This window comes from Pseudomonas sp. GW821-FHT07F05 (genome assembly GCF_059418765.1).
In genome coordinates this window covers 293,662-349,747 of the sequence record NZ_JBWKQL010000004.1, presented here as the reverse complement: position 1 = coordinate 349,747, position 56,086 = coordinate 293,662, and the positions used below count along the sequence as shown (strand labels likewise).

The following is a 56,086-nucleotide window of genomic DNA, read 5'->3' as shown; positions in this document are numbered from 1 at the left end:
ATGAACAACGTTCTGAAATTCTCTGCTCTGGCCCTGGCCGCAGTTCTGGCTACCGGTTGCAGCAGCGCATCCAAAGAAACCGAAGCTCGTCTGACTGCAACTGAAGACGCAGCCGCTCGTTCGCAAGCCCGTGCCGATGAAGCCTATCGCAAGGCTGATGAAGCTCTGGCTGCAGCTCAAAAAGCTCAGCAAACTGCTGACGAAGCCAACGAGCGCGCTCTGCGTATGTTGGACAAGGCTAGCCGTAAGTAATAATCCCCCGGGATTATTGATAAGCCGACCCGTTAACGGGTCGGCTTTTTTATTGCCCGGCGTTTGCCGGCGACCTCTGTTGAACAGGCATTTCCCAGGCAATAAAAAACCCGCCCGCCTGCGCATTCGACGCAGGACGGGCGGGCATCAGCACCGCCTGATTGGCGTCGCAGCGTTACTGCAGCGTCATCGGCGCGCCGCCCACCACGGGCGCAGGCGTGGTCGGCACGGCAATTTCGACCGGCATGCCGTCTTCGGCAGCCACCACGTCCCGCACTTCGTCCCAATTGATGCGCAGGCTGTTGGCCAGGTCTTCACGCTTGAGCAGTGCGTTGATCACGGCGGTGTGCTTGTCGACTACCGACGGCTTGCCGCTTTCGTCCAGCGGCGTGTGCGCTTCGAGGTAGACCTTGCCGCCGCTGACGCCGAACTTGTAGGGCTCGCTCATGATGCGCACAGTGGTGCCCACCGGGACCATGTCCGCCATTTCCAGCACGTTGTTGTTATACATGCGGAAGCAGCCGTGACTGGTGCGCATGCCGATGCCGAACTTCTTGTTCGAGCCATGGATCAGGTAGCCCGGCAAGCCGAGGCCGAATTTGAAAGGGCCCAGCGGGTTGTCCGGCCCGGCCGGGACCACGTTGGGCAGGATGTCGCCGTCGGCGGCATGCTCGGCCTTGACCGACGCGGGCGGCGTCCAGGTCGGGTTCGGCGTTTTGGCGGTGACCTTGGTGGTGGAAACCGGCGAACCCCAGCCCTCGCGCCCGATACCCAGCGGGAAGGTGTAAACCACGTTCCGACCTTTCGGGTAGTAGTACAAACGGTACTCGGCCAGGTTGATGACGATGCCTTCGCGCGGACCCGGCGGCAGGATGAAACGCGTCGGTAACACTATTTGAGTGCCTGCGCCCGGCAGCCAGGCATCGACGCCCGGATTGGCGGCAATCATTTCCAGATAGCCCAAGTCGTAGCGGGTGGCCAGATCGGCGAAGGTGTCTTCGTACTTGGCGGTGACGGTCTGCACCTGACCGATGATGTCCTCACCGGGCGGCGGCAACGGAAACTCCAGGGCGGAGACGGGGCCGGCCGCGCACAGCGCAGCGAGCGACAGACAGCGGGCGAAAGCTGGAATGCGCGACAACATCCGGAGAATCCTTGGTAAACGGAAGGCTTGATTGTGCGCGATTGTACACGCACGCCTGCGCATTCGGGGAGTGCGCGCGAGCCCTTAGACGCCGGTTTCCAGTTCCGGCCAGATCGGGTGCCAGCCCCGCCGTTGCGCGTCTATGATCGCCCGGCACAGCGGGCACAGTCGCTCATCCTGATAAACCGTCTGCCGGACTTCCGACCAGCGCGGCTGGGCGGGCAGCAAGGTGCCGCACAAGGTGCGGTCGGCGGAGCCTGCCAGCTCGAGCTGGCGAGCGACCAGATGCACGAGGATTTCCTGGCACGCGAACAGGTCGAGCTGTTCGTCGGGCTCGATCAGTTGATAGGCATAAAGGGACCAGGAAGGACGGCGCGGCATTGGGGGCTCCAGAGCGGGGGCGCCACATTAGCCGAAAGCCCCCGTCCGGAAAAGGCCTGCAGGCCTTTAAATCAGCGGTTTTGGTCTGAAGGTCGGGAAACCGCGCAACGGTCGTCGCGGCATCGGCGACTCCCGTCCGGATGAGGCAGCCACGCCAGGTGGGGACGCCAGCGGCAGAACAAGCGATAACCGACGTTCAGCAAGGGCCTCAGTGGCCGCCACGACAGCGGCGCAGCCCAGATGCCAAGACCGGCTGCGCGCCAGCTCCAGAGGGTGGCGTCCAGGCCCGTGACCCAGGTGCCGTCGTCGAATCGGGCGTGCAATACCGACTCCATCTGCTCACGGCTAAATCCGAGTGCACCGGCGTCAAAACCCTCTTGGCTGATGTCGACGAACAGCAATTGCGCGGCGGTTGCGGTGGCGTCGGCGTGCGCGGAAGCGTGAGAACGCAGGAGCTTGATCTCCCGCGCGCAAAGCGGGCAGTCACCGTCGAAGTACAGCGTGAGTGGCCACTGTTCTTTCTTGTACATCTTTTGGGTCCTGTACAGGTTTGCGCCACCATAGGCGCAAACGGGGCCGCTGACAATGGACGAGACGTCACCCTGAACACGGGCCACGTCACAAGACCATTGGAGGTCTCACGCCAGGCCGAGAAAGACGCCTATGGTCCATAGTCTGTCCCCAGACAGTCCCGTTTAATTTATTAAAATGTCCGACTCATCGACCGGTTTGTCGAAGAAGTGCCGTGGGACCATCACGGTAGGCCGGAACAATCCATTCATTACGCGATTAACAGATTCGCCTTCGAGCAGCTCGCGACTCATGTCGTCTGGCATGCTGTTTCTACAGGTTTGAATAATGGACAAGGCGAGCCCTATTTTCATATGCCGGCCATGAAATGTCGCTTCGCCAGGGGTGAACGCGCGCGATTCAAGTTTATCGATAGCGTCGGCTGCCTCTTCTTCGTCCATATGGTCTTCAATGGCGTCAAAGCGTGAGCCCACAGAGGGCGGTACGGCGGTCAATGGGTCGACAAGATGCAGAGTCGCATGGCTGAGGATCTTGGGTTGATCAAACTTGAATCTCATCAATTTGTCGCCAAACCGGCTGCTGTCTTTCTGAGGTTGATCACCCGCCTCAAGTGAAAAAAACACGTGATCATCGTTGGCAAGCATGGCGATATCGTGGTCCGTCGTGTTTTCAGTGTTGAATTCTATTTGTCTTTCCTCCAGCTTTCTTCTGGAAAATAACGAAACCGTACCGTCCGGACGTTTTATGTCGGCATCAGATGGCGCTGCGTGGGTGATGTAAAGCGGCTCATCAATCAGGCTTTTAATGAAGGCCTTTTCATAATCTTTAAGGCTTGCAGCGTTGACCTCGCTTCTCAGGGCGTCGATGTTTTCAGCTGAAAGCTTCTTCAGCGTCAGGTCTTCCCCGGATTCCAGTTCCCAATACCATTTCGGACCGTTTTTCAGCATCGATGCCTGGACGTTATCCGCGGTTTTCGACCTCAATCCTGAGATTAGTTTTTCTGCAAAGTGGCCGAGCTTGCTATCAAACCGGAGATCCAGAACCGTTTCTCTATCGGAGACTCGGGCTGCCACGAGTGATTTAAGGTACTTATTTTGATCCACGTCAACGGACACGGCTAAAACATCTGGCCCGGGCGTCTGGTTTTCTTCGGTCTCGTGCTGCACCAAATAGGAAACGATTCCGTCCTGACGTTGCGTGGTAGGCGTGTTTTCGTCTGGATTCAGCGCCGTACGCAAAAAGGCTCTTGACTGAGCATCAAGCCGGCTTCTGAGCGTTCCTATCAGAAAGGAATCTCCGCCTACTTTCACCTTTGAAGGCATCGCTACGGAACGGTTTCTGGAAGGCGCCAAGTCGGCTGGATAAGTTTGGTTCGACGAACGCGTTGAGGTTGGGGCATTGGAACCATGCGGCTGCGCGCTTTCAGGAATGTGGAAAGCAGGTTGCTGACCTTGATAGGGGCGAATGGGATTCATGTGGGCCTCCTGGTGCCTGGAAGCATGTAGGTGGTCTAAGGCGGTCCCCCGGTTCCCAGCGTGATCATGACTGTTCATCACATTGGGCGTCACCGTCGCTGATGAGAGCATTGATTGTCACAACGGTGGGCAAAGCTGTAATAAACCGCATTACGAGCCGACTGAGGCACCAGAAGGGAACTCCATCCTGAAGCCTCAGAGATTGCATTTAAAGAAGTGGCTTAAGCACCGGCCACACGTTATCCAGCAGGTAAGGCTGAGCCTGGACGTTGGGGTGAATGCCGTCTTGCTGGGTCATGTCAGGCCTGCCGCCAACGCCTTCCAGCATGAATGGCACCAGGGCGGCATCGGTGGCTTCGGCGACTTTCGGGTACACCGCCGCGAAGGCCGTGGTGTAGCGCTCACCGTAGTTGGGCGGGATTTTCATGCCCAACAAGAGCACCTTGGCCCCTGCCGCTTTGGACTGCTCAACCATGTCGGTAAGGTTTTGTTGCAATTGCGCCGGCGGCTGCCCGCGCAGGCCGTCATTACCGCCCAGTTCGAGGATCACCAGATCCGGCTTGTGCTCGGCAAGCAGCGACGGCAGCCGCGCCTGGCCTCCTGCACTGGTGTCGCCGCTGACCGACGCATTGACCACTTTTTCCTTGAAGCCTTCCTTTGCCAGACGCTGTTCCAGCAGACTGACCCAACCCAACCGGGTATCCAGGCCGAAAGCCGCGCTGATACTATCGCCAACGATCAGCACCGTGCCTGCCATCGCGCCTTGTGATATCAGCAGCAAACCCAGGCCAGCACTTAAAAACCACGCACGCATCGGATTCTCCATGAGCGAAAGTATTCTCAGTGCTCGGAACCTCAGCAAAGTGGTCCCAAGCACCGAAGGTGACTTGACCATCCTGCACGAACTCTCCCTGGAACTAAACAAGGGCGACACGCTGGCCATCGTCGGCGCGTCGGGCTCGGGCAAATCCACCCTCCTCGGTCTGCTGGCCGGCCTCGACCTGCCCAGCGCCGGTTCCGTCGTCCTGTCAGGGCGCAATCTCAGCGACCTGGACGAAGACCAGCGCGCTCGGGTTCGCGCCGAACACGTGGGCTTCGTGTTCCAGTCCTTCCAGTTGCTCGACAGCCTGAACGCGCTGGAAAACGTCATGCTGCCGATGGAGCTGGAGGGCCGCAAAGACGCCCGTGATCAGGCCCGGCATCTGCTGGAACGCGTCGGCCTGGGTCAGCGTTTGACCCACACGCCGCGGCAACTGTCGGGCGGCGAGCAGCAACGCGTCGCCATCGCCCGTGCGTTTGCCGCCGACCCGGACGTGCTGTTCGCCGATGAGCCCACCGGCAACCTGGACAGCCACACCGGCGAGCGCATCAGCGATCTGCTGTTCGAGCTGAACCAGGAACGCAACACCACCCTGGTGCTGGTCACCCACGATGAGCGTCTGGCCCACCGTTGCCGGCGCCTGATCCGTCTCGAGGGTGGCCGACTGGTCGCCCCCATGGAGCCTTGATGGCACGCCTGCCTTTTTCCCGTCTGCTCAGCCTCGCGGCGCGCCAGCTCATGCGCGATGCCCGCGCCGGCGAGCTGCGCGTGCTGTTCTTCGCCCTGGTGGTGGCGGTTGCCGCCAGCACGGCCATCGGATATTTCGGCGCACGCCTCAACAGCGCCATGCTGCTGCGAGCGACGGAGTTTCTCGGTGCTGACCTCATTCTCGGCGGCTCCGCACCGGCGACGCCTGCACAGATCGACGCCGGCAAGGCGCTGAAGCTGGATCATTCGCAGATCGTGATTTTCTCCAGCGTGGTTGCCACCGATAACGGCATTCAGCTGGCGAGCGTCAAGGCCGTGGACGCGGCGTACCCGTTGCGCGGCGAGCTGAAAAGCGCCCCTGCCCCCTATGAAGCCGAAACCGTTGGCGGTGAGCCCCAAGCCGGCGAAGCCTGGGCGGAAGCGCGGATTCTGGTGGCGCTGAACCTGAAAGTCGGCGACAGCATCGACGTCGGCTCCAAGACCTTGAAGCTGGCCCGGGTGCTGACCTACGAACCCGACCGCGCCGGCAACTTCTACAGCCTGACGCCTCGGGTGATGATCAACATGGCCGACCTTGAAGCCACCAGGGTCGTGCAGCCCGGCAGCCGCGTCAGTTACCGGGAATTGTGGCGCGGCACGCCCCAGGACCTCGCCGCGTACCGCAAAGCGATCGAACCCGGGCTGGCGCCGAATCAGAAAATCGACGACGCCCGCGATGGTAACCAGCAGATTGGCGGCGCGCTGGGCAAAGCCGAGCGTTACCTGAACATGGCCAGTCTGGTCGCCGTGCTGCTGGCCGGCGTGGCCGTGGCCTTGTCGGCGGCGCGTTTCGCGGTGCGCCGCTTTGACGCCAGTGCGTTGCTGCGTTGTCTGGGTCTGTCGCGCAATGAAGCGCTGGTGCTGTTTGGTTTGCAGCTGGCCATGCTCGGCGTCGTGGCCAGCGCGGCGGGCGCTTTGCTCGGCTGGTTCGCCCAACTCGGGCTGTTTCATTTGCTGGAAAACCTGCTGCCCGCTGCCGTCCCGCCCGGAGGCTGGCTGCCCGCAGTCGCCGGAATCGGCACCGGACTGGTCGCCCTCGCCGGCTTCGCACTGCCGCCCCTGGCGGCTTTGGGTCGCGTGCCACCGCTGCGGGTATTGCGCCGGGACATGCTGCCCATCCCAGCGAGCACCTGGCTGGTCTACGGCGCGGCATTGTTCGCGCTGGGCCTGATCATGTGGCGCTTGAGTCTGGACGTGGTGCTGACCTTCGCCCTGCTCGGCGGCGGCCTGATCGCGGCGCTGATACTCGGCGGCGTATTGCTGCTGGCCCTGAAAAGCCTGCGCCGCTTGCTGGCCGGGGCGTCGCTGCCGTGGCGTCTGGGCCTGGGTCAGCTGTTGCGCCACCCCATGGCCGCAGCCGGCCAGTCCCTGGCGTTCGGTCTGATTCTGCTGTCCATGGGGCTGATTGCGCTGCTGCGCGGCGAGCTGCTCGACACTTGGCAGAACCAGCTGCCCAAAGATGCGCCGAACTACTTCGCGCTGAACATCCTGCCCAACGACAAGGACAACTTCGCGGAACGCATCGGCCGCCTGTCGACCCACAACGCGCCGCTGTACCCGATGATTCCGGGGCGCTTGATGACCATCAATGGCGAGCCGGTGAGCAAGTTTGTCACCAAGGACTCCCGTGGCGAAAACGCCACCCAGCGCGACCTCAACCTGACCTGGGCGGCGACGCTGCCGGAAGGCAACAGCATCACCGCCGGCCAGTGGTGGGCGAGCGATCAGCCGCCTGCCGACGGCGTGGTTCCTGGCGTGTCGGTGGAAACCAAACTGGCCAGCAGCCTGAACATGAAGCTGGGCGACACCCTCGGTTTCGTGATCGGCGGGCTGACCCGCGAGGTCAAAGTCACCAGCCTGCGCGACATCAACTGGGACACCTTTCAGCCCAACTTCTTCATGATCTTCCAGCCCGGCACCCTCAAGGACGTGCCGGCCACGTACCTGACCAGTTTCTATCTGGCGCCCGGCAATGATCAGCGGATCGTCGAGCTGTCCCGGGCCTTCCCGGCGGTGACGATCCTGCAGGTGGGAGCGTTGCTGGAGCAGCTGCGCAGCATCCTCGATCAGGTGACGATGGCGGTGCAATACGTGCTGCTGTTCGTGCTCGCGGCGGGGATGGCGGTGTTGTTCTCCGGCTTGCAGGCGACCCTGGATGAGCGGATTCGACAGGGGGCGCTGCTGCGGGCGTTGGGCGCCAATCGTGCGTTGCTGACCAAGGCCCGGCGAATCGAGTTCGGTCTGCTCGGCGCGGTGAGCGGTGTGCTGGCGGCAATTGGGTGCGAGCTGGTGAGCTTTGCGCTGTACCGCTACGCCTTCAACCTGCAGTGGCACCCCCACATCTGGCTGCTGGTGCTGCCGATGATCGGCGCCTTGCTGGTGGGCGGCGCGGGCGTGTTCGGCACACGGCGGGCGCTTAACGCCAGTCCCCTGCAAGTGCTGCGCGAGGGCTAACGGTGGGGCATGACGGTGGGCGGCACTGCGCCGCCCACCGTCAACCCGCGCAAAGCCCCCCTGCTATTTCAGGTATTCGATCTTGGTGATCCACCATTGCTTGCTGCCGGACGGAACCGGCACCGAGACTTCGTCACCGACTTCTTTCTTCAGCAGGGCCCGGGCCATGGGCGAATCGATGGAGATGTAGTCCATGCGTCCGTAGATCTCGTCATAACCGACGACGCGGAAACGCTTGCTCTCACCCTCCTCGTCCTCGACTTCGACCCACGCGCCGAAGAACACCCGGCCTTCCTGCTCCGGCGAATAGGCGACCACGCGCATGTCTTCCAGACGCTTGCGCAGGTAGCGCACACGCCGGTCGATCTCGCGCAGCAGCTTTTTGTTGTATTGATAGTCGGCGTTCTCGCTGCGATCCCCCAGGGAAGCGGCCCACGCCACTTTCTGCGTGATATCAGGCCGGTGCTCGCGCCAGAGGTAATCGAGCTCCTTCTTCAGGGCGGCATGGCCCTCGACGGTGATTATTTTGGTGCTGATCTCACTCATTCACGCTGTCTCTGCCCCGGGCTGGGTACGTTTGTTCTGTTAGGGACGAAGCCTACAGGGTTGGGCTGGCCGAGGGGCAAATCAAGGCAGCGCTCATTTGACCAGACGCTTTTCTTTGGAAGGCCGATAGCCGAAGTACGCGCTGTAGCATTTGCTGAAATGGCTCGGCGAGACGAACCCGCAGGCCACCAGCACTTCCACCTGGGTCAGCTCAGTGTGCTGCAGCAGGCGGCGGGCCTCGGTGATGCGCAGTTCCAGGTAGTAGCGCTGCGGGGTGGTGCCCAGTTGTTCCTGGAACAGCCGCTCGATCTGTCGCCGCGAACGTCCGGCGTACACCGCCAGTTGCTCCAGTTCCAGGGGTTCCTCAAGGTTGGCGTCCATCAGCTTGACTACTTCCTTGAGCGGCGCGCTGACCGTCATGTGCCGGCTCGGCTTGATCCGCCGATAGCGCGACTCCTCGAAAGACAGAATGTCCTCGATGCCTTCGATCAGCGCCTTGTCGTGCAGCGTCTTGATCCATTCCAGCGCCATGTGGAAGGCCCCGGCGGGACTTGCGGCAGTGAGACGATCGCGGTCGATGACAAAAGCTTCGCTGGTGACTTCGCTGACTTTGCAGATCTCCGCCAGGGCGGCGCGGTGCTCGGGATGAATGGCGCACCGGTAGCCGTCGAGCAAACCCGCTGCGCCGAGGAACCAGGCGCCATTCCACAGCCCCGCGAGGGTGATGCCCTGTTCGGCGGCGGTGGTCAGCAGGTGCACCAGCGGCTCGTCGGCCTTGAGCTCGGTGCGATAACCGCCACAGATCACCAGCAGGTCCAGCGCCTTAAGCGCCGACGCGTCGAACCGCGTGTCGGGCCGGATCACCAGCCCCAGATCACTGACCACTTCGCCCTCGTGCAAGCCAAATGTCCTCGACGTGAACAGATCGGGGCGCAGCAGGTTGGCGGTGACGAACGTGTCCAGGGCCTGGGTGAAAGCCGGCAAGGAAAAGTGTTCGAGCAGCAGGAAGCCGGTTCGGGTCTGGGCCGAGGGGCGTCGCCTGTTTTCATCCACGTAGCGAAGGTTCTTGCCCTTCATGCCTCCGCTGAATTCTCGCCGCTCGATCACTGCCGCCTCGCTTGTACGTCCTGTCTGGGGGTACCGATGGTTGCAGCCGTTCGTAGCCAAAAAAGACCTGGAATAACGGCGGCAGGACCGGGTCCGCGCCATTCTAGCGGAACGGCGCCGGCGTTAAAGTTTTGTCGGGGTGGCCGATACACATCAGCCAGCGAAAGAAAGCCCCTCGGCGCTTCGACTCGCGACGACACCGCAACCCTTACCCATCAGGCTGCTTATGGCGCTCGACCCGATCACCCTGCTGACGATGACCATCGCCCTCGCTGCGGCCGCCGCGCTGTACCTGGCCGCTGAGTGGCGGACGGTGCGGGAGCCGTCGCTGCTGTTCTGGAGCGCGGGGTTTGCCGTTATTTCAGTGGGCTCGACCCTGGCATTACTGCGCAGCAGCGGCATTCTGTTGATTGGCATCTGGTTCGCCAACGGCTTGCTGGTCACCGCCCACTGGCTGTTCCTGCTGGGCGTTGCGCGGTTCACCGAGACCCGGGTGTCGCGGGCCTGGTACCTGATCTTCGTCCTGTGGATCGGGTTGTTGCTGCTGCCGGACCAGCCGTGGTGGTCGAAAGTGATGCTGGCAGCCAACTCGCTGTTGATCTCTCTGCTGATGGTCAAGGCCAGCGGGTTGCTGCGGCCTCACGGCAAGTCCCTGAGCGTCGGCGCGGTGCAGTTGCGCTATGTGCTGCTGGCCCACGGCGTGTTCTATTTTTCCAAGGCGGTCACGGCGGTGGTGCCTGGCACGCTGATCGATCTGGCCGCCTTTCGGGGCGAAATCATCCAGATTTCGCTGGTCGAAGGGACGATGGCGGTGATGCTGATCGCCCTGTCGATGACCGGCTCGGAGCGTCATCGCCGGGAAAAACGCATCGCCCGGCTGGCGGCGCGGGATCCGCTGACGGCCCTGTACAACCGCCGCGCGCTGGAAGTGCGCGGGCAGCGTCTGCTGGATAACGTCTCGCAGGCGCGGCCGGGGGCGCTGCTGCTGATGGACATCGACAATTTCAAGCTGGTCAACGACCTTTATAGCCACAGCGCCGGCGACCGGCTGCTGGTCGCGCTCAGTGAAATTATCCGTGGGGCCTTGCCCACCGGTTCGCTCGCCGCGCGCCTGGGCGGTGATGAATTCGTGGTGTTGCTCAGTGACACCTCCAGCGAGCATTTGCTGGCCGTGGGGAGCACGCTGCGCGAGGCCTTTCACGCGACCGCCTCGGCAACCTTTTCCACCCCCCAGCCCGTTACGTTGAGCATCGGTGCCAGCCTGTTCAGCCAACCGCCATCCAGCCTGGCAGAATTGATCGAACGCAGCGACGCCGCCTTGTATGAATCCAAACGCGGTGGACGCAACCGCATTCAACTGGTAGATCAGGACGTCAGCAGCAGCGATCCGCTGCAAATACTCTGAAGGCTAACCGAAGGATCACTTGCCATGGCCATGAGCAGCGCTCATCTGATCTACCGCGCACCGGAACCTGATGATCTTGCCCGCCTGTTCGCCATTTACAGCGACCCGCAGACCCAGCTGTTCAACCCTTCCGGGCCGATGACCGACGAGGCCCAGGCAGCAGCCATGCTCAAGGGCTGGATCGAGCACTGGCAGACCCACGGCTTTGGCTGGTGGGCAATTGCGCGCAAGGAGGCCCCCGAACACATCATCGGCTTCGGCGGCATCGGGTTTCATGATTTTTTGGGCGTGCAAAGGGTCAATCCGGGCTATCGGTTCGCCGTTAAGGCGTGGGGACAGGGGTTTGCCACGGAGATGGGCAGATCGGCGCTGGACTTCGGGTTTTCAAGCTTGAAGCTGGAAGAGGTCTACGGTTACGTCCGGCCGACCCACGCGGCGTCGATTCGGGTGCTGGAGAAAATCGGCATGCACCGTTGCGGCGAGCTCGATGACGTACCCGGTCAGGCCCCGAGCCTGATGTTCAGCGCCGTGGCCGAGCCATCGCAGTGAGCGATCGGCGACAGGGTCCAATTCAGTGGGAGGTCTGCAGCATTCCGCAGCTCGCGTCGAGCTCATCCCAGGGATGGGCGGCCTCTCGGGCATAGCCGCAGGTCGGCAGATGCACGAAGGTCGCTTCTCGCTCGGCTTCGCTTTGCCTGGCTTTACAGGTCCTGCACAACACTGTGTGGTCGGTTAACCGCCAGTGGCTGTTCCACCGGACTAGATCGTCGGTCACCATATACTTCCCCTAACCTCACCTACGTAACCAGTTGATTCAACTTGTTGCTCGAGGTTTCCCGAGCCTGACCGCCGGCTGATCGGCGGTCGTTGCCCTGTGTATCGATTGCAGCGGTTGCAGCGGTTGCGCCCCAGGATCTGCGCCCTTCAGTCGACTGCGTCACCGATCAACGGCAAGGACACGGTGAAGGTGGTGCCACGGTCGGCTGCGGAGTCGACCTTGATGCTGCCGTTATGGGCGTCGACGATCGCCGCTGCGATATACAGCCCCAGGCCAAGACCTGCGGCCGCGCCGTATTCCACTTTTCCGTCCTGAAAGTTGCGCACCATCGGGTTGAAGAGTGTTGCTTTCACGCTGTCCTCGATGGGCGGGCCCTCGTTGTGCACCGAGAGGGACACCGTTTTGGCACCCGCCATCAGCGTGACGGTGACCGGAGTCAGGGGGTTGCCATGCTTGATCGCGTTGCCTATCAGGTTGGACATGACCTGTTCCATCCGTGACCGATCAAATTGCGCGACGACTCGGGTGTCGCCGCGCATGTCGATCTCACGATCCGGATGGTAGGCCCTGGCCTCTTCCACCATGGCTTCGCAGGCCTGGAAAAAGTCATCCCGCGCCACTCGCACCGGAATTCCCGAGCCCAGTTGCGTCCGGGTAAAGTCCAGCAGATCACCGACGATCTTGGTCGAACGCTTGACGCTGGTGTAGATGCGCGACACGTTTTTGGTTGCCTTGGGCGGCAGGTCGCCTGCACGCAGCAGCACTTCGGCGCTGAGGGAAATCGCCCCCAGCGGGCTGCGCAAATCGTGACCGAGGATGCCGAGGAAGACGTTGCGCGCAGCATCGACATTATCGGTGTAGGTCACGACGGACTCGGCCAGGGCCTGATCGATGGCTTCGTTGAAGCGCAGAATGTCGGCAATCTCGTCTGCCCGGTTCACTTCCTTGGGCGGCATCCACAGCATCAGCACACTGGTGCGCAAGGCCCGGTACTCGGCGATCATCTGACCGATGGTGAAGCCGGACGAATGACGGACTTCAGCATGGGTCTCGGCCGAAGTGACGTTATCGGAATCGGGCGCTTCGCCTTTGGACTTGGATACTCGCGCCTCATCGGTCTGTGAGGTCTGGAGGTCAGCGGCGATCGTGCGGAGCATCTGTTCGGCGTGGTCGCGAAGTTCGGCGGAGTCCATGCCATTGGCGGCGGGCGTCATGGTCCTGGCGAAGGCTTCCCACTTTTGCAGGATGGGTTCGATGTTCTGCAGGATGAAGTCGGCCAGGCGCATGGGCTGTGTTCCAGTGTCAACGATGTCAAAAAGAGGTGCCTGAGGTGGCAGGGGAAAGCGTGACACGAGGAGGACAAGGCCGTCGCAATCCATTGGACTGCACGTGTGACCTCTCGGATGGCCGAACATTACATCGGCGCAGGCTGTTAACCGATCGCCGGTCGTGCACTGCTGCGCCGATTTAGCACATCCGGGTTTACCCAACCTTTACCGATCCTAGACGTGGGTTTACACGGATCCGGTGTTTCATACGTCCATGGCGAACCCACTCTTTCGCCAAAGGAGACACCATGATTTCCAAGATGACCCAAGCCCTGATCCTGTCCGGTCTGCTCGTTGGCGCCGGCACGGCGTCCGCCAGCGAACGCAACGTGATTGTGCCTGTCATCGCCGGAGCCGCCGTCGGTGCCGTACTGGCCGCGGTGATCAGTCAGTCGAACAACGACCGTCACGATCGCTATCAGGATTACCGCCCGGAACCACGCTACGCGCCGCGTTATCAGCCGCAGTACCAGCAGGTTGTCTATGTGCCGGTGCGTGAGCGGGTCGAATATCGCCGTTTCGCGCCACCACCGCCCCACGGTTACTACGACGGTGGCTACCGCCGGGGGTTTGACCACGGTCGTGGCAATGACCGCTGGTAAGTGCTCAAGCGGACGGTAATGTGGGACCGGCTTTAGCCGGGAAGGCGTCGGGTGTCACACCGCAAATCTCGCGGTGTTCATGCAGGCCTCTTCCCGGCTGAAGCCGGTCCTACAAGAAAGCGCCGCGTTCATTCAGTGGAACCTGCCTTGTCTGCACCGCCGCTTTTTGTGGCAAAACTGCTAACGTGTCCGGCCATCACTCGCCCATCGATCACTGACAGCACGCAGGGACGGACATGTTCGAATTCATCTACCTGGCAATTTTCATCGGCATCGGCGGCACCGCGCTGCTGGATCTCTGGGCTCTGCTGCTCAAGGCGCTGCTGGGTTTGCCCACCCCGCCCTGGCACCTCGTCGGTCGCTGGTTCGCCGGGATGCCCAAGGGGCAGTTCGTGCACTGCAATGGCATCGGCAATTCCCCTCCCGTTCCCAACGAGCTGGCAATTGGCTGGTTCATGCATTACACCGTCGGCGTGCTGTTCGCTGCCGCGCTGCTGTTTATCTGGGGCGTGCAGTGGGCGCACGCGCCGACCTTTCTGCCAGCGTTGATCGTCGGGCTGGTCACCGTCGGCGCCGGCTGGTTCATCCTGCAGCCCGGCATGGGTGTCGGCGTGGCGTGCAACAAGGCGCCGAAGCCGAACGTGGCGCGGTTGCAGAATGTGGTCGGCCATGTGGTCTTCGCCATCGGCATGTATGGCGCGGCGCTGCTGGTCGGATGAGTCAAAGGAGGGCGCCGGCGCGGTGTGTGGTCGCACCCGGCCAATCGAGCTGAACCTATGGGCAGCGATGCCGTTCTGAAACCTGAGAGCTGCATCGTTATGAAGCTCGTTCAACCCGATCAAACAGGAGATCCCCATGACTCAAACGGCCTTGGTCGTCGGCGCCAGCGGCATCGTCGGCAGCGCAACCACTCAACTGTTACTCGATAACGGTTGGCAGGTGGCCGCCCTCTCCCGCCGTCCCTCCCAAACGCCAGGCGTGATCCCCGTCGCGGCAGACTTGCAAGACCCGGCGTCGGTCAAACAGGCCCTCGCGGACCTCAAGCCGACCCACGTCTTCCTCACCACCTGGTCGCGTCAAGCCACGGAAGCTGAAAACATCCGCGTCAACGCCGCCATGGTGCGTAACGTGCTGGACGCGTTGAGCCCGGCGAAGAGCGTCAAGCACGTCGCGCTGGTCACCGGCCTGAAGCATTACCTCGGCCCGTTCGAAGCCTACGGCAAAGGCACCCTGCCGCAGACGCCGTTCCGTGAGTCCCAAGGGCGGCTGGACATCGAGAATTTCTATTACGCCCAGGAAGATGAAGTGTTTGCCGCCGCCGAACGCGACGGCTTCACCTGGAGCGTGCACCGTCCGCACACCGTTACCGGCGTCGCAGTGGGCAACGCGATGAACATGGCGACTACCCTCGCGGTGTATGCGTCGATCTGCAAAGCCACCGGCCGCCCGTTCGTGTTCCCCGGCTCCCGCGTGCAGTGGGACAGCCTCACCGACATGACCGACGCGCGGCAACTGGCCAAACAGCAGCTGTGGGCAGCGACGACCCCTGCGGCGGCGGATCAGGCGTTCAACATCACCAACGGCGACGTGTTTCGCTGGAAGTGGATGTGGGGCCAGATCGCCGAGTACTTCGGTGTGCACCCTGCTGCATTCCCGGAGAAGGTGTCCCCGCTGGAAGAGCAGATGGCCAACGATCAAGGGGCATGGGACGAGCTCGTGCGCGCCCACGGTTTGAAAGAAGCCGACATCAGTCGCCTTATCTCGCCGTGGCACACCGATGCTGACCTCGGTCGCCCCATCGAAGTGGTGACCGACATGTCGAAAAGCCGGGCCCTGGGCTTCAAGGAGTTTCAGGCCAGTGACCAAGCCTTTTTCGACGTGTTCGACACGTTGCGCGCCCAGCGCCTGATTCCTTGATCTGCTGAACCGGCCACAAAAAAACGCAGCGATGATTTCGGTCATCGCTGCGTTGTTGTATCCGGGCCATCTGTTATCAAAGACCCGGCACTCAAGCCTTTTCCAGCGCGTCCTCTTTGTGCATCGCCAAGTGCCCGGTCTTGTCGCTCTTGACCTCGTACTGCGGCGCGTCGGGCGAGGCATGGCGATGGCGGCCCATGAACTCGACCTCCTTGGTGTGCACCTTCGTCACTTTGCCGACGATGTGCCCGGCTTCGGAATTCCAGCGCACGTGATCACCGACCTTGAATGCATGAGCCATCGATTTTCTCCTTTGATACCGGAAGTCAGGGCTGCCAGAGGGTCTGGCTGCCTTCGAGTTTGCGATCCAGAAAACTCGCCGCACTGATCAGCGCCAGATGGCTGAGGGCTTGCGGCGTGTTGCCCAGATGGTGGCCGTGGGCGTCGAACTCCTCGGCGTACAGCCCCAGCGGGTTGGCATAGCGCAGCAATTGCTCGAACTCCAGATGCGCCTGCTCCACACGCCCGGCGCGGGCCAGGCACTCGACGTACCAGAACGAACAGGCCACGAACGCGCCTTCCTCACCCTCAAGGCCGTCCTGATGGTCATCGTCGTTGCGATAGCGGAAGACCATGCCGTCGCGCACCAGCGTGCGTTCGATGGCGTCCAGGGTCTTCAGCCACTTCGGATCACTGGCGCCGACGAAACGCACCAGTGGCATCAGCAACATCGACGCATCGAGGTTCTTGCTGCCCTTGTGCTGGACGAAATGACCCAGATCGGCGTCCCAGAAATTTTCCCAGATGTCGTCATGGATGGCCTGACGCTCCCGGTCCCAGCGCTCGAACGGCGCCGGCAGCGAACGTTTCAGCGACAGCCGCAGCGCCCGATCCAGCGCGACCCAGCACATCAGCCGCGAATGCAGGAAATGCTGGTCGTCGCCGCGCATTTCCCAGATCCCGACGTCCTTGCTGTTCCACGTTTCGCACAGCTCATTGACCAGCCGGGTGACGTGCTTCCAGCCCTCGTGGGAAATGGCCTCGCCGTACTTGTTGGCCAGGTACACCGCGTCGAGCAGCTCGCCGTAGATGTCCAGCTGCGTCTGCTTGTAGGCCTCGTTGCCGATGCGCACCGGCGACGCGCCGCCGTAGCCGCTGAGGTGATCCAGTTCTTCTTCGGGCAATTCTTCGCGGCCGTCCAGGGCGTAGAGAATGCCAAGCTTGTTGGCGTCTTCGCAGCAGTCGCCCATGCGCTCACGGACCCAGTGCATGAAGGCATTGGCTTCTTCGGTGTAACCCAGGCGCATGAAGGCGTAGACGGTGAAGGAGGCGTCGCGGATCCACGTGTAGCGGTAGTCCCAGTTGCGCTCGCCGCCCTCTTCTTCCGGAAGGCCGAAGGTCGCCGCAGCGACAATGCCGCCGTGCTTGCGCGAGGTGAGCAGCTTGAGCGCCAGGGCCGAGCGATTGACCACTTCACGCCAGCGGCCGCGGTAATTGGAATGCCGGCTCCAGTGCTGCCAGTAATTGACGGTGTTTTTCAAATCGCAGTCGCAGTTGGTGGCTTTGACCAGCGGATCATCGGCGCCGCCGAGCATGAACTCGACGACATTACCCTGCTTCATCTCGAACTCAGCCACCGCAGCCTGGCCTTCAAGCGTCAATGCCGTGGTCGCCGCCAAACGCATGGCCGGCTGACCCTCACCCTCGAAACGGATGTCGTCGCCGTCCATCTGCGCGGTGGTGTCAGCGCGGCTGTAATCGTGGCGCACCCGGCAGAGCATGCGCACCGCCGTTTGGCCGTGACGAACATGGATGCGGCGGATAAGGCGCGGCAGGTTGTCGACTTCAGAAGCAATGGGCATCAGGTCAGTGACTTCGACGACGGCGTCCTGGGCGATCCAGCGCGTCATCAGCACGTTGGTTTCGGGCAGGTACAGCTGCTGGCGACGGGCGTCCTGCAGGATCGGCGCCAGTTGGAAAATCCCCGCGTCGGGGGTGTCCAGCAGCGCGGTGAAGATGCTCGGGCTGTCGAAGTCGGGCCAGCAGCAGAAGTCGATGCTGCCGGTGTCGGCGACCAGCGCCGCACTGCGCATGTCGCCAATGATTCCGTGGTTTTCGATAGCGTTCTGCGGTTCTTGCTCGGTCTGCTCATCGGGGTTCGGGGTGTGTTCAGCCATTGTTGCGGAACTCCGGGTAGAGGCTCATGCCGCCGTCGATGAACAGCGTCGTGCCATGCACATAATCGGAGGCATCCGAGGCCAGCCAGACAATGGCGTTCGCCACATCATCGGCCTCGCCCACCCGACCGTAGGGGATCAGCTCCAGCAGTTTCTTCTCGGCGTCGCCGCTGGTGGCCTTGGTGTTGATGGCGGTGCGAATCGCCCCCGGCGCGATGCTGTTGACGCGGATGCGCTGCTCGCCGACCTCTTGGGCAATGCTGCGCATCAACAGATCGACGCCGCCTTTCGACGCGGCGTAGTTGACGTGGCCGGCCCAGGGTATGACCTGATGCACCGAGCTCATGTGGATGATCTTGCCCAAGGCGCGAGACACCTCGGGGCGGATGTCCTGTTTGGCGAACTGCCGCACTGCAGCGCGCGCGCAGAGAAACTGACCCGTCAGGTTGACGTTGATGACGGTGTTCCAGTCCTCGAGGGTGATGTCGGCGAAGGCCGCATCCTTCTGCAGCCCGGAATTGGCGACGAGGATGTCCAGACGGCCGAACGCCTTCAGGGTCTCGGCGAACAGCCTTTCCACGTCCTGCTCGTTGGAGACGTCGGCGCCAATGGCGATGGCCTGGCCGCCGGCGTCGATGATTTCTTGCGCGAGCTTCTGCGCGGGTTCGGGTTGCGAATGGTAGTTGACGACCACTGCCGCGCCGGACGCCGCCAGCCCTTTCGCCGCGCCGGCACCCAGTCCGGAACTGGCGCCGGTGACGAGGGCGACCTGGCCTTTCAAGGAAATCTGCATGGAATGTAGAGCCTCATGGTGAGCGTTTTAATGCTGACTCATGGGGTTCTGCTGAAGTTCATCGGGAAAGGTTCGCCCCAATGGCAAAAACGCTGCGTGCGGTGGCGTTGGCAGGCAAGGTTTGAGTGGTCACACCGCAAAATCGAGGGCGCCCGAACTGGCCTCTTCCCGGCTGAAGCCGGTCCTACAATTCGCGGTCCAGCCGGTCCCACCAAAAGCATGCGTATATCCAACAGGACTGGCTTCAGCCTAGAAGGCTGGACGGCGAACGACCGCGCTCCATAAACTGCGTCCATCTGTCGCAGACCTCTACAGAAGGGTGACGAATGTCGGGTAACGGGGACGATGTATGAATCGCAATGAGCTGCGCAAGGCCGACATCAACCTGATGGTGGTGTTCGAAACCTTGATGCAAGAGCGTAACGTGACCCGCGCCGCCGAGAAGCTGTTCCTCGGCCAACCCACCATCAGTGCCGCCCTCAACCGCCTGCGTGCGCTGTTTAACGATCCGCTGTTCATTCGCGTCGGTCACCGCATGGAACCCACGGCGCGGGCCAACGAGATCATCAGTCATCTGTCGCCGGCGCTGGACGCCATGTCCGTCGCCCTGAGCCTCACGCGGGAATTCGACCCGGCCAGCAGCGACATGACCTTCCGCATCGGCCTTTCCGACGACGTCGAATACAGCCTGCTGCCGCCGATGCTGCGCGCGATTCGCGAGGAAGCGCCGGGCATCGTGCTGGTGATCAAGCAGGTCAATTTCTGGAATGTCTCGGAATTGCTCATGTCCGGCGACATCACCGTTGGCGTTTGCCTGACCCGTGAGCTGCCGGCCAACGCCAAGCGGAAACTGCTGCGCAGCGTGCAGCCGATGGTGGTGCGGGCCGATTCGTCGCCTGAGCCGATCACCCTAGATGAATACTGCACCCGGCCCCACGTCGTGGTTTCCCACGTGGCGAACATTTCGAGCTTTGCGGATGAGTGGCTCGCCGCGATCGGGCGCAAGCGCACCGCCGTGCTGTCGGTGCCGCAATACAGCACGTTGCCGGCGTTGATGGAGGGGACGGATCTGCTGTGCAATTTGCCGGATCACCTGACCCGGGCCATGGCCCGAACCGGTCTGCGCGGCGAACCGCTGCCGTTCGTGACGCCGAATCTGGAGCTGTCGATGGTCTGGCTCAGCGTCATGGACACCGACCCCGCCGAACGCTGGCTGCGCAAGCGGCTTGAGGCGTTCATGGGGGATGCCGGCGCTTCGAGCGCCGCGCCGTAATGCTCGACGCTTTCCCATAGTAGGACCGGCTTCAGCCGGGAAGAGGCCGGTTTGGACGCCATCAAATTTGCGGTGTAGCCCCTGATGCGTTCCCGGCTAAAGCCAGCCCTACAGATAATCCGCGATCAAATGTGGGACCGGCTTCAGCCGGGAAAGCGTCGGCGGTGACAGCACAAGATTGTGGCGTCTATACCGGCCACTTCCCGGCTAAAGCCAGTCCCACTAAGACCTCCTGCAGCGCCAGCGATATTTCCACTCAGCCAAAACGACCGGTGATGTAATCCTCGGTCTGGGTCTTGGACGGCTTGGTGAAGATGGTGTCGGTGTCGCCGTGTTCGATCAGTTCGCCCATGAACATGAACGCGGTGTAGTCCGAGCAGCGCGCGGCCTGTTGCATGTTGTGGGTGACGATGATCACGGTGAACTGCTCTTTGAGCTCGGTGATCAGTTGCTCGATGCGACCGGTGGAGATCGGGTCGAGGGCTGAAGTCGGCTCATCCAGCAGCAGCACTTGCGGACGCAGCGCGATGGTGCGGGCGATGCACAGACGCTGTTGCTGACCGCCGGACAGGCTCTGGGCGCTCTGCTTGAGCTTGTCTTTTACTTCATCCCACAACGCCGCGCCGCGCAGGGCCTGCTCGACGCGTTCTTCCATCTCGCGACGGGAGAGTTTTTCATGGTGACGCACCGCGTAGGCGATGTTGTCGTAGATCGACATCGGGAACGGCACCGGCTTCTGGAACACCATGCCGACGTTGCTGCGCAGGCGGTTCATCGAGTAACCCGGGGCGAGTATATTCTCCCCGTTGAGCATCACTTCGCCTTTGGCTTCCTGTTTCGGGTACATCGAGTAAATGCGGTTGAACACGCGCAGCAGCGTGGACTTGCCGCAGCCAGACGGGCCGATGATCGCGGTGATGCGCTTCTCGGGGATGATCATGTCGACCGACTTCAGCGAACGCTGAGCGCCGTAGTAGAAATCGAGACCGCGTACCTGGATTTTGGTTTTTTCGTCGGCGAGGGAAAGGTTGTTCATCAGGACGCCCTATTGCGCAAAAGGAGAAGACGGGAACTGAGGCTCAGTACCAGTACAAACATGGTCATAATCAAAGCGCCGGCCCAGGCCAGGGAATGCCAGTCATCGAACGGGCTCATCGCGTACTGGAAAATCACCACAGGCACGCTTGCGATCGGTTTGAGCAGGTCACTGCTCCAGAACTGGTTACCAAAGGCGGTGAACAGCAACGGCGCGGTTTCGCCGGTTATGCGCGCCAGCGCCAGCAGGATGCCGGTCACGACGCCGGCCTTGGCCGCACGCAGGACAATCTGCAGCGTCAGCTTCCATTGCGGCACACCCAGCGCCAGTGCGGCTTCGCGCATGGTCGAGGGTTGCAGCTGGAGCATTTCGTCGGTAGTCCGCACCACCACCGGGATCACCAGCAGTGCCAGGGCCAGAGCGCCGGCGATGGCCGAGAAACCGACCTGATGGTTGGTCACGGCGCTGAGGGGCAGGATCACCGCGGTGTACACGAACAGACCGAGCACGATCGACGGCGCCGACAGCAGAATGTCGTTGATGAAGCGCACCGCATTGCCCAGCTTGGTGTTGCGTGCAAATTCTGCCAGCCAGATACCGGCCATCAAACCAATCGGCGTGCCGATCAGCAGACCGATCCCTGACATCAGGATGCTGCCGTAAAAGGCGTTGGCCAGACCGCCCGATGAACCCGGTGGCGGTGTCATTTCGGTGAACAGGCGCAGGTTCAGCGCTTCGAACCCGTTGACGATCGTGGTCAGCAGAATCCACACCAGCCACAACAGGCCGAAGGCCGTCGCGGCGCAGCTGAGGACCATCGCGATCCTGTTCTTGATCGCGCGGGCGCGGTACAGGTTTTCGTTATCGGCCTTACTCATAGACCCTCCTTGCGCGACAGACGAGAGAGCATCAGACGGGCAATCGCCAGCACGATGAAGGTAACCACGAACAGCAGGAAGCCCAGGGCGATCAGCGCAGAACGGTGCAGGTCGGTGTAGGCCTCGCTGAACTCGTTGGCAATCACCGAAGCAATCGAGCTGCTCGGCATCATCAGCGATGCGGAGAACTGGTGGGCGTTGCCCAACACGAAGGTCACCGCCATGGTTTCGCCGAGCGCACGGCCCAGCCCCAGGAACACCCCGCCGACCACCGCAGAGCGGGTGTAAGGCAGGACGATGTCCCAGACCACTTCCCAGGTCGTGCCGCCCAATGCGTAAGCCGACTCTTTCAACGCGATGGGCACGCTGCGGAACACTTCGGTCATGACCGAGGTGATGAACGGGATAATCATGATCGCCAGCACGATGCCGGCGGTGAGCATACCGATGCCCAGTGGCGGGCCCTGGAACACCGGGCCGATCAGCGGCAGCGCGCCGAGGTTGTCGTTGATCCACGGGGCCATGTATTGCGCCATGAACGGGCCGAACACGAACAGGCCCCACATGCCGTAGATGATCGAAGGAATGCCCGCAAGCAGTTCCACCGCCGAAGCGATGGGCATGCGCAACCAGGGCGGTGCGACTTCAGTCAGAAAAACCGCGATGCCGAAGCTCACCGGAACGGCGATCAGCAGCGCGAGAAAGGAGGTGACCAGCGTGCCGTAGATCGGCACCAGCGCGCCGAACTTGCCGTTGACCACATCCCATTCGGTACTGGTAAGAAATTCGAAGCCAAAGGTCTTGAACGCCAGGGCACCGCCCCAGAGTGTCGAGCCGGCGATACTCGCCAGCAACAGCAGCACCAACAGAGCCGCTCCCAGCATCGTGCGCCGAAACCAGGCGTCGTGTCGGTGATCGCGGGCCGCGCGTTTTTCGCTCTCGGATAGTGCATCCGGAATCACAGCGGACATGTATTGGGTGTTCTCATTCATGGTAGGTCCACTCGCAAGGAAACCCTGCCACCGAGCGCTCGGTGACAGGGGTTAGCCGGATTACGTCGAGTTACTTGGTGAACTCGGTTTTCCAGTAGTCTTCGATCTTGCTGACCAGCGATGCAGGCAGAGGTACGTATTCCAGTTTTTCAGCGGCGCTCTGGCCTTTTTCCAGGGACCATTTGAAGAAGTCGAAAGCAGCCGCGCTTTTCTCGGCGTTCTTCGGTTGCTTGTACATGATGATCCAGGTGGTCGCGGTGATCGGCCATGCCGTCTTGCCCGGCGCGTTGGTCATGATCAGGTTGAAGTCTTTGGCGTTGGCCCAATCAGCCGTGTCAGCCGCTGCGGCGAAAGCTTTGGCATCAGGCTTGATGAACTCGCCAGCAGAGTTCTGCAGTTGGGTGAAAGCGATGTCGCTCTTGGTGGCGTAGGAGTATTCAACGTAACCGATCGAGCCCTTGATCTGTTTTACGTAAGCCGCCACACCTTCGTTACCCTTGCCGCCCACGCCCACTGGCCATTGAACGGCGGAGCCAGTGCCTGGACCGGATTTCCATGCGTCGCTGACTTTGGTCAGGTAGCTGGTGAAGTTGAAGGAAGTGCCCGAGCCGTCCGAACGGTGGACCACGGTGATGTTGGTATCAGGCAGTTTCACGCCATCGTTCAGTTTGACGATCGCAGGGTCGTTCCACTTGGTGATTTTGCCCTGGAAGATGTCGGCCAGGACCTGGCCGCTCAATTTCACGTCGTTGGCTTTGACGCCTTCGAGGTTGACGACTGGAACGATACCGCCGATGACGCTTGGGAATTGACCCAGGCCGCCGGCCTTGAGGTCTTCAGCGGACATCGGGGCGTCAGACGCGCCGAAGTCTACGGTGGCAGCCTTGATCTGGGCGATACCGCCGCCCGAACCGATCGACTGATAGTTCACGCGATTGTCAGCAGTTTTGCTGTAGTCCTGCGACCACTGGGAGATAACCGGGAATACGAAACTCGAACCAGCGCCCGTCACATCAACGGCGTGTGCCATACCCGACAGGCACATCGAAGCCATCAGAAGCGACAGGCGTTTTTTAGTCAGCAGAATCACGGCAATACCTCAACAAGAGAATTTTGTGTGTGTGTGGTCACAGTTGAAGACCCGAGGCAGATTTAAAACTGGAAACATTTCTGTTTGATGACAGTCTTGAGACCACGCGCCAAAACGGAGTCGTCTGTCAGCCATTTCCTACAGCGTGTAAAGCTGAAGTGCCCGGTTTTGTTGGCTAAGGCTGAGGTTGTCTAGCAGAAGGGAATTTAATATCAATGCGCCATATATCGGCATCAAGGCATCAAATCTGTGGCAATTGAGCGGCGTCTGGGGACGGCACAGGGCTGTGTGAGACGTTGGCGGAGTTCTCCGGCCGTACGGCGCAACCGATCCATCGAGGGCAATGTGTATCGAGATTTTACGACTCGCCTCGATACACCTCGACGCTCGCCCTACACCCCAGCGGCAAGTCGCCCGATATCGGCCATCAGCGCGTTGATCTGATCACCGCTGGCTTTCGATCCGGTGTAATACGCCGTCACCAGAACAGGCGGCCGTTCGCCGGGCCAGATCACCGCAACGTCGTTGCTGGCGTTGTTGGCACCCGAACCGGTCTTGTCGCCCACACGCCAACGGGCAGGTACGCCGGCGCGCAGCTTTTTGTCGCCGGTCTGATTGTTCACCAGCCAGGCCGTCAATTGATCGCGCGAGGCCAGTGTCAGTTTTTCACCCAGCACCAGCGTCTTCAGGGTCTGCAGCATGGCGACGGGCGTGGTGGTGTCGCGCGGGTCACCCGGCCGGTTTTCATTCAGCTCGGGCTCGCGCCGGTCGAGGCGGGTTTGCGTATCGCCTACTGATCGCAGCCAGGCCGTCAGACCTTCGGGACCGCCCATGCTGTCGAGCAGCAGGTTGGCAGCAGTGTTATCACTCAGCGTCATTGCCGCCTCGCACAGCGAACCGACGCTCAGCCCCTGCCCGCCCACGTGCAGCTCGGTGGTCGGTGAATACGGCACCAGTTGCTCGGCGGAATAAACGATGCGCCGCGACAGGTCCTCCTGCTTTCGATCCACCCGCGCCAGCACATGGGCGGCGGCCAGGCATTTGAAGGTGCTGCACAGGGCAAAGCGTTCATCGCCACGATGGCTGATCAGGCGCTGGCTGGCCGTGTCCAGAATGGCGACACCCAGCCGGCCGCCGTAACGACGTTCAAGGTCGGCCAGTTGCTGCTGGATGACTCGATCGGAAGAAGGCTCCGAGCGCCGCTCGAAAGCGAATGAAGGAAGACTCAACAGGGTGGGCACAGCCAGCAACGACGCGCCGATGAGGGTTCTGCGGGTGATCAAGATGAACGTCCTTGTGAACGGCAACGAGCGCCGCACGGATCATGGCACTCACCTCGATGGGATGAGCCGCCGGTGAGCCGCTGCGAACGGTGGGCAAACCGGCGCACATCATCCGGCCAGACGCCGGGACATTTCAACCATCAGCCGCTACACACGCACAATCATCGGCCTGCGCCCTCATCACCCTTCCCGCGTTGCCTTCAGTGCGATCGTTTGAAGGCCGGGATCGACCGCACCCACATGAACAGCCGCAGGGTCGCCGGCGCGTCGACGGGCTCGTGGCTCGCGGCAAGCTCGCCGGCCAGGGACGCCAGCGACTGGGGCAACAACCAGGAGATCTCCTGCTCGGTGGCCTGATAAGGCATCGGGGTTTCCTCTTTCTCGAACGCTGGCCATGGGTTCATCGCCGTCTCTCCCGCACACGCATGGATGGTTACAGATCGAGCACCAACGGCCCTGAAGCCGGGACTGCGCAGCAGATCAGCACGTGGTCCGGCGCCGGCCTTTCAGCGGGCGGGACCGGGTAATGCACCTGGCCACTGATGAGCCGGGTCTTGCAGGTGCCACAGGATCCGCCGCGACAGCTGAATTCCGGGCTCAGTCCTCGGCTCTCGGCCAGTTCCAGCAGACTGCCAGCGGCGGGTTGCCAACGCGCTTCCTTGGCGGAGCGTTCGAACACCACCGGCACTGCTTCGGTGGCGGCGGGCGGTTGATCAAAGGCAACCCCCTGTGAATCACCGCTGCGCTTGAGGCTGGACGGGCCGAAGGTCTCGGCATGAATGCGCTCATCGCGAATGTGCATGCCGCGCAGGCCGTCGTAGATCTCTTGGGTAAATGCCGCCGGCCCACACACATAAAAATCAAAATCGTTGAACGGCAGCAGCGTCTTGAGCAGATCGAGGTCAATGCGGCCGGTCAGGTGGAAGTCTTCACCCACCCGCGCCGACGTTTCCGGCTGGCTCAGCACGCGGATCGCTGTGAGCTGGTCGCCAGCCTTTACAATGAGTGTGTCCACTTCTTCGCGAAACGCCAGGTCGGCCAGACGACGGGCACTCTGGATGAACCAGGTCGCCCGCCCTCCCCGCACCCGTTTGCCTTCGTAGATGACTTCTCGCAGCATCGACAGCATGGGCGTGACGCCGATGCCCGCACCCAGCAGCACCAGCGGCCGGCGCTCCTGCGGATCCACCACAAAGCTGCCCTGGGGTGACCGCGCCTGGAGCAGATCGCCAACGCTGACGTGGTCATGCAGGTACGCCGAGGCCAGGCCGTCGCGCTTGACGCTGATGCGGAAGAACCGATCGGACGGCGCGCTGGACAGGCTGTAGGTACGAATCAGCGGCGGCGTGCGACCATCCGGGGACAAGCGCAGTGGCAGGTGCTGACCGGCCTTGAACGCGGGCAAACCGGCGCCGTCGGCAGGCTCGAAATAGAACGAACGAATGCCGTCGCTTTCGTCCTCGATCTGCGTCACCCGCAGGGGCCGCCATTGATCGCGCAGGGCATCGGCCTGCAAGCGGGCGGCGGTCTGCTGCCAGTCGCCGGTCATCAGGCTGTTCGGCGACCAACCCTGGAATTCCCAGCGCGAGCGCAACGCCGCTGGCCGACGCACCACCTGTTCCACCCGCACCTGCCAGAGCCGCTCGGCGCCCTGAAATGCAGCGATTTCCGGCCCGTCGAGGATCAGCGTCACAGTGCCCGCCACCTGCAACAGCTCGCCGGTCTGGAAATCAACGAACAGCAGACCTGCTTTGGGATTGACCTGGAAATTGCCCAGCGTATTGAAAAACAGGTTGCCGGCGAAATCCGGGATGGTCAGCACATCGCCCTCCACCCGCACGAACCCGGCCTGGCCGCCACGGTGGGACACGTCCACCGAACGATGGGGCTGCGCGCCCTCAAGGTCGACATAGCTGGCGACGAAGAAGGTGTCGGCGCCACGAATGGTGGCGATGGCGGCGTCATCCAGCGCGGTCAATCGCTGCACCGGGGGACGCTCCGCCACAGCTTTGAGCGGCACCTGCTTCAGCGCCCGCAGCTGAATGTACTGCGGGCAATTGCCGTACGAGTGCTCGACGCTCACGGAAAAACCGTTTTCCCAGACATCGCTGATGTGGCCATTGATGCGGTTGCGACGGCGAGTGTGCAGGTCGATGCCGAGCATGCCCACCGCCGCGCCCGGCGCGAATTCGGCGCCGGCCGGGTCTTCGGCGTCGGGGCGTCGGGCGATGTCCAGCCGCCTGGCGTCGGGTGACTGGATAAACCCCGACTGGGCGTCCAGCAGGGTCGCCCACGGCCAGCCTTCATTGTCGACGGCGCCGAGAATCAGGTACGGCAGATGCTCGTAGAACTCACGGTGCTGATCGGGCATGTAGTCACGAATGACGCGCTTGCCCAGGGTTTCCATGCGCTCTGCAACGCCGACTTTGGCCTGCAGAGCGCGCTCGCCGGAATGCCATGGCGATGGTATTTCAGTGCGAATCTCGTTCATGGCGCGAACTCCCTGGACTCCCGGATGATTAGTTGACCAGCCCTGCCGCCGTGCGTGGCATGGGCGTGAAGCCCGGCAGGTTTTCGATGCGCGCCAGCCATGCCTGCACGTTGCCGTATTCGTCCAGCGACACGTTGCCTTCAGGCGCGTGGGCGATGTAGCTGTAGGCGGCGACGTCGGCAATGGTGGCGTGATCAGTGGCGAGAAAGTCGCGGCCGCTCAGGTGCTGATCAATGACGCGGAGCGCGTCGTGGGCTCGCTGGATCGTGTCTTGGGGATCGAAACCGGCACCGAACACCGTGATCAGCCGCGCCCGCGCCGGGCCCAGATAAATCGCGCCGGAGGCGGCAGACAACCAGCGCTGCACCTGCGCGGCGCCCTCGGGATCATTCGGCAACCAGCGGCCCGACGGGTCGTACTTCTTCGCCAGGTACACCAGGATCGCCGTTGAGTCGGCGACGATGACGCCGTTGTCGTCAATCACCGGCACCTGGCCGAAGGCGTTGATGGCGAGGAATTCCGGCTTTTTCTGCTCGCCCTTGGCCAGATCAACAAACTGGATCTTCGGATCAAGGCCCAGCAGCGACAGCATCAGCTCGGCGCGGTGGGAGTGGCCGGACAGCGGGAAGTGATAGAGCGTGATGGCGGTCATGGGGTGGGCTCCTGGGCAAGTGCGTCAACTCAGCGTGGGGCGGCGGTGCCGCAATGGTGGGCCGCGCTGGTGGAATGGATAGTGGGCCTGACCGCTGGATTGGAGAATGACCAGAAAAAGCAATCCACTGTTTCACGTAGTGAAATGCCGGGCGTCAAATCCCGCTGCTTGAACCGCTCACACGGCTCGCGCCTCCCCTATCTGCAACATTCAGAAATATCCCCTTGACGGCGGCCCGATGGCTGAGCGTTCATATTGGAGTACAGCCATCATCCAACTGCTCTGCTCTCTGGTGAATTTCCATGGTTTCGTCCGTTCTGGCGGCTTCTCTGTCGCGCCGTCGCATTCACTACAGCTGGGTGATCCTGGCCGTCACCTTCCTCACCATGCTGGTCATGGCCGGCGCAGTGGGCGCGCCGGGTGTGTTCATCCGGCCACTGCAAGCAGAGTTCGGCTGGGACACGGCCGAGATTTCTTCGGCGCTGGCGATTCGCTTTGCCCTGTTCGGTCTGGTCGGCCCGTTTGCCGCCGCGTTCATGAACCACTTCGGCGTGCGCAAGGTGGTGCTGACCGCGCTGACGCTGGTCGCCAGCGGCATGGTCTTGTCGCTGTTCATGACGCAGTTCTGGCAGTTGGTGCTGCTCTGGGGCGTGGTGGTTGGCTTCGGCACAGGGCTGACGGCGATGGTGCTCGGCGCCACCGTCGCGACGCGCTGGTTCTCAAAACATCGCGGGCTGGCAATGGGCTTGCTGTCGGCGAGTTCTGCCACGGGCCAACTGGTGTTCATGCCGCTGCTGGCGAACATGACCGAGCATTTCGGCTGGCGCACGGCGCTGGCATGCATTTGCACGGGCATCGTCATTGCCGGCGTCGCGGTGCTGGCGTTGATGCGCAACCGCCCTGCCGATCTGCAACTGCCACTCTACGGCGATGAGGACATCCAGCCCGTAGCCGCGAGCACCCAGACCTTCCTTCAGCTGCTGATCACCCCACTGCGAGTGCTGCGCGACGTGTCGAAAACCTGGACGTTCTGGGTGCTGTTCATGACGTTCTTTATTTGCGGCGCCAGCACCAACGGCCTGATTCAGACCCACTTCATCAGTCTGTGCGGCGATTACGGCCTGGCCGCGACCACGGCGGCCGGAATGCTGGCGGTGATGGGGATTTTCGACTTCTTCGGCACCATCGGTTCCGGCTGGCTGTCGGACCGTTTCGACAATCGCTGGCTGCTGTTCTGGTACTACGGCTTTCGCGGCGTGTCGCTGATGCTGCTGCCGTTTCTGGATTTCACCGTGTTCGGGTTGTCGGTGTTTGCCCTGTTGTACGGGCTGGACTGGATCGCCACAGTGCCGCCCACCGTGAAGCTGACTGCCCAGCGATTTGGCGCCGAGCGCGCCAATATCGTGTTTGGCTGGGTGTTCGCCGGCCATCAGCTGGGCGCCGCGTTTGCCGCCTTCGGCGCCGGCTGGACACGCACGCATTTCGCCACCTACCTGCCGGCGTTTTTCATTTCCGGCCTGCTGTGCGCCATTGCGGCGTTGATCGCGTTGTCCATCGTGCCGCCCGTGAAGTCGACCAGGGCTGCTAGTGCGTAAACGGCTTAAAGCCACTGCCGCGCGGTCAGCCACATCCCATAGCCGACGGCCATCAGCGCCCAGGCCAGCAGCGGGTGAAACACCACCCGCCAGGCCATCGCCCGCGGCTCGAAACCGACGCCGTGGACGAATCCCCCGGCCACGCCCCACATGATCAGCATGAGCAGGCTGTGGGAGTAATGGCCGTTGGCATCGAGCATCGACGCCGGGTGAATGAGCAGCACCAGGCTCAGGGGTACGGCCATCAGCAGGGACAGTGCCCGGCCGATGGCGTGCCTGAAGGGTGCACTCAGCGCTTCAGCGGTCACGGCCGCTCTCCAGCGCCGCGGCGTCAGACGACTCCAGCCACAGGGCGTTGATGATGCCGAAGCTGCAGGCCAGCAACACGCCGAGAATCCAGGCGAAATACCACATGATTGTCTCTCCTCTAGAACGCGGCTCAGTACAGGCCGTGGGGGTTGTGGTCGATGTGCGCGGTGGTGACCTTGCCCCACATCTTGGCGTAGCACCACAGCGTGTAGCAGAGGATCAACGGCACGAAGATCGACGCCGCGATCAGCATGATCATCAGGGTTTTGTGGCTGGAAACGGCGTCCCACACGGTCAGGCTCGACGCCGGGTCCAGGCTCGAGGGCATGACGAACGGGAACAGCGCAAAACCGGCGGTGCACAGCGCGCCGACGATGGCCAGGGTGCTCCCGAGGAACGCCGTTCTGCCCTGCCCCGCACTGGCGCCGAGCAAGGCCAGCAAGCCACCGAAAATCCCGAGCAATGGCGCGATGACCGTCAGCGGGTGCTGCTGATAATTCGCCATCCAGCCGTGGTTGCTGGCTGTCACGGTTTTCGCCAGCGGGTTCAGCGCCGCGCCGGCGTCGAACGCCGAAGTGATCGCCAGGCCCTGAATGCCGCCGAGCAATAGCCACACGCCGGCGCCGATGAACGACAGCAGGAACAGCAGCGACAGCCACTGCGCCGCGCGGCGTGAGCGTCGGGCAATGGCGCCTTCGGTGCGCATCATCAGCCAGCTGCCGCCGTGCAGGCCGAGCATGCTCAGGCTGACCACGCCGGCCAGCAGGCCGAACGGGCTCAACAGCTGCCAGAAGTTGCCGTGATAACTGGAGCGCAGGGTGTCGTCGAACTGAAACGGCACGCCCAGCAACAGGTTGCCGAACGCCACGCCGAAGACCAGCGACGGCACCACGCCCCCGACAAACAGGCCCCAGTCCCAGCTCTGCCGCCAACGGGTGTTTTCCAGTTTGCTGCGGTAGTCGAAGCCCACCGGGCGCACGAACAACGCGAACAGCACCAGCAACAGCGCCCAGTACAAACCCGAGAACGCCGCCGCATAGACCAGCGGCCACGCCGCGAACAGCGCGCCGCCGGCGGTGATCAGCCAGACCTGATTGCCGTCCCAGTGCGGGGCGATGGTGTTGATGACAACCCGGCGTTCAGTGTCGCTGCGCCCGACGTAGGGCATCAGCATCGCCGCGCCCAGGTCGAAGCCATCGGTGAGGGCGAAGCCGATCAGCAATACGCCGACCAGCACCCACCAGATCATTTTCAGTGTCTCGTAATCGAACATCGGGGATTCCTCAGGCCAGGGCCGGGTGTTTGGCGTGGGCAGCGTTGCCGGGCGCGCCTTGCTCGAAGTGGTAGCGACCGGTGTGCAGGCTGCTCGGGCCGAGTCGGGCGAACTTGATCATCAGGTACATCTCGAGGATCAGCAGAACGGTGTAGAAGCCGACCAGCGCCACAATCGAACCGAGCACATCCCCCGCCGACAGGGTCGAGGCCGACAGGTGCACGGGCAGCACTTCACCGATGGACCAGGGCTGACGGCCATGCTCGGCGACCCACCAGCCGGTCTGCGTGGCAATCCACGGCAGCGGCAGGCTGAACACCGCCCACTTGAGCAGCCAGCGCTTGCGGGTCTCGTTCTTGCGCGCCGAGGCCCAGAAGGCACAGCCAAACAGCAGCAGCATGAGCATCCCGCTCAGCACCATCACGCGGAAGGTCCAGAAGATCGAGGCCACCTGGGGGATCGAATCCAGCGCAGCCTGTTTGATCTGCTGCTCGTTGGCGTCGACCACCTTGTCGGTGTACTTCTTCAGCAGCAGGCCGTAGCCGAGGTCCTTCTTCACTGCATTGAAAGCGTCGAGGGTCTGCGCACTCTTGTCGCCCCCGCGCAGCTGGCCGAGCAGGTCGTAGGCGGTCATGCCGTTGCGGATGCGGCCTTCGTGTTCGTGCACCAGATCCTTCATGCCGGTGACCTGCTTATCCACCGAGCGGGTGGCGATGAGGCCCATCACGTAGGGAATTTTGACCGCGTAGTCGGTGCGCTGCTCGGCCTGATTGGGCAGGCCGAACAAGGTGAAGGCCGCCGGGGCCGGTTCGGTCTCCCATTCGGCTTCGATGGCGGCCAGCTTGGTTTTCTGCACGTCGCCGATCTCGTAGCCGGATTCGTCACCCAGCACGATCACCGACAGGATCGAGGCCATGCCGAATGCCGAGGCGATGGCGAACGAACGCCGGGCGAAGGCGATGTCGCGGCCCTTGAGCAGGTACCAGCTGGATATCGCCAGGACGAAGATCGCCCCGGTGACGTAGCCGGACGCCACGGTGTGGACGAACTTGACCTGGGCGACGGGGTTGAACAGCAGGTCGCTGAAGCTGGTGAGTTCCATGCGCATGGTGGTGAAGTTGAACTCGGCGCCGACCGGGTTCTGCATCCAGCCGTTGGCGATGAGGATCCACAGCGCTGACATGTTGGAGCCGATCGCCACCAGCCACGTGACGGTGAGGTGCTGGACGCGGGTCAGGCGGTCCCAGCCGAAGAAGAACAGGCCGATGAAGGTCGATTCGAGGAAGAACGCCATCATCCCTTCGATGGCCAGCGGCGCGCCGAAGATGTCGCCGACGTAGTGGCTGTAGTAGGCCCAGTTGGTGCCGAACTGGAATTCCATGGTCAGGCCGGTGGTGACGCCGAGGGCGAAGTTGATGCCGAACAGCTTGCCCCAGAACTTTGTCATGTCTTTGTAGACTTGCTTGCCGGTCATGACGTAGACCGATTCCATGATGGCGAGCAGGAAGGTCATGCCGAGGGTCAGGGGGACGAAGAGGAAGTGGTACAGCGCGGTCATCGCGAACTGCAGCCGGGAGAGGTCGACGACTGATTCCGATATCATTTTGGGTTTTTCTCAGAGGGTGCGGGTGGGGTGCTCAGTAGGTGCAGGCCGGCTTGCACGCCGTCGTCCTTGACTTCGACCGGGGCGTCGAACCAGACGCTGCGGATGCCCATGAGCAGGACGAGTTTGATCAGGAGGATCAGGCTGATGTCTCTGGCCAGGGGGTGTTTGAGGAAGTCGAAAGGACCGGGCATGTTGAGGACTCGTCGGGGTGCGAGGTATTTTTCCTACAGGGCCTTCGTGCACCTTTGATCCAGGTCAAGGAACCGCGTTTACTCCGGTGTGGCAGAACGCCACAGCTGTCTAAAAGCATCTGCCTGGGGGCAGATTGTTTCGCCTTCGGCGAGTTACTTGGAAAAGCACCCCAAGTAACCAAGGGTGCCTGCTCCTGGTTTGGCCCTCCTGCGTCGGGTTCCTTCACTCCGGTCTTGCTCCGTGGGCCCGCGCCGAACGGACATCCATGTCCTGACGGCGCTCTCGCCGCATCCATGCGGCTCGGCCCACTCCGCAAAACCTGCGTTCAGCCTGCACCCAAGTCGCGCTTGGCGGTGTCTGGACCTTTTTTGTACGAAGATCAAAAGCAGATCAACAGCAGATCAATGGCTTCCCGGCTGAAGCCGGTCCTACGGGGGAATGCGGTGCCGTGGATGATCGTCCCCACGCTCTGCGTGGGGATGCATCCCGGGACGCTCCGCGTCCATTCCCGGCTAAAGCCGGTCCCACTGACTGCGCGCGGCTTTTTAGTGGGACCGGCTTCAGCCGGGAAGAGGCCAGCACAATCGCCGGCATTTCTGGACGGACGTGGTGGCTGGCGCGCGATGTGCCTGGTCTGGCGGTCGGGGAGTTTGCGTGAGGTTGTCCGCAGCAGTCGGGGAACCCGGCCTCGTCCATTCAAGCTGGTAGGATGACCGGCAGGATGCCGTCTCAAGTGACGGATTATTCAGCCGATATCCCGGTGTGCAAGGCAGTCGGTGACGGTTGTGCCGGGGTGTTCACGGCCCGGATTCTGTCGCTTCTGCACCCCATGAGGTAGTTATCGATGACATTCCATTCGCTCATTCACACACTGAGCAGCGCACTCTGTGTGGCGCTGTTGTTGTGCGTGGGCTGTGGCGCGTCGGGAGCTGAATCGATTAACTCGAACGCGGCTCGTGTCGAGATCCATGTGGTCACCGAAGAACTCCCGCCCTATAACATGACCCGCGACGGGGTGCTCACCGGCATGAGCACCGAGGTGGTCCAGGCGGTGTTGAAGGAGGTCAATGTGCAGGCCTCCATTCAGTCCATGCCCTGGGCGCGGGCCTATGATCTGGCGCTGCACACGCCCAATGTGTTGATCTACTCCATCACCCGCACCGCCGAGCGCGAGCGGCTGTTCAAGTGGGTCGGCACCATCGCCGCGTCGCGCTGGTTTCTGTATTCGTCTGCCAGCCATCCCGTCACGCTGCTGAGCCTGGACGATGCCCGGGACTGGCAAACCGCGACGGTCAACGAAGACGTCGGCGAGCAGTACCTGATGGCGCGCGCGTTCGAGATCGGCCATCAGCTGCAATCGAGCAACCGCTACGAATTCAATTACCAGAAGCTGCAGACCGGCCACGTCGACCTGTGGATTTCCGACGAGCTCAACGCTTACTACCTCGCCCGGCAGGTCGGCGATGACCCCACCCGGACGCTGGTGCAATCCCTGCGCATAAAAGAGCTGGAAGAAGCCGGCGGCTTCAACATGGCGTTCAGCATCGGCACGCCCGACGCCACGGTGCAGCTGTTTCAGAAAGCCCTTGAGACCATTCGCGCCAACGGCACCTACGACGCCATCGCGCGCAAGTGGCAATGAGCATGCCGTTCGACGCCCCTTCCGACCCGCCCGGCGACACCCGCCCGGACCCTCGCAACGGGCAGCGCACCGGACAGCGCAACGGTTCGCTGGCACGGCGTCTGGTGCTGGCGACGCTGGCGTTCTGCATGCTGTTCACCGCCGCAACGGTGCTGGTGCGCACCTGGTTCGCCTGGAACACCAATCTGGCGAACATGAACGCCGAGCTGAGCCTGATCGATCAGGTGTTCCAGGGCACGCTGTCAAAAGCCGTGTGGGAGATGGATGATCAGGCGCTGCAGACCCAGATCGACAGCGTGGCCACGGCGGCGCCGGTGGGCCGGGTTCAGCTGACGATCCTGCGGCCCGGTCGCGCCCCCGAGGTTCTGGAACACCAACACCCCGGCCACACCGGCTCGATCCTCGCCCCGGCGTTGCATCGGCAGCTGACGATTGCGCCCTACCCCGGCGCCAGCGAGGTGGTCGGCGAGCTGACCATCGAAGGCGACGAGAGCCTGCTGTGGAGACGCCTGTGGAAAGAAGTCGCGGTCATCATGCTCACCCAGATCATCCAGTCCCTGGCGCTCGCCGGGCTGATCATGGGGATGTTCAACCGCTCGGTGACCCTGCACGTGCGGCGCATTGCCCGCCACCTCGAACACCTGACACCGCTCAACCTCAAGACGCACCTGACGCTTGAGCGACGCGGCAAGGCCGGCGACGAACTCGACCTGCTCGAAGCGGGCGTCAATGACCTGCAGGACAAACTGGCCGCGCACCTGGAGCGTCAGGCGCGCGATGAAGTCACCCTCGCCGCCAGCCGCGACCAGCTCGCCGAACTGGTCGAGCAGCGCACCGCACAGCTCAAAGCCGCCAATACGCGACTGGAAGCCCTGACCCGCTTCGATCCGCTCACGGGCCTGGCCAACCGCCGGCATTTCGACGAGCTCAAGGAGCTGGAATTCAACCGCGCCTTGCGTCATCGCCAGCCGCTGTCGGTGCTGATGTGCGACATCGATTTCTTCAAGCTTTACAACGACACCTACGGCCATGCCCGGGGCGATCAATGCCTGCGCGATGTGGCGCTGGCCATGAGCGCGCTGTTTTCGCGCTCCGGCGAACTGGTGGCGCGGCTCGGCGGCGAAGAGTTCGCCGTGCTGCTGCCGGGCCAGGATGAGCAACAGGCACTGGCCTCGGCCGATCGCCTGCGCGGGCTGCTGGCCCGGCAACAACTGGTACACAGCGCTTCACCGGTCTCGCCCTTCGTGACCTTGAGTATCGGCGTGGCCGAGCTCGACCCGGCGAACATGGAGCACTTCGATCAACTGCTGCAGAGTGCCGACCGGGCGCTGTACCGGGCGAAAAGCCAGGGCCGGGACCGCTGTGTGATCTGAACCGAGAGGAATGCCATGGGAACAATTCATCGTCAGTGCAGCGTTCTGGTCACTTTCTTGATGTTTTTCGTGTGCCTGAACGCTGGCGCCGCGACGTTGCAAGTGGTGACCGAAGACTCCTCCTACAGCGCACTCGACGGCGACAAGGTGGTCGGGGTCGCCAGTGAAGTGGTCGAGCTGACCCTCGCCAACGCCGGCATCACCGATTACCACATGGCGCTGTACCCCTGGGCGCGGGCCTACGACATCGCACAGCTGGAAGCGAACGTGCTGATCTACCCGATGATCCGCAGCAGTGCGCGCGAAGGGCTGTTCAAGTGGGTCGGCGAGCTGGAACACGTCATGCCGTCGTTCTACAAACTGCGCAAGCGCGGCGATGTGCGGGTCAAGGACTTGCAGGACGCCAGTCATTACACCGTCGGCGTGGTGCGCGACGATTCGCGCCAGCAATACCTGGAAGGCAAGGGGTTCAGCAGGATGGTGGTGTCGGCCAATAACCTCGACAACCTGCGCAAACTCATCAGCGGCCAGGTCGAGCTGATTCCCATGCCCGAGCGCGAGGCGCGGGAACAATGCGCCGATCTGCACATTGCCTTCGAGGACCTCGAAAGCGTCTTCACCCTCGACGAACTGTCCAAAGGTCTGTACGTCGCCCTCAGCGCCAGCACCCCGGACGAGACGGTCCAGCGAATCACTGCCGCCTTCGCCCGACTCAAACAGGACGGCACGGTGGACAGGGTCATCGCCGGGCAGTGACCGCAAGCCGTCCCACTCGGATCCCGGCCTGCAAAACCCGGTTTTCACGCCCCGGAAATCAGCGCCTCGGGGATTTCACAAAGCCTTCACAATCGTTTTGGAAAACTCCGCGCGGTCTGTCCCGCCTCCCCTCCCGGCAGCCATTGACTGACTCAGTCTGACGTCTCGGCCCCACGGATGGAAATGCCTGTTGCACCCGCACCCCAGGCACTGCGCGGCCCCTGATATGGAAATGAATCCGATGGTCAAACCGGTCACGTCTACTCGTCTGGTGATGCTGTTTTCCCTGTGTCTGGTGGTGTTCTACAACTTGGCGACCTGGCGCGCACTGGTTGATCTGGCGCAATTGCAGGGCGTCAAGGCCATCGCGTTCTATGTGTCGTTTGCCTTCCTGCTGTGGGCCGCAATCACCCTGCTGCTCACACCCTTTTCGTTTCGCCCGACGCTCAAGCCGGCGCTGAGTCTGGTGGCGCTGTGCTCGGCCGGCGCCGCGTATTTCATGAACACCTACGGCATCAGCATCGACACGACGATGATGCAGAACGTGCTGGAGACCAATCCCGGCGAGGCCGAGGCCCTGTTGAGCGGCAAGCTGTTTCTCTACCTGGGCCTGCTCGGCGTGCTGCCGATCGCGCTGATCTGGTGGGTGCCGGTGATCTACCGCCGCGTGCTGCCCGGGCTGGTCAACAAAGTGCTTGTCTGCATCGGCTGTTTGCTGGTGATCGCCGCTGCCGTCGGCCCCTTCTACTCGACCTATGCGCCGATCTTTCGCGATGAAGACAAGCTCACCCACTTCATCAACCCGACCAATTACATTTACGCCATCGGCAAGCTGACCAAGCAGACCGTCGCCATCAAAGAGACGCTGAAAATCCAGACCGTCGGCGCCGACGCGGCGCTCAGCCCCCAGGCACAACAGCGGCCAAAAAAGAGCCTGATGATCTTTGTCGTCGGTGAAACGGCACGGGCCGACCACTTCTCCCTCAACGGTTACGGGCGGGAAACCAACCCGGAGCTGAAAAAGCAGGACATTCTCAACTTCACCCACGTGGCCTCGTGCGGTACCTCCACCGCCGTGTCAGTGCCGTGCATGTTTTCGAAGTTTCCGCGCACCGATTACAGCGACAAAAAGGGCAAGACCTACGAGGGTCTGCTGGACATGCTTCAGCGCGCCGGTCTGAAGGTGCTGTGGCTGGACAACAACAGCGACTGCAAAGGCACCTGCCTGCGCGTGCCCCACAGCGATATCCCGAAAAACCAGCCGAGCCCGTTCTGTGATGGCAAGAACTGCCTCGACGAATCCCTGCTGGTGGGCTTGCAGGACTACATCGACTCACTGCAGGACAACGCCATCATCGTCCTCCATTCCGATGGCAGCCACGGCCCGGAATACTACGACCGCTACCCCAAGAGCCTGGAGCGCTTCACGCCCGTCTGCCACACCAATCAGCTGGGCAGCTGCACGTCCGACGAGCTGAAAAACGTCTACGACAACACCATCCTCTACACCGATCATTTCCTGTCCCAGACCATCGAACTGCTCAAGCGCAATCAGGACAAGGTCGATGCGTCGATGATCTACGTCTCGGACCACGGCGAGTCCCTCGGCGAGAACGGCATCTACCTGCACGCCGCGCCGTACGCCATCGCCCCGACGGCGCAGACCCAGGTGCCGATGGTGATGTGGTTCGGCCACTCGACCCTGGAAGACGCCGGCGTCGATCGCACGTGCCTGGCGGCCAGGCAAGACCAGCCGGACCTGAGCCATGACTACATGTTTCATTCGGTGCTAGGCTTGCTCGGCGTTACCAGCACGGAATACCAACCGGCGCTGGACCTCTTTCACAGCTGCAAACGCAACAAGGGATGAGTTGAAATGACCTGCCAGAACCCGGTGATACAGCCTGATAAACCGGTGTTCTGGCGGGACGCGCAGCTGCCGTTCATTGAAGCGCGCTCCATCGCCGACGGACGCAAGGTCTGTTATTCCCGTCATTCCCATGACGTGTTTTCCATCGGCGCAATCACCGCCGGGCAAAGCACGTACCTGCACGAGAAAACCACTCAGACCATCGCCGCCGGCACCGTTGTGCTGATGAACCCCGGCGAGGTCCACGCCTGCAACCCCATCGACGATCAGCCGTGGTCCTACCTGATGCTGTACGTGAACGCGCAGTGGCTGGGCGCGCTTCAGCGTGATTGCGGGGTCAACAACGGGGGCATGCTTCGCGGGTATCCGGCCACCCACAGTCGTGACCCGCTGTTGTTCAAAGGCTTGCTCGACTTGCATCGGCGGCTGGTGGATTCGCAGCTCGATACGCTGGCAAAACAGGAGGCCGCTGTCGGTTTTTTCAGCCTGGTCGAACAGCGTTTGGGCGGCTCGACGCTGACGCCAAGACAGCCCAATCCCAAGGTCGAGCGCGCGGCGCGGTACATCGATGCGCATTATCTGCAACCGATTCGGCTCGAGGATTTATGCGCGGTGGCGAACTTGTCCGAGGCCTACTTGATTCGCGCGTTCGAGCAGCATTACCACATGACACCCCACGCCTGGCTGGTCAACCGGCGCATCCAGCACGGCCAGGCGCAATTGCGCATCGGCGAGCCCATCGCCGACATCGCGCAGCAGAGTGGCTTTGCCGATCAGGCGCATTTTCAGCGGGCGTTCAAAAAGCATCTGGCCGTGACGCCGGGCCAGTACAAGCCGTGATCAGACGCCTGCTCGCCCGGACCTGAACGGGCTCAGACGTAAAACAGCGACACCGCGCAGCCTGCCAGCAGCGCCGCCATGCTGCGGTTGAACACGCGGATGCGCCGAGGGCTGCGCAAGTAAGGGCCGAGAAAAGCACCGGCGTAGGCCCAGCACGCCACCGACAGGTAGCACACGACGAAGTAGATCAACGCAAACAGACCGATCAGTCGCGCCTCGCCATCGGCCACAAACGCGCCCATCCCCGCCACCGCCGCCAGCCAGGCTTTCGGGTTCAGCCACTGCATCGCTGCGCCGTGCAGAAAGGACGGCTCGCGGGTCGGTTTGGCAACATTAAGGCGGCCGTCCTCCATGGCCAGTTTCCACGCCAGATAGAGCAGAAACGCCACCCCGGCCCAGCGAATGATCTCGGTCAGCATCGGGTAGCGCTGCAGCACTTCGTGCAGGCCGAAGCCGGTGAACATCAGCAGGACGACAAAGCCCACCGTCGCGCCGAGCACATGGCGCAGGCTCGCGACCAGACCGAACTGCGCGCCCGAACTGAGCGCCACAACGTTCACCGGCCCCGGCGATATGGACGCGGCCAGTGCGAACGCCGCCATGGAAATCATCAGATTCATTGCACGTGTCACCCTTCATTGACTGTGGGGTGAGTGTACGAAAGGCGCAGGAGCCGGCGATTGAACAAAACTGACCAATCGCCGACGGTGTGCCTGGTTCAGGGTTCAGGGTTCAGTCGTGGGCTTGGGTCAGTCGTGGGCCTGGGACAAGGGCCGCGCCACTTCTTCCAGGGATTTGCCTTCCGATGCCACGCCCCAGATCGCCTGCACCACGGCGGCCAGCAACATCAACGCTGCACCGATCAGGTAGCCGAAGAACACCGGGCCCCGCTCATGGGTGTCGATCAACTGGCCGAACAGGGTCGGGCCGACGATGCCGCCCAGCGCCGTGCCGAATGCATAGAACACCGCAATCGCCAGCGCGCGGATCTCCAGCGGGAAGGTTTCGGCGACGGTCAGATAGGCCGAACTGGCCGCTGCCGAGGCGAAGAAAAAAATGATCATCCAGGCGATGGCCTGTTGCGTGACATCCAGAACGCCCTGCTGAAACAGATAGCCGCTAATGGTCAGCAGGACCCCGGACACGGCGTAGGTCAGGCTGATCATCACCCGCCGCCCCACCACATCGAACAGCCGGCCCAGCAGCAAGGGTCCGCAGAAGTTGCCCAGCGCCAGGGGCAGCACGTACCAGCCGATGGAGGCCGACGGCACCTGATAGAACTCGGTCAGCACCAGGGCGTAGGTGAAGAAAATCGCGTTATAGAAGAACGCCTGAGCGGTCAGCAGCGTCAGGCCCACCAGCGCGCGGCGGCGGTAGGTGTTGAACAGCCTGTGGAAAATCTCTTTCAGCGGCGTGTGGTCCCGCGCATGCAGACGCAAGGGCGGGCCTGTTGGCGCGGAGAGGTCGTGGCCCTGACGGCGCAGGCGCTCTTCGATGCCTTCCACGATCACCCTCGCCTCTTCACCCTGGCCATGAATCAGCAACCAGCGCGGACTTTCCGGCAGCCACAGGCGCATCAGCAGAATGATCAGGCCGAGCACCGCGCCGATGCCGAAACACAGGCGCCAGCCCATGTCCGCGCCGACCCACGAGGCGTCCAGCAGCACGATGGAGCCGACGGCGCCCAGTGCCGCGCCGATCCAGAAGGTGCCGTTGATGGTCAGGTCCACCCAGCCGCGAAAGCGTGCCGGGGTGAATTCCTGGATGGTCGAGTTGATCGCCGTGTACTCGCCGCCGATCCCCATCCCGGTCAGGAACCGGAACAGCAGGAAACTCCAGACGCTAAAGGAAAACGCCGTGGCGGCGGTCGCGGTGATGTACAGCGCGAGGGTGATGAAGAACAGTTTGCGCCGGCCGAGCCGGTCGGTCAGCCAGCCAAAAAACAACGCCCCCAGCACCGCGCCGCAGATATAGGCGCCGCCGGCCAGGCCGATGTCGGCGTTGGTCAGGTGCAGGACCGGGCTGTCTTTCAGCGCCCCGGACACCGAGCCCGCCAGGGTCACTTCCAGACCGTCGAGCAGCCAGGTGATGCCCAGCGCAAAGACCAGCAACGTATGAAACCGGCCCCACGGCAGACGATCAAGCCGGGCCGGCAGGTCCGTTTCAAACACTGCGCCTTTGGGGTCTGCCGCTACTGCCTGCACGCTGCTGATCGCCATGAGTCGTCCCCGTGGATCGGAAGTGATCTGTGGGTTCAGAGTTCGCGGGGTGCGTGGGAGTTCAGCGGGGGTGATGTGGCGGATAGATGAGGGATAGATAAGGGGACTGATTTATTTACAACGCTTCACCGTAAATCAATCTGTCCCCGACTCAACAATGAGGGTGCTCGTACCGGCGCCTTCCCGGCTAAAGCCGGTCCCACTAAAAGCAGTCCCCAGCGCCACCCGCGACAACCCCAAAAAAAACCCACCAAACGGTGGGTTTCTTTTTTCAACGGGGCTGCGTGGGTTAAACGTTGAACACCGTCACCAGCTTGGTGTTCAGGTAGGCCTCGATCGCTTCGGTGCCGCCCTCGGACCCGTAGCCGGAATCCTTGATGCCGCCGAACGGCACTTCCACCAGGCCGATGCCCTGGTGGTTGATCGACAGCATGCCGGCTTCGATGCGGGTGCTGAGGATGTGGGTGGTTTTCATCGACGAGGTAAAGGCGTACGACGCCAGGCCAAACGGCACGCGGTTGGATTCCTTGACGGCATCCTCGACCGTGTCGAACGGCACCAGCAGCGCCACTGGGCCGAACGGTTCTTCGTTCATGATGCGCATTTCGGTGGTCAGGCCGCTGAGGACGGTGGGCTGGAAGAAGTAACCCGGTCCTTCGATGGCCTTGCCGCCGACGTGGACCTTGGCGCCCTTGTCGCTGGCGTCCTTGATCAACGCGTTCAACGCCGGGATGCGTCGCTCGTTGGCCACCGGGCCCATGGTCACGCCCTGCTCCAGGCCGTTGCCGACTTTCAGCTCGTGGGTGTGGCCGACGAACTTCTCGACGAATTCATCGAACACGCCGCGCTGGACGAGAATACGTGTAGGTGACACGCAGACCTGCCCGGCGTTGCGGAACTTGGCGCCGGCCAGCGTGCGCGCGGCCAGGTCGATGTCTGCGTCGTCGAACACCAGCGCCGGGGCGTGCCCGCCGAGCTCCATGGTCGCGCGCTTCATGTGCTGACCGGCCAGCGCTGCCAGTTGCTTGCCCACCGGGGTCGAGCCGGTGAAAGTGACTTTCTTGATGGTCGGGTGCGCGATCAGGTAGCTGGATATCTGCGCAGGGTCGCCGTATACCAGGCCGATGACGCCGGCCGGAACGCCGGCATCGACGAACGCACGGACCAGTTCGGCAGGCGACGCCGGGGTTTCTTCCGGGGCCTTGACGATGATCGAGCAGCCGGCCGCCAGCGCCGACGACAGCTTGCGCACCACTTGGTTGATCGGGAAGTTCCACGGCGTGAACGCCGCCACGGGGCCGACCGGTTCCTTGATGACTTTCTGCTCGACCGAGACGTTGCGCGATGGCACCAGACGGCCGTAGGCGCGGCGGCCTTCTTCGGCGAGCCAGTCAATGATGTCGGCGGCGGACAGGGTTTCCATGCGCGCCTCGGCCAAGGGCTTGCCCTGTTCCTGGGTCATGATGTTGGCGATGTGATCGACGCGGTCGCGCAGCAGGTTGGCAGCCTTTTGCATGATTTTGTAGCGGTCGTAGGCCGGGGTGCTGCGCCACGTTTCAAAGCCGCGTTCGGCCGCTGCCAGCGCCTGGTCCAGATCAGCGATGTTGGCGTGGGCCACGGTGCCGAGGGTTTCGCCGTCGGCGGGGTTGATGACATCGAGGGTGCGGCCGTCTGAGCTGGCACGCCATTGACCATCGATGTAGAGCTGAACGTCTGGGTACATGGGGAACTCCAGATGCGCCTCGCGGGGAGGCGGAGGGAAGAAAGGCGCGCTGAACCTGCCGGATGCGCGCCGCTCGCGATCGGATTGGATCGGTTGCGGGACATCCTCAGAGATAGGGGCTGACGAGGCCGTTTTCAATGGCGCTGAACATGAAACTCGCGATTGGCGGTGACTGAGCCTCTTGTGTATGAAGATCAAGATCAAAAGCAGATCAAGGGCTTCCCGGCTAAAGCCGGTCCTACAGTCGACGCCAATCTTGCTGGATGCATGCAATGCATTTAGTGGGACCGGCTTTAGCCGGGAAGGGGCCGGTTTGTTCACCATAGATGTTGATGGTTCCCACGCTCCGCGTGGTAACACCGCCCCGGACGCTCCGCGTCCTGCAGACGACGCGGGGCGTGTTAGATCAGCATCAACTGCCGAGCGTAGGCGTGCAGGACCTCGCGCTGGATCATGAAGCTGGCGTATTTGCCTTCGCGCAGGGTGGCGATGAGGCCGGCGCGCTCGAGCTCTTTGGTGTGATGGGAAACGGTCGCGGCGCTGACGGGATGGACCTTCAGCACTTCGGCGCATGGAAGCGCCTGTTCACTGTCGCCGATCTGAACCAGAATCCGAAAGCGGCGGCTGTCAGCCAGCGCCCGGGCGATCAGTGCGAACTGCGAGTCACTCAACGGGAACTGCTGTGCCGTGCTGTTAATCATTGTGACGCCTCAGTAAAAACCTCCTTGTCCAGAGATACTGCGGAACAAACTCGACAGGCTGATGACGGTCACCATTGATGGCGGTCGACACAGGCGGTCAACAGTATGGAGGCTTCCGGCAAAAGATGGTTCAGCGCCGTGAGCATTACCTGGAACCACCCGACATTGATCGCTGACCGCGTTAATGTTTTCTGGCATCCTGCGCGCCCTTTTTACCTCGGCCGACTGCCATGCCCCGCCTTGCACCTTGTACACAATCTCCTACCAAACTGTATTTATGCGTGTGGACATGTTGTACAGTCGGCAATCCTGACCGGCAAGACAAGATGTCCGCGCCGGTCGGAGATGTGTCATCCGCAAAGCCCATGACCCCATAAAAACAAAATGGCAGGCTAACCATGACCGCACCCCGCAACAGCGCCCCGACCCGCTCGGCTTCTGCTTCAGTCTCGTCCAGAACAGACCTCATCTACGGCCTGCATGACCGGCCGCATTTCACCGCCGCGATCTTTGCGGCGCTACAGCACGTGCTCGCCAGTTTCGTCGGCATCATCACTCCCACCCTCATCGTCGGCAGCGTGCTCGGGCTGGACAGTGAAGTGCCGTACCTGATCAGCATGGCGTTGTTCGTGTCCGGGCTGGGCACCTTTGTTCAGGCCAAACGCTTCGGCCCGATCGGCTCGGGGCTGCTGTGCCTGCAGGGCACCAGCTTTTCCTTCCTCAGCGTGATCCTGAGCGCCGGGTTTCTGGTCAAGAGTCGCGGCGGCGGCACCGACGAAATCCTCTCGACGATCTTCGGCGTGTGCTTCTGCGCGGCGTTCGTCGAAGTCGCCCTCAGCCAGTTCATCGGCAAATTGCGCAAGCTGATCACCCCGGTGGTCACGGGCACGATCATTACCCTGATGGGCCTGTCGCTGTTGAAAGTGGCCATGACCGACATGGCCGGCGGCTTCGGCGCCAGCGACCTGGGTTCGGCGGCGAACATGGGCCTGGCCGGCCTGGTGCTGATCACCATCGTGGTGCTCAACCGGTTCAATATTCCGTTACTGCGCCTGAGCGCAATCATCATCGGCCTGACCCTGGGCTTCGCCGTCGCCTGGTTCATGGGCCGGGTGGATTTCGCGCAGATGCCCCATGTGCCGGTGATGAGCCTGCCGGTGCCCTTCAAATACGGGTTTTCCTTCGATCTGCTGGCGTTCATTCCCATCGCGGTGATCTTTCTGGTGTCGCCGCTGGAGGCCGCCGGGGACCTCACCGCCAACTCAATGATCTCTCAGCAGCCGGTGAGCGGGCCGGTGTACATCCGCCGGATCAAGTCGGGGCTGCTGGCGGACGGGCTGAATTCGGCGCTGGCCGCGACCTTCAACAGCCTGCCCATGGTGACCTTCGCGCAGAACAACGGGGTGATTCAGCTGACCGGCGTGGCCAGCCGCTACGTGGCGTTTTTCATCGCCGGGATTCTGGTGCTGCTTGGCCTGTTCCCGATCATCGGGGCCGTGCTGCAACTGATGCCGAAGCCGGTGCTGGGCGGCGCGACGCTGATCATGTTCGGCACCGTTGCGGTGGCCGGGATCAAGATCCTCTCGGAGGCCGGTCTGCATCGGCGCAATATGCTGATCGTGGCGATTTCCCTGGGCATGGGCCTGGGCGTCGCGGCCGTCCCAGAGGTCTTGCGCGAGCTGCCGAAGGCGCTGCACAACATTTTCGAATCGCCCATCACCGTCGGCGCGTTCTGCGCGATCATCCTCAACATCTTTCTACCGGAGGAATACCAGGAGCCGGAGCTCACCGAATTCGACCCGGAAGCTGCCACGCTTAAGGTGCTGCAGGATCCGCCCCCTAGCCCTGCCGCGGGACCTGACGCAGAACCTCTCCCGGCGCGCGGGGTCGCACACTTGAATCGTCAGGACGTTTGAAGGGGGCGTGTTGCGCCCCAACGGCCTGCCACGGGAGTCACCGATGCCGCTACGCCCGATCCGCACCCTCCTCGCCGGCCTGACCCTGGTGCTCGCACTCAGCGCCTGCGCGCTGTTTCCCAACCGCGATCCGCTGAACATCAACGTAGTGGGCATCGATCCCCTGCCCGGCCAGGATCTGGAAATCCGCTTCGCCGTGAAGCTGCGCCTGCAAAACCCCAACGACACCGACATCCAGTACGACGGTGTGGCGCTGAATCTGGACGTCAACGGCCGCTTGCTGGCCTCTGGCGTCAGCGACCAGAAAGGCACGATCGGGCGGTTTTCCGAAGGCGTGTTGACGGTGCCGGTCACCGTGTCAGCCTTTGCCGCCCTGCGCCAGGCGGTGGGCCTTGCCGATCAGCAACGGCTGGACAACCTGCCCTACGAGCTGCACGGCAAGCTGGCCGGCGGACTGTTCGGCACGATGCGCTTCGAGGACAGCGGCACGCTGAGCCTGCCGAAACCGGCCAGCGGCACTTGGTGATGGCGGCTTGGCAGAACGTCGCTAGGTGCTCTCCCGACCGATCAACCGGCACTCCAGCAGATTCAACCGCTGAAAGACCTCGTCCGCGCCGATCACACCCAGGCGTTGCAAAACCCGCTCGGCAGCGAGCACACCGATCTGAAGCGCGGGCGGCTTGATCGTGCTGAGGCTGGGCATGAGCATTTCGGCGAAGGGGTAATCGCCGAAACCCAGCATCGCGCAATCACCTGGAATGCTTACCCCGGCACGCTGGGCCGCGAGCAAACCGCCGGCGGCCAGGTTGTCGTTGGCGAAGAAGATCGCATCGGGAGGCGCGGCCCGCTGCATCAGCTCGGTGAGCGCCTGCTTGCCGGCTTCGAACGGCGCGAGATCGCCCGCCGGGGTGAAAATCTGCGGGCTGACCCCGGCCTCCCCCAGCGCCAGCACATACCCGGCGCAACGCTCCTGAGCACTGAAGTCCCCCGCCGCACTGTTGAGCACGAACGCAATTCGCTGATAGCCGCGCTGAAGCAGATAACGCGCGCCAGTGACCCCGACCTCGTGATGGGAAAAGCCGATCTGGATCGGCGTGCGGTCGGGCTGGTAGTCCCAGGTTTCGATCAGCGGAATGTCCGTCGCCGCGAGCATCTTCTCCGTGGCCTCACTGTGGAAGTGACTGGTGACCACCAGCGCAGCGGGTGACCAGCCGAGAAACGCGCGGATCGCCCGCTCTTCCTGCTCGGTGGAGAAGTAGCTCGACGCCAGCAGTAACTGATAGCCGTGCCGGGCGAGGGTGTCGCTGAAGCCCTGAATGGTGTCCGCAAAAATCGGTCCGGAGATATTCGGCACCACCATCGCCACGATCTTGCCCTTGGCCGACGCCAGCCCTCCGGCGACCAGATTGGGCACGTAACCCAGTTCGGCAACGGCTGCCGCAATGCGCTGACGATGCTCGTCGGACACCTGATCGGGCTGATTGAAATAACGCGACACGGTCATCGTCGACACGCCGACGTGGCGAGCAACCGCGTCCTGAGTGACGCGCCCGGCACCGCGCCGCTTGCGTGGGGGATCCGCTGTGTCCGTCAAAACGCCCGCTCCTGGCAAAAGCCTGGTTATAACCAGAGATTATTTAAAGCTGATTTTTCAGTATTGGACGGTCTATTCATCGATTACCGATACTGACGATGTTAGCGCTAACTGACAGTATCAGCTACTCGCTTGAGCGAATGCCCACCTTTCTGCCGCGCAGCACACCAGTGGCCGCAGAGCCACCTTCCGACAGGCATTCATCAGCGAGCAACGATCATGCGACAAACCGGGGCGTTCCATTCACCGAGTCACCTTAGTCAGGCCATTGCCACGGCATTAGCGCTGTGTGCGCTGCCGGCCTTCGCCGCGGACGTGTCCACCGCGTCGCCAGTCGCGGAGCAAGCACCCGAGACCGCGACGCTGCAGGCGGTCACGGTCACCGCCACCCGCCGGGAAGAACCGCTACAGCAGGTCCCGGTCGCCGTCACGGTACTGGACGGCGAACAGCTGGAGCGTGACAACCGCAACGGCGTCGCCAGCATCGCGCAGCAAGTGCCTGCGCTGAATTCCCGCACCGGTGCGTCGAACAAGGACACCTCATTGTTCATGCGCGGCGTCGGCACCATTTCCACGTCCCCGGGCGTCGAGCCTACTGTCGCGACGGTGGTGGACGGCGTGGTCTACGCGCGGCCCGGCCAAGCGACCCTGGACCTGCTGGACCTGGAACGCATCGAAGTCCTGCGCGGGCCCCAAGGCACGCTGTTCGGCAAGAACGCCTCGGCCGGGGTGCTGAACATCGTCAGCAAGGCGCCCACCGCAGAGACCCACGGCTACATCGATCAGTCGTACTACAGCGGCAATGAAAGCCGCACCCGTTTCGGCATTGGCGGCAGCCTGATTCCCGATACGCTGAAAGCCTCGGTCACGACCTTGTTCAGCACCTACGACGGCAACGTGCACAACAAGGCCAACGGGCAGGAGGTCAACGGCTACAACCACAAAGGTGCGCGCGGCAAGCTGGAATTCACTCCCAATAAAGACGTCAAGCTAACCGTCATCGGCGACTACATGCAGTCCCACGATGACACCCCCAACGGGGTCATCAGCCAGTCGCTGACACCGGCCTTCGCCAACGCGCTGTCGCCGGTGCGCGCCAGCAACGACAACCGCGATCTGATCAGCGATTACCGCAGCCATGTCGACGACATCAACAAAGGCTTGTCTGCCCAGTTGGACTGGAACCTGGGCGATTACACGCTGACCTCGATCACCGCCTGGCGCGGCTGGAACAACACCCAGTGGCAGGATGGCGACCGACTGGCCAACGTCAGTGCCGCCTTCCCCGGCACCGAAGACAAGGGCGATCTGGATTTCAACCAATACTCCCAGGAGCTGCGACTGGCCTCGCCGAAAGGGCAGTTCCTCGAGTACGTCGGCGGCCTGTATTACATGCACGGCAAGGACGACGAAACCTATCGCCGCACGCTGATCACGCCCACCGCGACCAACACCGGCGTCGCCGACTACAGCACCACCAGTGACAGCTATGCGGTGTTCGGCGAAAGCACGCTGAATTTCACCCCGGCGTTTCGCGGCATCGCCGGTCTGCGCTGGACCCACGACGACCTGGAATACGATCACCGCCGCGTGTCGACGTCCGCCACTACGGTCAGCGGCATTCAGCCCGGCACCAGCAGCTCCGGTTCGGTGGACGAAGACGGCTGGTCCGGGCGGCTGGGCGTGCAATATGACCTGAGCGATTCGGTCATGGCATACCTCACCTACTCGCGCGGCTACAAAGGCCCGGCCTACAACGTGTTCTTCAACATGCAGCCCCGGGACACCGGCGCCCTCAAACCCGAGACCTCGAACAACTGGGAGCTGGGCATCAAGGCCACCACCTGGAACCACCGCCTGACCACCAACGTCGCGGTGTTCCACAGCGAGTACAGCAACTATCAGGCGAACTTCTTCGACAGCGTCGCGGGCCAGGTGGTGACCCGGCTGATCAACGCCGGCAGCGTCAGCACCGAAGGGGTCGAGGCCGACTACGCCTTGCAGGCCACACGCAACCTGAAGTTCTCCGGCGCCATCGCCTACACCAAGGCGCGCATCGACCAGTTCAGCTGCCCGGCGGGCGCGGCGGCGTCCTGTGACGTGAACGGCAAGACGCTGCCCTACGCGCCGGACTGGAAAAGTTACGTACGGGCCGACTACACCATCCCGCTGGACAACGGGTTGGACATCGAACTGGGCACTGATTACAGCTGGCAGAGCGAAGTGCAGTACGACATCAGCCAGAACCCGGACACCAAACAGGGCGCCTATGGCCTGTGGAATGCCAGCGCAGCCGTGGCCGATTACAGCAACGGCTGGCGCGTCGCGGTGCTGGCGAAAAACCTCACCGACACATCCTATTCCCCCCTGCTTGCCAGCGGCACGGGTTACATCTACCGCGCCGTGCCACGGGACGACGAGCGCTACTTCGGCGTGCAAGTGCGCAAGGATTTCTGAACATGGGCGAACCTCACAAGGACACTGCATGAAAGGCATCGGCAATGAGCACTGAATCCCGCCACACACACACTGAGCCCCGGCAAATGAAACTGGGCGCGTTCCTGATGGCCACCGGTCACCACGTTGCGGCGTGGCGCCACCCGGACGTGCCAGCCAACGCGGGCCTGGACTTCAAGCACTACAAACACCTGGCGCAGGTGGCCGAAGCAGCGAAGTTCGACACGCTGTTCATCGCCGACAGCGTGGCGGCCGCGACGGGGGACGCCGCCAGCTCCATGGCGCGTTCGGACCACTTCGAACCCCTGACGCTGGTCTCGGCGTTGAGTGCCGTCACCGAGCGCATCGGCCTGATCGTCACCGCCACCACCAGCTACAACGAGCCCTTTCACATCGCCCGTAAATTCGCCTCTCTGGATCACCTTTCAAGGGGCCGCGCGGGCTGGAATCTGGTCACCTCGGATGCCGCCGCCGAAGCCCTTAATTTCGGCCGCGACGAGCACATCGATCATGCCGAGCGTTACAGTCGCGCCCGGGAGTTTCATCAGGTGGTGACGGGGTTGTGGGACAGCTGGGACGACGACGCTTTTGTTCGGGACAAGGCCAGCGGCGCGTATTACCGCCCTGACGGCCTCCACGTGCTGGATCATCAGGGTGAGCACTTCAAGGTTAAAGGCCCGCTCAATGTGGCCCGCTCGCCCCAGGGTCAGCCGGTGGTGGTTCAGGCCGGCTCGTCGGAGGCCGGTCGCACGCTGGCGGCGCAGACTGCCGAAGTGGTGTTCACCGCCCAGCCTTCGCTGGCCGCCGCCCAGGCGTTCTATCAAGACCTGAAGTCCCGCGCCGTCGGGTTCGGCCGAGACCCCGACACGCTCAAGATCATGCCCGGCATGTTCGTGGTGGTCGGTGACAGCGAGGCCCAGGCCCGGGACAAATTCGAGGAATTTCAGGCGCTGGTTGAGCCCCGCGTGGGTGTCGCGTTACTGGGAAGAATGCTGGGCAATTTCGACCTCTCGGGTTACCCGCTGGACGAACCCTTGCCCGCGCTGCCATTGACCCGGAGCGGCCAGCAAAGCCGCCAGGCCCTGCTCTCGCAACTGGCGCAGGACGAGAACCTGACCCTGGCGCAGCTGGGACGAAAAATCGCCGGCGGTCGAGGCCACTTCAGTGTGGTCGGCACCCCGAGTCAGATCGCCGATCAGTGGCAGATATGGTTCGAGCAGGGCGCGGCCGACGGCTTCAACGTGCTGGTGCCGCACTTGCCGGGCGGGCTGGAAGACGTCGCGCACAAGGTGATTCCGGAGCTGCAGCGGCGCGGCTTGTTCCGCCGGGACTACACCGGCAGCACCTTGCGCGAGCACCTGGGTTTGCCGCGTCCGGCCAATCGCTTCAGCGCGCCGCCAGGCCATCGCCCTGCACACAGAAACCAAGAGGGTTTGAAAGGATGAAGACTTTGCGCACATTGGGCAGCGCATTGCTGGCCGTGATCGGGATCAACCTGGCCTGGGCGAACGTCGCCGCCTCAGCCGATTCATCCGATCCGGCCGAGTTGCGCATCGGGTATCAGAAGGGCTCGATTGCGTTGGTGCTGGCCAAGGAACAGGGGCTGCTGGAGAAGCGCTTCCCGAATACCCACGTGCAGTGGATCGAATTCCCGGCCGGGCCGCAGATGCTGGAGGCGTTGAATATCGGTGCGTTGGACGTGGGCTCCACCGGCGACATTCCGCCGCTGTTCGCCCAGGCCGCCGGAGCCGATCTGCTCTACATCGGCGCCGAGCCCGCCAAGCCGCAGGCGGAGACGCTGCTGGTCGCGGCCGACAGCCCGCTGCATCAGGTGGCGGATTTGGAGGGCAAGAAAGTGGCGTTCCAGAAAGGCTCGAGCTCGCACAACCTGATCCTCCGCGCCCTGAACCAGGCCGGGTTGAAGTACACGGACATTCAGCCGGTCTACCTCAGCCCGGCCGACGCCCGCGCGGCGTTCGAACAAGGCAGCGTCGATGCCTGGGCGATCTGGGAACCGTTTTCGTCGCTGGCCCTGAGCGGCGGTCGCGCCCGGCTGTTGGCGGACGGCACCGACCTGGGATTGTCCGGGCCGATCTACACGGCCAGACGTTCGTACGCCAGTGGGCACGGGGCGTTCATCAACGCATTGCTGGAACAGCTGACGAATGCCGAAGGGCTGACCCGCAGCCAGCGGCAGCTAAGCCTGGAGGTGCTGACCCGTTCGATGGGGCTGCCCCAGGCGGTGATTGCCCGTTACATGGACAACCGCCCTGCCTCGCCGATCCTGTCGATCACCCCGCAGATCATTGCGGCGCAGCAGCAGACGGCCGATCTGTTCTTCGAAAACCATTTGCTGCCCAAACGCATTGACGTGAGCGCAGCGGCCAGGCCGTAGCCGTACGCTGTCAGTGGGACCGGCCGGAGCTGTAACTGTGGGACTGGCTTAACGCTTTTAGTGGGACCGGCTTTAGCCGGGAAAGCGTCAGCCGCCTCACCGCAAACACGGGCAAAATGATGTCGCCAGGACTGGCCTATTCCCGGCTGAAGCCGGTCCCACTAAACCGCGCATGGCAGGACCGGCTTCAGCCGGGAAGGCGTCCGACGGGCTAAACCGAAACCTACCCCCGCGCCGCTGCCACCAGTCGATTGACCTCGGCGCGCACCATGTTGGCGTACTCCGGCGGCGACATGGCGTCGAGCTCACCGCGCACCCACTCCGACCATTTGCCCTTGCGCTTGGCCCGTTCGCCCATCAGCCGGGCGGCGTCACCTTTGGCCTTGCCCAGATTGCTCTGCCACAGATCGAACAGGCGGGACTTTTCGTCCTCGATCGCGGCACGTTCCGGAAGGGTTTTATTGGCCAGGTTGTAGCTCATGGTATGTACCTCGGTGGTCAAAACGAAACGCATAAACGGAGCCGGTGACGGGCTCGAAAAACGTCAGCATCTTACACCCGCCGACCGTGAATCCCGACCCCATTACGCGTACTTTTTGCCGGCTGGGGGAAAAGCGCTGCAACTTTTCAGGCGCTCAAAACTCCATTGCACAATGCCATAACCACTGAAAGGAAATTTGCCATGGCTCGTAAAACTGCTGCCCAAAACGCCGCTGTCGAACAGATCAAGGATCAAGCGTTCAGCGAACTGGCCGCCCTCATTGAAGAGTCCGACAAACTGCTCAAAGACAGCGCCTCCCTGGTCGGCGAAGAAGCCGATACCGTGCGTGCGCAACTGAGCCAGAAACTCAAGCAGGCGCTGGAATCCGTGGGCAGCGTGCGCGAACGCGCCAAGCCAGCCGTTGATGCCACCGAAAACTACATCGGCGGCCACCCATGGCAGACCGTGGCAGTCTCGGCAGGCTTTGGTCTGGTAGTGGGTCTGTTGCTGGGCCGTCGTTGATTAACGACGTCTGACCTGGTAGCAAGACTGAATTTGGCCGGGGCATCGCGTGATGCCACCGGCTTCAAACCCTCAAGACCTCGGCGCGATCACTTCCAGCTGTGACAGGCGATGGCCCTTGACCATCGCGGCATCGATCTCTGTCTTGGCATTCTCGGCATCCGCCTGAGACTCGAACGGTCCGATCATCACCACTTCCCTGCCATCGACCTTCACCACATAAGACGGGTAATGGTGCTCGACCAGCCAGTAGGTCATGTCGCTCAGCGCTTCTTTCAAATGGACACGAATGGTCCATTGCTGCGAAGCCGGCGTCGGTGCTTCCGCGGTCGAATCAGTGCTCGGAACCTGGGCGGGCGTCGCCGGCTTGCCGCCATCACAACCCGCCAGCATCAACACCGCCACCATCATTGCCATCTTGCGCACGTCTGTCGCTCCTCATTTGAAGTGGCGGGAGTCTATCACCGCAGACAGGCGGGAGTTGTAACGGCCCGACGCTACACCGTCGGGCTGCAGCAGTGGACCCGCCTTCATCCGTCCACGGTTGCTGAGCCTCGAAAAGATTGCTGCCCGCCCCACAAATAACCGAACCCGATGATGGCACTGTGGTCAATCTCTCTAGTCTTTTCCCAGGCGCACCATTCATGACGTTCACTTCAGCTAATGCGAGCCTGCGCTTCGCCGACAGTGTATCGTTGCCAGCCCGCCACTCAGGCGCGCAATCCACGAAAGCCGATCTATCGTGAACACACCCATGACTCCCGCGACGCCCGCGCCGATGACTGACACCTCTCACCGCCAGGCTCATGCATTCGGGCAGCCGCCCGCTCCAGCGATCGCCGAGGCGCAGACCCGCGCCGATCAGTGGATCATCTGTGAGCATTGCGACTCGGTCTATGAGGCCCTGCCCCTGAACAAAGGCGAGGCTGCCTACTGCCTGCGCTGCGCCGCGATTCTTCGCCGCAGTCACCGGATGACCGTCGAGCAACTGCTCGCCCTGACCATCGCCGCCTGCGTCCTGTTCATCTTCGCCAACGTATTCCCGGTCATCAGCATCAGCATGCAGGGCCTGCACAACGAGGTGACGCTGTGGGGTTCGGTTCAGGCGCTGGCCCAAGGTCAAATCACGCTGATCGCGCTGGTCGCGGGACTGGCCATCATTCTCGCGCCAGCGCTGCAGATTGCCTTGCTGTTCTGGGTACTCGCCCACGCCCATCGCGGCGAGATCGCCCCCGGCTTCAAGATGTGCATGCGCACCCTCGAACACCTGCGCCCCTGGAGCATGCTGGAGGTGTGCCTGCTGGGGATTCTGGTGGCCATCGTCAAACTGGCGGGCATGCTGGACGTGCACGCGGGCGTCGGCCTCTGGGCCATGGCGATGCTGATGGTGCTGATCGTACTGATCGCCGGCAAAGACATCCGCCGTCTGTGGGACGAATTGGGAGTCGGACCTGAATGAACGGCATTCCCTACGCCCGCGAGTACAACGTCACCCTGTGTCACATCTGCAGTTACGTCTGCCCGGAAGACGCCCATGAATGCCCGCGCTGCGATTCACCGGTGCATCGGCGCAAGCCCAACAGCCTGACGCGGACCTGGGCCTTTCTGATTGCGGGGCTGATCTTCTACCTCCCGGCCAACCTGTTGCCGGTGATGTACACGACCATGCTCGGCAGCAGCAGCGAGAACACCATCATGAGCGGGGTCATCGAGTTCGCCGAAGGCGGCTCGTGGGACATCGCCATTCTGATTTTCATCGCCAGTGTGGTCGTGCCCTGCATCAAGTTTCTGGTGCTGGGGCTGTTACTGATCACGTGCCAGCGCCGCAGCACCTGGGCGATGCGCGAGCGTTCGCGGTTGTTCCGCTTCATTGAACTGATCGGCTACTGGTCCATGCTTGACGTGCTGGTGGTGGCGCTGGTGGCAGCGCTGGTGCAGTTTCGCGGGCTCAGCACCATCGAGCCGCGCCTTGGCATTCTGTTTTTTGGTTTGGTGGTGGTGATGACCATGCTTGCCGCCATGACGTTCGATCCCCGGCTAATCTGGGACGCAGAGGTTGAAGATGTCCGATAACACCCTACCCCCCTCCCCGCCGACCCGACCGCAGGTCAAGGCCCGCAAGGTGCGCGTTTCGCTGGTCTGGCTGGTGCCGATCGTCGCAGCCCTGATCGGCCTGTCGATGGTGGTTCATGACTTCCTCAACGTCGGCCCCAAAGTGGTGGTGAGCTTCCTCACGGCCGAGGGTCTGGAAGCCAAGAAAACCCAGGTCAAGTACAAGAACGTGGTCATCGGCATGGTCACCGACATCGAGCTCAGCGATGACCGCACCCACGTACTGGCGAGCATCGACCTCAACCAGTCGGCCGCGCCCTTCACCCGGGCCGACACGCAGTACTGGGTGGTGCGTCCGCGCATCGGCGCCCACGGCGTCACCGGCGTCGACACCCTGTTGTCGGGGGCTTTCATCGGC

General features: G+C 62.5%; 55 protein-coding genes (1 of these 55 cut by a window edge). 24 read left to right on the top strand and 31 right to left on the bottom strand.

Going from position 1 to position 56,086, the window contains the following annotated elements; genetic code table 11:
• Positions 1–252, top strand: coding sequence for an outer membrane lipoprotei OprI (gene oprI, locus AC07RO_RS12805; RefSeq protein ID WP_003199355.1), 252 nt, complete (start codon positions 1–3; stop codon positions 250–252).
• 175 nt (positions 253–427) lie between these two features.
• Here the strand turns inward: oprI and AC07RO_RS12800 are convergent, their stop codons facing one another.
• The 5 genes from AC07RO_RS12800 to AC07RO_RS12780 all read right to left on the bottom strand — a co-directional run bounded on the left by AC07RO_RS12800 (position 428) and on the right by AC07RO_RS12780 (position 4,597).
• Positions 428–1,396: a L,D-transpeptidase family protein gene (locus AC07RO_RS12800; protein ID WP_192172423.1), complete on the bottom strand. Its 969-nt coding sequence runs from the start codon at positions 1,394–1,396 to the stop codon at positions 428–430.
• Between the two features lie 84 nt (positions 1,397–1,480).
• Entirely contained in the window at positions 1,481–1,777 is a 297-nt protein-coding gene (locus AC07RO_RS12795) for a hypothetical protein (protein ID WP_192172422.1), read from the bottom strand.
• A gap of 71 nt (positions 1,778–1,848) precedes the next feature.
• Positions 1,849–2,307 (bottom strand): thiol-disulfide oxidoreductase DCC family protein, encoded by a 459-nt coding sequence (locus AC07RO_RS12790; RefSeq protein ID WP_495009733.1) that lies wholly within the window; start codon positions 2,305–2,307, stop codon positions 1,849–1,851.
• A 165-nt stretch (positions 2,308–2,472) separates the two neighbouring features.
• Positions 2,473–3,783 (bottom strand): hypothetical protein, encoded by a 1,311-nt coding sequence (locus AC07RO_RS12785; protein WP_495086203.1) that lies wholly within the window; start codon positions 3,781–3,783, stop codon positions 2,473–2,475.
• Positions 3,784–3,991: 208 nt separating this feature from the next.
• Positions 3,992–4,597, bottom strand: a complete 606-nt coding sequence (locus tag AC07RO_RS12780; protein ID WP_346627780.1) for an arylesterase — start codon at positions 4,595–4,597, stop codon at positions 3,992–3,994.
• Between the two features lie 10 nt (positions 4,598–4,607).
• Here AC07RO_RS12780 and AC07RO_RS12775 point away from each other — a divergent pair, with 10 nt between their 5' ends.
• Positions 4,608–5,291 carry an ABC transporter ATP-binding protein gene (locus AC07RO_RS12775; protein WP_192172418.1) on the top strand — a complete coding sequence of 228 codons (684 nt, stop codon included), beginning with the start codon at positions 4,608–4,610 and terminating at the stop codon, positions 5,289–5,291.
• Positions 5,291–7,804 (top strand): ABC transporter permease, encoded by a 2,514-nt coding sequence (locus AC07RO_RS12770; protein ID WP_495086202.1) that lies wholly within the window; start codon positions 5,291–5,293, stop codon positions 7,802–7,804. Before AC07RO_RS12775 ends, AC07RO_RS12770 begins: the two co-directional genes overlap by 1 nt.
• Before the next feature lie 63 nt (positions 7,805–7,867).
• Here the strand turns inward: AC07RO_RS12770 and greB are convergent, their stop codons facing one another.
• Positions 7,868–8,341, bottom strand: coding sequence for a transcription elongation factor GreB (gene greB / locus AC07RO_RS12765; RefSeq protein WP_172613149.1), 474 nt, complete (start codon positions 8,339–8,341; stop codon positions 7,868–7,870).
• A gap of 102 nt (positions 8,342–8,443) precedes the next feature.
• Positions 8,444–9,427, bottom strand: a complete 984-nt coding sequence (locus AC07RO_RS12760) for a GlxA family transcriptional regulator (RefSeq protein ID WP_495086215.1) — start codon at positions 9,425–9,427, stop codon at positions 8,444–8,446.
• Positions 9,428–9,683: 256 nt separating this feature from the next.
• Here AC07RO_RS12760 and AC07RO_RS12755 point away from each other — a divergent pair, with 256 nt between their 5' ends.
• Both AC07RO_RS12755 and AC07RO_RS12750 read left to right on the top strand, forming a co-directional pair.
• Positions 9,684–10,862: a GGDEF domain-containing protein gene (locus tag AC07RO_RS12755; protein WP_495086201.1), complete on the top strand. Its 1,179-nt coding sequence runs from the start codon at positions 9,684–9,686 to the stop codon at positions 10,860–10,862.
• A 24-nt stretch (positions 10,863–10,886) separates the two neighbouring features.
• On the top strand, positions 10,887–11,411 hold the full coding sequence (locus AC07RO_RS12750) for a GNAT family N-acetyltransferase (RefSeq protein ID WP_495086200.1): 525 nt from the start codon (positions 10,887–10,889) through the stop codon (positions 11,409–11,411).
• 375 nt (positions 11,412–11,786) lie between these two features.
• On the opposite strand, the gene AC07RO_RS12745 is transcribed toward AC07RO_RS12750, so the two are convergent.
• The gene (locus AC07RO_RS12745) at positions 11,787–12,926 is read right to left on the bottom strand and encodes an ATP-binding protein (protein WP_346627784.1); all 1,140 of its coding nucleotides are present in this window, start codon (positions 12,924–12,926) and stop codon (positions 11,787–11,789) included.
• 290 nt (positions 12,927–13,216) lie between these two features.
• Between AC07RO_RS12745 and AC07RO_RS12740 the strand changes: the two genes are divergently transcribed.
• The 3 genes from AC07RO_RS12740 to AC07RO_RS12730 all read left to right on the top strand — a co-directional run bounded on the left by AC07RO_RS12740 (position 13,217) and on the right by AC07RO_RS12730 (position 15,487).
• On the top strand, positions 13,217–13,570 hold the full coding sequence (locus tag AC07RO_RS12740; RefSeq protein ID WP_346628911.1) for a hypothetical protein: 354 nt from the start codon (positions 13,217–13,219) through the stop codon (positions 13,568–13,570).
• A gap of 236 nt (positions 13,571–13,806) precedes the next feature.
• The gene (locus tag AC07RO_RS12735; protein ID WP_495086199.1) at positions 13,807–14,289 is read left to right on the top strand and encodes a DUF2938 family protein; all 483 of its coding nucleotides are present in this window, start codon (positions 13,807–13,809) and stop codon (positions 14,287–14,289) included.
• Positions 14,290–14,425: 136 nt separating this feature from the next.
• The gene (locus AC07RO_RS12730; RefSeq protein ID WP_346627787.1) at positions 14,426–15,487 is read left to right on the top strand and encodes an SDR family oxidoreductase; all 1,062 of its coding nucleotides are present in this window, start codon (positions 14,426–14,428) and stop codon (positions 15,485–15,487) included.
• A 91-nt stretch (positions 15,488–15,578) separates the two neighbouring features.
• Here AC07RO_RS12730 and AC07RO_RS12725 read toward each other — a convergent pair whose 3' ends face one another.
• Genes AC07RO_RS12725 through AC07RO_RS12715 form a run of 3 tightly spaced genes read right to left on the bottom strand, consistent with a single transcriptional unit; the run spans position 15,579 to position 18,457 of the window.
• Positions 15,579–15,788: a hypervirulence associated TUDOR domain-containing protein gene (locus AC07RO_RS12725; RefSeq protein WP_172612667.1), complete on the bottom strand. Its 210-nt coding sequence runs from the start codon at positions 15,786–15,788 to the stop codon at positions 15,579–15,581.
• A gap of 25 nt (positions 15,789–15,813) precedes the next feature.
• Positions 15,814–17,664 carry a glycoside hydrolase family 15 protein gene (locus tag AC07RO_RS12720; protein ID WP_495086198.1) on the bottom strand — a complete coding sequence of 617 codons (1,851 nt, stop codon included), beginning with the start codon at positions 17,662–17,664 and terminating at the stop codon, positions 15,814–15,816.
• Positions 17,657–18,457: a glucose 1-dehydrogenase gene (locus tag AC07RO_RS12715; RefSeq protein WP_192172409.1), complete on the bottom strand. Its 801-nt coding sequence runs from the start codon at positions 18,455–18,457 to the stop codon at positions 17,657–17,659. The genes AC07RO_RS12720 and AC07RO_RS12715 overlap by 8 nt, the downstream gene beginning before the upstream one ends.
• A gap of 349 nt (positions 18,458–18,806) precedes the next feature.
• On the opposite strand from AC07RO_RS12715, the gene AC07RO_RS12710 reads away from it, so the two are divergent.
• A complete protein-coding gene (locus AC07RO_RS12710; RefSeq protein WP_192172408.1) occupies positions 18,807–19,730 on the top strand; it encodes a LysR family transcriptional regulator in 924 nt (307 codons plus the stop codon).
• Between the two features lie 256 nt (positions 19,731–19,986).
• Here AC07RO_RS12710 and pstB read toward each other — a convergent pair whose 3' ends face one another.
• From pstB to AC07RO_RS12670, 8 genes are all read right to left on the bottom strand, one after another.
• The gene (gene pstB, locus AC07RO_RS12705; RefSeq protein WP_122623165.1) at positions 19,987–20,766 is read right to left on the bottom strand and encodes a phosphate ABC transporter ATP-binding protein PstB; all 780 of its coding nucleotides are present in this window, start codon (positions 20,764–20,766) and stop codon (positions 19,987–19,989) included.
• Complete coding sequence (pstA, locus tag AC07RO_RS12700; RefSeq protein WP_192172407.1) at positions 20,766–21,644, bottom strand: phosphate ABC transporter permease PstA; 879 nt, start codon at positions 21,642–21,644, stop codon at positions 20,766–20,768. Before pstA ends, pstB begins: the two co-directional genes overlap by 1 nt.
• Positions 21,641–22,636 (bottom strand): phosphate ABC transporter permease subunit PstC, encoded by a 996-nt coding sequence (gene pstC / locus AC07RO_RS12695; protein ID WP_192172406.1) that lies wholly within the window; start codon positions 22,634–22,636, stop codon positions 21,641–21,643. Before pstC ends, pstA begins: the two co-directional genes overlap by 4 nt.
• Positions 22,637–22,706: 70 nt before the next feature.
• Positions 22,707–23,726 (bottom strand): phosphate ABC transporter substrate-binding protein PstS, encoded by a 1,020-nt coding sequence (gene pstS, locus AC07RO_RS12690; protein WP_346628907.1) that lies wholly within the window; start codon positions 23,724–23,726, stop codon positions 22,707–22,709.
• A gap of 392 nt (positions 23,727–24,118) precedes the next feature.
• Complete coding sequence (bla, locus tag AC07RO_RS12685; RefSeq protein WP_495086197.1) at positions 24,119–25,009, bottom strand: class A beta-lactamase; 891 nt, start codon at positions 25,007–25,009, stop codon at positions 24,119–24,121.
• Positions 25,010–25,209: 200 nt separating this feature from the next.
• Entirely contained in the window at positions 25,210–25,413 is a 204-nt protein-coding gene (locus AC07RO_RS12680) for a hypothetical protein (protein WP_495086196.1), read from the bottom strand.
• A gap of 29 nt (positions 25,414–25,442) precedes the next feature.
• Positions 25,443–27,500 (bottom strand): 2Fe-2S iron-sulfur cluster-binding protein, encoded by a 2,058-nt coding sequence (locus AC07RO_RS12675; RefSeq protein WP_495086195.1) that lies wholly within the window; start codon positions 27,498–27,500, stop codon positions 25,443–25,445.
• Positions 27,501–27,528: 28 nt separating this feature from the next.
• Positions 27,529–28,152: a glutathione S-transferase family protein gene (locus AC07RO_RS12670; RefSeq protein WP_495086194.1), complete on the bottom strand. Its 624-nt coding sequence runs from the start codon at positions 28,150–28,152 to the stop codon at positions 27,529–27,531.
• Between the two features lie 302 nt (positions 28,153–28,454).
• Between AC07RO_RS12670 and AC07RO_RS12665 the strand changes: the two genes are divergently transcribed.
• The gene (locus tag AC07RO_RS12665; RefSeq protein ID WP_495086193.1) at positions 28,455–29,747 is read left to right on the top strand and encodes an MFS transporter; all 1,293 of its coding nucleotides are present in this window, start codon (positions 28,455–28,457) and stop codon (positions 29,745–29,747) included.
• Between the two features lie 5 nt (positions 29,748–29,752).
• Here AC07RO_RS12665 and AC07RO_RS12660 read toward each other — a convergent pair whose 3' ends face one another.
• From AC07RO_RS12660 to cydP, 5 genes are read right to left on the bottom strand one after another with little or no spacing between them, the layout of a single operon-like run.
• Complete coding sequence (locus AC07RO_RS12660; RefSeq protein WP_495086192.1) at positions 29,753–30,055, bottom strand: cyd operon YbgE family protein; 303 nt, start codon at positions 30,053–30,055, stop codon at positions 29,753–29,755.
• Positions 30,045–30,161 (bottom strand): cytochrome bd-I oxidase subunit CydX, encoded by a 117-nt coding sequence (gene cydX / locus AC07RO_RS12655; RefSeq protein WP_065988546.1) that lies wholly within the window; start codon positions 30,159–30,161, stop codon positions 30,045–30,047. Before cydX ends, AC07RO_RS12660 begins: the two co-directional genes overlap by 11 nt.
• A 25-nt stretch (positions 30,162–30,186) precedes the next feature.
• A complete protein-coding gene (gene cydB / locus AC07RO_RS12650; protein WP_495086191.1) occupies positions 30,187–31,329 on the bottom strand; it encodes a cytochrome d ubiquinol oxidase subunit II in 1,143 nt (380 codons plus the stop codon).
• Between the two features lie 10 nt (positions 31,330–31,339).
• Positions 31,340–32,932, bottom strand: a complete 1,593-nt coding sequence (locus AC07RO_RS12645; protein WP_495086190.1) for a cytochrome ubiquinol oxidase subunit I — start codon at positions 32,930–32,932, stop codon at positions 31,340–31,342.
• Positions 32,929–33,126 (bottom strand): cytochrome oxidase putative small subunit CydP, encoded by a 198-nt coding sequence (gene cydP, locus AC07RO_RS12640; RefSeq protein WP_282371491.1) that lies wholly within the window; start codon positions 33,124–33,126, stop codon positions 32,929–32,931. The genes AC07RO_RS12645 and cydP overlap by 4 nt, the downstream gene beginning before the upstream one ends.
• Positions 33,127–33,971: 845 nt before the next feature.
• On the opposite strand from cydP, the gene AC07RO_RS12635 reads away from it, so the two are divergent.
• The 5 genes from AC07RO_RS12635 (at position 33,972) to AC07RO_RS12615 (ending at position 39,608) form a co-directional block, all read left to right on the top strand.
• Positions 33,972–34,769 (top strand): substrate-binding periplasmic protein, encoded by a 798-nt coding sequence (locus tag AC07RO_RS12635; RefSeq protein ID WP_495086189.1) that lies wholly within the window; start codon positions 33,972–33,974, stop codon positions 34,767–34,769.
• Between the two features lie 2 nt (positions 34,770–34,771).
• Positions 34,772–36,142 (top strand): GGDEF domain-containing protein, encoded by a 1,371-nt coding sequence (locus AC07RO_RS12630; protein ID WP_495086188.1) that lies wholly within the window; start codon positions 34,772–34,774, stop codon positions 36,140–36,142.
• Positions 36,143–36,157: 15 nt separating this feature from the next.
• Positions 36,158–36,898, top strand: coding sequence for a substrate-binding periplasmic protein (locus AC07RO_RS12625; protein WP_282373344.1), 741 nt, complete (start codon positions 36,158–36,160; stop codon positions 36,896–36,898).
• Between the two features lie 226 nt (positions 36,899–37,124).
• Positions 37,125–38,768 carry a phosphoethanolamine transferase gene (locus AC07RO_RS12620; protein ID WP_495086187.1) on the top strand — a complete coding sequence of 548 codons (1,644 nt, stop codon included), beginning with the start codon at positions 37,125–37,127 and terminating at the stop codon, positions 38,766–38,768.
• A 6-nt stretch (positions 38,769–38,774) separates the two neighbouring features.
• Entirely contained in the window at positions 38,775–39,608 is an 834-nt protein-coding gene (locus AC07RO_RS12615) for an AraC family transcriptional regulator (protein WP_495086186.1), read from the top strand.
• Positions 39,609–39,640: 32 nt separating this feature from the next.
• Here the strand turns inward: AC07RO_RS12615 and AC07RO_RS12610 are convergent, their stop codons facing one another.
• The 4 genes from AC07RO_RS12610 to AC07RO_RS12595 form a co-directional block, all read right to left on the bottom strand.
• On the bottom strand, positions 39,641–40,228 hold the full coding sequence (locus AC07RO_RS12610) for a LysE family translocator (protein ID WP_495086185.1): 588 nt from the start codon (positions 40,226–40,228) through the stop codon (positions 39,641–39,643).
• Between the two features lie 129 nt (positions 40,229–40,357).
• Positions 40,358–41,827, bottom strand: a complete 1,470-nt coding sequence (locus AC07RO_RS12605) for an MFS transporter (protein ID WP_495086184.1) — start codon at positions 41,825–41,827, stop codon at positions 40,358–40,360.
• A 289-nt stretch (positions 41,828–42,116) separates the two neighbouring features.
• Entirely contained in the window at positions 42,117–43,550 is a 1,434-nt protein-coding gene (locus AC07RO_RS12600; protein ID WP_423572401.1) for an NAD-dependent succinate-semialdehyde dehydrogenase, read from the bottom strand.
• Between the two features lie 401 nt (positions 43,551–43,951).
• Positions 43,952–44,251, bottom strand: a complete 300-nt coding sequence (locus tag AC07RO_RS12595) for an ArsR/SmtB family transcription factor (RefSeq protein ID WP_192172389.1) — start codon at positions 44,249–44,251, stop codon at positions 43,952–43,954.
• 398 nt (positions 44,252–44,649) lie between these two features.
• Here AC07RO_RS12595 and AC07RO_RS12590 point away from each other — a divergent pair, with 398 nt between their 5' ends.
• Positions 44,650–46,167, top strand: a complete 1,518-nt coding sequence (locus AC07RO_RS12590) for a nucleobase:cation symporter-2 family protein (RefSeq protein WP_495086183.1) — start codon at positions 44,650–44,652, stop codon at positions 46,165–46,167.
• A gap of 43 nt (positions 46,168–46,210) precedes the next feature.
• Positions 46,211–46,693, top strand: a complete 483-nt coding sequence (locus tag AC07RO_RS12585) for an LEA/WHy family protein (protein WP_192172387.1) — start codon at positions 46,211–46,213, stop codon at positions 46,691–46,693.
• Positions 46,694–46,714: 21 nt separating this feature from the next.
• On the opposite strand, the gene AC07RO_RS12580 is transcribed toward AC07RO_RS12585, so the two are convergent.
• Positions 46,715–47,761, bottom strand: a complete 1,047-nt coding sequence (locus tag AC07RO_RS12580; protein ID WP_346627807.1) for a LacI family DNA-binding transcriptional regulator — start codon at positions 47,759–47,761, stop codon at positions 46,715–46,717.
• Between the two features lie 219 nt (positions 47,762–47,980).
• Here AC07RO_RS12580 and AC07RO_RS12575 point away from each other — a divergent pair, with 219 nt between their 5' ends.
• From AC07RO_RS12575 to AC07RO_RS12565, 3 genes are read left to right on the top strand one after another with little or no spacing between them, the layout of a single operon-like run.
• A complete protein-coding gene (locus AC07RO_RS12575; RefSeq protein ID WP_495086182.1) occupies positions 47,981–50,218 on the top strand; it encodes a TonB-dependent receptor in 2,238 nt (745 codons plus the stop codon).
• Positions 50,219–50,262: 44 nt separating this feature from the next.
• Positions 50,263–51,663 carry an LLM class flavin-dependent oxidoreductase gene (locus AC07RO_RS12570; protein WP_495086181.1) on the top strand — a complete coding sequence of 467 codons (1,401 nt, stop codon included), beginning with the start codon at positions 50,263–50,265 and terminating at the stop codon, positions 51,661–51,663.
• A complete protein-coding gene (locus AC07RO_RS12565) occupies positions 51,660–52,613 on the top strand; it encodes an aliphatic sulfonate ABC transporter substrate-binding protein (RefSeq protein WP_495086180.1) in 954 nt (317 codons plus the stop codon). Before AC07RO_RS12570 ends, AC07RO_RS12565 begins: the two co-directional genes overlap by 4 nt.
• Positions 52,614–52,836: 223 nt before the next feature.
• Here AC07RO_RS12565 and AC07RO_RS12560 read toward each other — a convergent pair whose 3' ends face one another.
• Positions 52,837–53,094: a hypothetical protein gene (locus AC07RO_RS12560; RefSeq protein ID WP_122534790.1), complete on the bottom strand. Its 258-nt coding sequence runs from the start codon at positions 53,092–53,094 to the stop codon at positions 52,837–52,839.
• A 201-nt stretch (positions 53,095–53,295) separates the two neighbouring features.
• Here AC07RO_RS12560 and AC07RO_RS12555 point away from each other — a divergent pair, with 201 nt between their 5' ends.
• A complete protein-coding gene (locus AC07RO_RS12555; RefSeq protein ID WP_192172383.1) occupies positions 53,296–53,616 on the top strand; it encodes an ElaB/YgaM/YqjD family protein in 321 nt (106 codons plus the stop codon).
• Positions 53,617–53,688: 72 nt separating this feature from the next.
• Here AC07RO_RS12555 and AC07RO_RS12550 read toward each other — a convergent pair whose 3' ends face one another.
• Positions 53,689–54,042, bottom strand: a complete 354-nt coding sequence (locus AC07RO_RS12550; RefSeq protein WP_282371913.1) for an SPOR domain-containing protein — start codon at positions 54,040–54,042, stop codon at positions 53,689–53,691.
• 328 nt (positions 54,043–54,370) lie between these two features.
• On the opposite strand from AC07RO_RS12550, the gene AC07RO_RS12545 reads away from it, so the two are divergent.
• The 3 genes in view from AC07RO_RS12545 to AC07RO_RS12535 are tightly spaced (each overlapping or abutting the next) and all read left to right on the top strand, a layout consistent with a single transcriptional unit that may run on beyond the window.
• Positions 54,371–55,075, top strand: a complete 705-nt coding sequence (locus tag AC07RO_RS12545) for a paraquat-inducible protein A (protein ID WP_282371912.1) — start codon at positions 54,371–54,373, stop codon at positions 55,073–55,075.
• A complete protein-coding gene (locus AC07RO_RS12540) occupies positions 55,072–55,689 on the top strand; it encodes a paraquat-inducible protein A (RefSeq protein WP_192172381.1) in 618 nt (205 codons plus the stop codon). Before AC07RO_RS12545 ends, AC07RO_RS12540 begins: the two co-directional genes overlap by 4 nt.
• A protein-coding gene (locus AC07RO_RS12535) for a PqiB family protein (protein WP_346628885.1) crosses the window boundary here: on the top strand, positions 55,679–56,086 show its 5' portion. It continues 1,269 nt past the right edge of the window; the window shows 408 of its 1,677 coding nt (coding positions 1–408); it begins with the start codon at positions 55,679–55,681; the stop codon falls past the right edge of the window. The genes AC07RO_RS12540 and AC07RO_RS12535 overlap by 11 nt, the downstream gene beginning before the upstream one ends.

Coding starts and splice junctions, on each gene's coding strand:
- oprI (WP_003199355.1), top strand. CDS start 1: ATGAACAACGTTCTGAAATTCTCTGCTCTGGCCCTGGCCGCAGTTCTG.
- AC07RO_RS12800 (WP_192172423.1), bottom strand. CDS start 1,396: ATGTTGTCGCGCATTCCAGCTTTCGCCCGCTGTCTGTCGCTCGCTGCG.
- AC07RO_RS12795 (WP_192172422.1), bottom strand. CDS start 1,777: ATGCCGCGCCGTCCTTCCTGGTCCCTTTATGCCTATCAACTGATCGAG.
- AC07RO_RS12790 (WP_495009733.1), bottom strand. CDS start 2,307: ATGTACAAGAAAGAACAGTGGCCACTCACGCTGTACTTCGACGGTGAC.
- AC07RO_RS12785 (WP_495086203.1), bottom strand. CDS start 3,783: ATGAATCCCATTCGCCCCTATCAAGGTCAGCAACCTGCTTTCCACATT.
- AC07RO_RS12780 (WP_346627780.1), bottom strand. CDS start 4,597: ATGCGTGCGTGGTTTTTAAGTGCTGGCCTGGGTTTGCTGCTGATATCA.
- AC07RO_RS12775 (WP_192172418.1), top strand. CDS start 4,608: ATGAGCGAAAGTATTCTCAGTGCTCGGAACCTCAGCAAAGTGGTCCCA.
- AC07RO_RS12770 (WP_495086202.1), top strand. CDS start 5,291: ATGGCACGCCTGCCTTTTTCCCGTCTGCTCAGCCTCGCGGCGCGCCAG.
- AC07RO_RS12760 (WP_495086215.1), bottom strand. CDS start 9,427: ATGAAGGGCAAGAACCTTCGCTACGTGGATGAAAACAGGCGACGCCCC.
- AC07RO_RS12755 (WP_495086201.1), top strand. CDS start 9,684: ATGGCGCTCGACCCGATCACCCTGCTGACGATGACCATCGCCCTCGCT.
- AC07RO_RS12750 (WP_495086200.1), top strand. CDS start 10,887: ATGGCCATGAGCAGCGCTCATCTGATCTACCGCGCACCGGAACCTGAT.
- AC07RO_RS12745 (WP_346627784.1), bottom strand. CDS start 12,926: ATGCGCCTGGCCGACTTCATCCTGCAGAACATCGAACCCATCCTGCAA.
- AC07RO_RS12740 (WP_346628911.1), top strand. CDS start 13,217: ATGATTTCCAAGATGACCCAAGCCCTGATCCTGTCCGGTCTGCTCGTT.
- AC07RO_RS12735 (WP_495086199.1), top strand. CDS start 13,807: ATGTTCGAATTCATCTACCTGGCAATTTTCATCGGCATCGGCGGCACC.
- AC07RO_RS12730 (WP_346627787.1), top strand. CDS start 14,426: ATGACTCAAACGGCCTTGGTCGTCGGCGCCAGCGGCATCGTCGGCAGC.
- AC07RO_RS12725 (WP_172612667.1), bottom strand. CDS start 15,788: ATGGCTCATGCATTCAAGGTCGGTGATCACGTGCGCTGGAATTCCGAA.
- AC07RO_RS12720 (WP_495086198.1), bottom strand. CDS start 17,664: ATGGCTGAACACACCCCGAACCCCGATGAGCAGACCGAGCAAGAACCG.
- AC07RO_RS12715 (WP_192172409.1), bottom strand. CDS start 18,457: ATGCAGATTTCCTTGAAAGGCCAGGTCGCCCTCGTCACCGGCGCCAGT.
- AC07RO_RS12710 (WP_192172408.1), top strand. CDS start 18,807: ATGAATCGCAATGAGCTGCGCAAGGCCGACATCAACCTGATGGTGGTG.
- pstB (WP_122623165.1), bottom strand. CDS start 20,766: ATGAACAACCTTTCCCTCGCCGACGAAAAAACCAAAATCCAGGTACGC.
- pstA (WP_192172407.1), bottom strand. CDS start 21,644: ATGAGTAAGGCCGATAACGAAAACCTGTACCGCGCCCGCGCGATCAAG.
- pstC (WP_192172406.1), bottom strand. CDS start 22,636: ATGAATGAGAACACCCAATACATGTCCGCTGTGATTCCGGATGCACTA.
- AC07RO_RS12680 (WP_495086196.1), bottom strand. CDS start 25,413: ATGAACCCATGGCCAGCGTTCGAGAAAGAGGAAACCCCGATGCCTTAT.
- AC07RO_RS12675 (WP_495086195.1), bottom strand. CDS start 27,500: ATGAACGAGATTCGCACTGAAATACCATCGCCATGGCATTCCGGCGAG.
- AC07RO_RS12670 (WP_495086194.1), bottom strand. CDS start 28,152: ATGACCGCCATCACGCTCTATCACTTCCCGCTGTCCGGCCACTCCCAC.
- AC07RO_RS12665 (WP_495086193.1), top strand. CDS start 28,455: ATGGTTTCGTCCGTTCTGGCGGCTTCTCTGTCGCGCCGTCGCATTCAC.
- cydX (WP_065988546.1), bottom strand. CDS start 30,161: ATGTGGTATTTCGCCTGGATTCTCGGCGTGTTGCTGGCCTGCAGCTTC.
- cydB (WP_495086191.1), bottom strand. CDS start 31,329: ATGTTCGATTACGAGACACTGAAAATGATCTGGTGGGTGCTGGTCGGC.
- AC07RO_RS12645 (WP_495086190.1), bottom strand. CDS start 32,932: ATGATATCGGAATCAGTCGTCGACCTCTCCCGGCTGCAGTTCGCGATG.
- cydP (WP_282371491.1), bottom strand. CDS start 33,126: ATGCCCGGTCCTTTCGACTTCCTCAAACACCCCCTGGCCAGAGACATC.
- AC07RO_RS12635 (WP_495086189.1), top strand. CDS start 33,972: ATGACATTCCATTCGCTCATTCACACACTGAGCAGCGCACTCTGTGTG.
- AC07RO_RS12630 (WP_495086188.1), top strand. CDS start 34,772: ATGCCGTTCGACGCCCCTTCCGACCCGCCCGGCGACACCCGCCCGGAC.
- AC07RO_RS12625 (WP_282373344.1), top strand. CDS start 36,158: ATGGGAACAATTCATCGTCAGTGCAGCGTTCTGGTCACTTTCTTGATG.
- AC07RO_RS12620 (WP_495086187.1), top strand. CDS start 37,125: ATGGAAATGAATCCGATGGTCAAACCGGTCACGTCTACTCGTCTGGTG.
- AC07RO_RS12615 (WP_495086186.1), top strand. CDS start 38,775: ATGACCTGCCAGAACCCGGTGATACAGCCTGATAAACCGGTGTTCTGG.
- AC07RO_RS12610 (WP_495086185.1), bottom strand. CDS start 40,228: ATGAATCTGATGATTTCCATGGCGGCGTTCGCACTGGCCGCGTCCATA.
- AC07RO_RS12605 (WP_495086184.1), bottom strand. CDS start 41,827: ATGGCGATCAGCAGCGTGCAGGCAGTAGCGGCAGACCCCAAAGGCGCA.
- AC07RO_RS12600 (WP_423572401.1), bottom strand. CDS start 43,550: ATGTACCCAGACGTTCAGCTCTACATCGATGGTCAATGGCGTGCCAGC.
- AC07RO_RS12595 (WP_192172389.1), bottom strand. CDS start 44,251: ATGATTAACAGCACGGCACAGCAGTTCCCGTTGAGTGACTCGCAGTTC.
- AC07RO_RS12590 (WP_495086183.1), top strand. CDS start 44,650: ATGACCGCACCCCGCAACAGCGCCCCGACCCGCTCGGCTTCTGCTTCA.
- AC07RO_RS12585 (WP_192172387.1), top strand. CDS start 46,211: ATGCCGCTACGCCCGATCCGCACCCTCCTCGCCGGCCTGACCCTGGTG.
- AC07RO_RS12575 (WP_495086182.1), top strand. CDS start 47,981: ATGCGACAAACCGGGGCGTTCCATTCACCGAGTCACCTTAGTCAGGCC.
- AC07RO_RS12570 (WP_495086181.1), top strand. CDS start 50,263: ATGAGCACTGAATCCCGCCACACACACACTGAGCCCCGGCAAATGAAA.
- AC07RO_RS12565 (WP_495086180.1), top strand. CDS start 51,660: ATGAAGACTTTGCGCACATTGGGCAGCGCATTGCTGGCCGTGATCGGG.
- AC07RO_RS12560 (WP_122534790.1), bottom strand. CDS start 53,094: ATGAGCTACAACCTGGCCAATAAAACCCTTCCGGAACGTGCCGCGATC.
- AC07RO_RS12555 (WP_192172383.1), top strand. CDS start 53,296: ATGGCTCGTAAAACTGCTGCCCAAAACGCCGCTGTCGAACAGATCAAG.
- AC07RO_RS12545 (WP_282371912.1), top strand. CDS start 54,371: ATGACTCCCGCGACGCCCGCGCCGATGACTGACACCTCTCACCGCCAG.
- AC07RO_RS12540 (WP_192172381.1), top strand. CDS start 55,072: ATGAACGGCATTCCCTACGCCCGCGAGTACAACGTCACCCTGTGTCAC.